General features: G+C 70.0%; 48 protein-coding genes and 2 pseudogenes (2 of these 50 running past the window's edge). 11 read left to right on the plus strand and 39 right to left on the minus strand.

The window, feature by feature from the left end:
* The 4 genes from dnaE to lspA all read right to left on the minus strand — a co-directional run.
* Positions 1–2384, minus strand: partial view of a DNA polymerase III subunit alpha gene (gene dnaE / locus MVF96_RS14820; RefSeq protein WP_055476139.1) — the 5' portion only. It extends 1159 nt beyond the left edge of the window; 2384 of the gene's 3543 nt are visible here — the first part of the coding sequence; it begins with the start codon at positions 2382–2384; its stop codon lies beyond the left edge, outside the window.
* 219 nt (positions 2385–2603) lie between these two features.
* Positions 2604–4175, minus strand: coding sequence for a serine/threonine-protein kinase (locus MVF96_RS14825; protein ID WP_055476138.1), 1572 nt, complete (start codon positions 4173–4175; stop codon positions 2604–2606).
* A 98-nt stretch (positions 4176–4273) separates the two neighbouring features.
* On the minus strand, positions 4274–5200 hold the full coding sequence (locus MVF96_RS14830) for an RluA family pseudouridine synthase (RefSeq protein WP_055476137.1): 927 nt from the start codon (positions 5198–5200) through the stop codon (positions 4274–4276).
* The gene (gene lspA, locus MVF96_RS14835) at positions 5193–5846 is read right to left on the minus strand and encodes a signal peptidase II (RefSeq protein WP_231632730.1); all 654 of its coding nucleotides are present in this window, start codon (positions 5844–5846) and stop codon (positions 5193–5195) included. Before lspA ends, MVF96_RS14830 begins: the two co-directional genes overlap by 8 nt.
* A gap of 40 nt (positions 5847–5886) precedes the next feature.
* Between lspA and MVF96_RS14840 the strand changes: the two genes are divergently transcribed.
* Positions 5887–6834 carry a hypothetical protein gene (locus tag MVF96_RS14840; protein ID WP_247449510.1) on the plus strand — a complete coding sequence of 316 codons (948 nt, stop codon included), beginning with the start codon at positions 5887–5889 and terminating at the stop codon, positions 6832–6834.
* A gap of 71 nt (positions 6835–6905) precedes the next feature.
* On the opposite strand, the gene MVF96_RS14845 is transcribed toward MVF96_RS14840, so the two are convergent.
* Entirely contained in the window at positions 6906–7433 is a 528-nt protein-coding gene (locus tag MVF96_RS14845; protein WP_472891646.1) for a WKL family lipoprotein, read from the minus strand.
* Between the two features lie 288 nt (positions 7434–7721).
* Between MVF96_RS14845 and MVF96_RS14850 the strand changes: the two genes are divergently transcribed.
* On the plus strand, positions 7722–8765 hold the full coding sequence (locus MVF96_RS14850; RefSeq protein ID WP_247449511.1) for an asparaginase: 1044 nt from the start codon (positions 7722–7724) through the stop codon (positions 8763–8765).
* Positions 8766–8825: 60 nt separating this feature from the next.
* Here MVF96_RS14850 and MVF96_RS14855 read toward each other — a convergent pair whose 3' ends face one another.
* Positions 8826–10271: a DNA polymerase IV gene (locus tag MVF96_RS14855; RefSeq protein ID WP_247452115.1), complete on the minus strand. Its 1446-nt coding sequence runs from the start codon at positions 10269–10271 to the stop codon at positions 8826–8828.
* A gap of 91 nt (positions 10272–10362) precedes the next feature.
* Positions 10363–10818 carry a nitroreductase/quinone reductase family protein gene (locus tag MVF96_RS14860; RefSeq protein ID WP_068970578.1) on the minus strand — a complete coding sequence of 152 codons (456 nt, stop codon included), beginning with the start codon at positions 10816–10818 and terminating at the stop codon, positions 10363–10365.
* A 115-nt stretch (positions 10819–10933) separates the two neighbouring features.
* Between MVF96_RS14860 and MVF96_RS14865 the strand changes: the two genes are divergently transcribed.
* Positions 10934–11626 carry a TetR/AcrR family transcriptional regulator gene (locus MVF96_RS14865; RefSeq protein ID WP_247449513.1) on the plus strand — a complete coding sequence of 231 codons (693 nt, stop codon included), beginning with the start codon at positions 10934–10936 and terminating at the stop codon, positions 11624–11626.
* A 67-nt stretch (positions 11627–11693) separates the two neighbouring features.
* Here the strand turns inward: MVF96_RS14865 and MVF96_RS14870 are convergent, their stop codons facing one another.
* Together MVF96_RS14870 and ileS are read right to left on the minus strand one after the other, a co-directional pair.
* Positions 11694–12665: a sigma-70 family RNA polymerase sigma factor family protein gene (locus MVF96_RS14870; protein ID WP_336276193.1), complete on the minus strand. Its 972-nt coding sequence runs from the start codon at positions 12663–12665 to the stop codon at positions 11694–11696.
* A 177-nt stretch (positions 12666–12842) separates the two neighbouring features.
* Positions 12843–16055 (minus strand): isoleucine--tRNA ligase, encoded by a 3213-nt coding sequence (ileS, locus tag MVF96_RS14875; protein WP_247449515.1) that lies wholly within the window; start codon positions 16053–16055, stop codon positions 12843–12845.
* 76 nt (positions 16056–16131) lie between these two features.
* Here ileS and MVF96_RS14880 point away from each other — a divergent pair, with 76 nt between their 5' ends.
* Positions 16132–16317 carry a hypothetical protein gene (locus MVF96_RS14880; RefSeq protein ID WP_247449517.1) on the plus strand — a complete coding sequence of 62 codons (186 nt, stop codon included), beginning with the start codon at positions 16132–16134 and terminating at the stop codon, positions 16315–16317.
* Positions 16318–16387: 70 nt separating this feature from the next.
* Here the strand turns inward: MVF96_RS14880 and MVF96_RS14885 are convergent, their stop codons facing one another.
* The 21 genes and pseudogenes from MVF96_RS14885 to MVF96_RS14985 form a co-directional block, all read right to left on the minus strand.
* On the minus strand, positions 16388–17263 hold the full coding sequence (locus MVF96_RS14885; RefSeq protein WP_247449519.1) for a hypothetical protein: 876 nt from the start codon (positions 17261–17263) through the stop codon (positions 16388–16390).
* Between the two features lie 33 nt (positions 17264–17296).
* The gene (wag31, locus tag MVF96_RS14890; protein ID WP_058251721.1) at positions 17297–18112 is read right to left on the minus strand and encodes a DivIVA-like cell division protein Wag31; all 816 of its coding nucleotides are present in this window, start codon (positions 18110–18112) and stop codon (positions 17297–17299) included.
* Between the two features lie 461 nt (positions 18113–18573).
* Positions 18574–18914 (minus strand): annotated as a pseudogene (locus MVF96_RS14895) (YggT family protein).
* A gap of 56 nt (positions 18915–18970) precedes the next feature.
* Positions 18971–19687 carry a cell division protein SepF gene (locus MVF96_RS14900; protein ID WP_065632303.1) on the minus strand — a complete coding sequence of 239 codons (717 nt, stop codon included), beginning with the start codon at positions 19685–19687 and terminating at the stop codon, positions 18971–18973.
* 113 nt (positions 19688–19800) lie between these two features.
* Positions 19801–20550, minus strand: coding sequence for a YggS family pyridoxal phosphate-dependent enzyme (locus MVF96_RS14905; protein ID WP_247449521.1), 750 nt, complete (start codon positions 20548–20550; stop codon positions 19801–19803).
* Positions 20551–20574: 24 nt separating this feature from the next.
* Complete coding sequence (gene pgeF, locus MVF96_RS14910; RefSeq protein ID WP_247449523.1) at positions 20575–21348, minus strand: peptidoglycan editing factor PgeF; 774 nt, start codon at positions 21346–21348, stop codon at positions 20575–20577.
* Between the two features lie 8 nt (positions 21349–21356).
* The gene (gene ftsZ, locus MVF96_RS14915; protein WP_058251716.1) at positions 21357–22523 is read right to left on the minus strand and encodes a cell division protein FtsZ; all 1167 of its coding nucleotides are present in this window, start codon (positions 22521–22523) and stop codon (positions 21357–21359) included.
* Positions 22524–22849: 326 nt separating this feature from the next.
* Positions 22850–23551 carry a cell division protein FtsQ/DivIB gene (locus tag MVF96_RS14920; protein ID WP_068970568.1) on the minus strand — a complete coding sequence of 234 codons (702 nt, stop codon included), beginning with the start codon at positions 23549–23551 and terminating at the stop codon, positions 22850–22852.
* A complete protein-coding gene (murC, locus tag MVF96_RS14925; protein ID WP_247452117.1) occupies positions 23548–25119 on the minus strand; it encodes a UDP-N-acetylmuramate--L-alanine ligase in 1572 nt (523 codons plus the stop codon). The genes MVF96_RS14920 and murC overlap by 4 nt, the downstream gene beginning before the upstream one ends.
* Before the next feature lie 79 nt (positions 25120–25198).
* Positions 25199–26329, minus strand: coding sequence for an undecaprenyldiphospho-muramoylpentapeptide beta-N-acetylglucosaminyltransferase (murG, locus tag MVF96_RS14930; protein ID WP_272499263.1), 1131 nt, complete (start codon positions 26327–26329; stop codon positions 25199–25201).
* A 159-nt stretch (positions 26330–26488) separates the two neighbouring features.
* The gene (gene ftsW, locus MVF96_RS14935; protein WP_247449527.1) at positions 26489–28474 is read right to left on the minus strand and encodes a putative lipid II flippase FtsW; all 1986 of its coding nucleotides are present in this window, start codon (positions 28472–28474) and stop codon (positions 26489–26491) included.
* Between the two features lie 5 nt (positions 28475–28479).
* Positions 28480–30063, minus strand: coding sequence for a UDP-N-acetylmuramoyl-L-alanine--D-glutamate ligase (murD, locus tag MVF96_RS14940; RefSeq protein ID WP_247449529.1), 1584 nt, complete (start codon positions 30061–30063; stop codon positions 28480–28482).
* Positions 30056–31153 carry a phospho-N-acetylmuramoyl-pentapeptide-transferase gene (mraY, locus tag MVF96_RS14945; protein ID WP_058251712.1) on the minus strand — a complete coding sequence of 366 codons (1098 nt, stop codon included), beginning with the start codon at positions 31151–31153 and terminating at the stop codon, positions 30056–30058. Before mraY ends, murD begins: the two co-directional genes overlap by 8 nt.
* A 121-nt stretch (positions 31154–31274) precedes the next feature.
* The gene (locus MVF96_RS14950) at positions 31275–31760 is read right to left on the minus strand and encodes a UDP-N-acetylmuramoyl-tripeptide--D-alanyl-D-alanine ligase (RefSeq protein ID WP_247449531.1); all 486 of its coding nucleotides are present in this window, start codon (positions 31758–31760) and stop codon (positions 31275–31277) included.
* A complete protein-coding gene (locus MVF96_RS14955; RefSeq protein WP_247449533.1) occupies positions 31757–33403 on the minus strand; it encodes a UDP-N-acetylmuramoyl-L-alanyl-D-glutamate--2,6-diaminopimelate ligase in 1647 nt (548 codons plus the stop codon). The genes MVF96_RS14950 and MVF96_RS14955 overlap by 4 nt, the downstream gene beginning before the upstream one ends.
* Positions 33404–33679: 276 nt before the next feature.
* A complete protein-coding gene (locus tag MVF96_RS14960) occupies positions 33680–35605 on the minus strand; it encodes a peptidoglycan D,D-transpeptidase FtsI family protein (protein WP_159371050.1) in 1926 nt (641 codons plus the stop codon).
* 109 nt (positions 35606–35714) lie between these two features.
* Positions 35715–36581: a cell division protein FtsL gene (ftsL, locus tag MVF96_RS14965; protein WP_159371051.1), complete on the minus strand. Its 867-nt coding sequence runs from the start codon at positions 36579–36581 to the stop codon at positions 35715–35717.
* Positions 36582–36583: 2 nt separating this feature from the next.
* The gene (rsmH, locus tag MVF96_RS14970; RefSeq protein ID WP_247452118.1) at positions 36584–37570 is read right to left on the minus strand and encodes a 16S rRNA (cytosine(1402)-N(4))-methyltransferase RsmH; all 987 of its coding nucleotides are present in this window, start codon (positions 37568–37570) and stop codon (positions 36584–36586) included.
* Between the two features lie 273 nt (positions 37571–37843).
* Complete coding sequence (gene mraZ, locus MVF96_RS14975; protein WP_058251706.1) at positions 37844–38284, minus strand: division/cell wall cluster transcriptional repressor MraZ; 441 nt, start codon at positions 38282–38284, stop codon at positions 37844–37846.
* Between the two features lie 538 nt (positions 38285–38822).
* On the minus strand, positions 38823–39224 hold the full coding sequence (locus MVF96_RS14980) for a DUF3040 domain-containing protein (RefSeq protein WP_159371053.1): 402 nt from the start codon (positions 39222–39224) through the stop codon (positions 38823–38825).
* Between the two features lie 166 nt (positions 39225–39390).
* Positions 39391–39864 (minus strand): SAV_6107 family HEPN domain-containing protein, encoded by a 474-nt coding sequence (locus MVF96_RS14985; RefSeq protein WP_058251704.1) that lies wholly within the window; start codon positions 39862–39864, stop codon positions 39391–39393.
* A gap of 365 nt (positions 39865–40229) precedes the next feature.
* On the opposite strand from MVF96_RS14985, the gene MVF96_RS14990 reads away from it, so the two are divergent.
* The 3 genes and pseudogenes from MVF96_RS14990 (at position 40230) to MVF96_RS15000 (ending at position 43556) form a co-directional block, all read left to right on the plus strand.
* Positions 40230–40904: a GNAT family N-acetyltransferase gene (locus tag MVF96_RS14990; protein ID WP_058251703.1), complete on the plus strand. Its 675-nt coding sequence runs from the start codon at positions 40230–40232 to the stop codon at positions 40902–40904.
* Between the two features lie 2 nt (positions 40905–40906).
* The gene (locus tag MVF96_RS14995; protein WP_247449535.1) at positions 40907–42526 is read left to right on the plus strand and encodes a phytoene desaturase family protein; all 1620 of its coding nucleotides are present in this window, start codon (positions 40907–40909) and stop codon (positions 42524–42526) included.
* A 65-nt stretch (positions 42527–42591) separates the two neighbouring features.
* A pseudogene (locus tag MVF96_RS15000) lies at positions 42592–43556 on the plus strand (LppM family (lipo)protein).
* 51 nt (positions 43557–43607) lie between these two features.
* Here the strand turns inward: MVF96_RS15000 and MVF96_RS15005 are convergent.
* Entirely contained in the window at positions 43608–44585 is a 978-nt protein-coding gene (locus MVF96_RS15005; protein WP_058251700.1) for a methylenetetrahydrofolate reductase, read from the minus strand.
* An 11-nt stretch (positions 44586–44596) separates the two neighbouring features.
* On the opposite strand from MVF96_RS15005, the gene MVF96_RS15010 reads away from it, so the two are divergent.
* Entirely contained in the window at positions 44597–45796 is a 1200-nt protein-coding gene (locus MVF96_RS15010) for a polyprenyl synthetase family protein (protein ID WP_247449537.1), read from the plus strand.
* Entirely contained in the window at positions 45793–47436 is a 1644-nt protein-coding gene (locus MVF96_RS15015) for an alpha-(1->6)-mannopyranosyltransferase A (protein ID WP_418930389.1), read from the plus strand. The genes MVF96_RS15010 and MVF96_RS15015 overlap by 4 nt, the downstream gene beginning before the upstream one ends.
* Here MVF96_RS15015 and MVF96_RS15020 read toward each other — a convergent pair.
* Positions 47405–47770, minus strand: a complete 366-nt coding sequence (locus tag MVF96_RS15020) for an Rv2175c family DNA-binding protein (RefSeq protein ID WP_058251861.1) — start codon at positions 47768–47770, stop codon at positions 47405–47407. The genes MVF96_RS15015 and MVF96_RS15020 overlap by 32 nt on opposite strands.
* 152 nt (positions 47771–47922) lie before the next feature.
* On the opposite strand from MVF96_RS15020, the gene MVF96_RS15025 reads away from it, so the two are divergent.
* On the plus strand, positions 47923–49119 hold the full coding sequence (locus tag MVF96_RS15025) for a protein kinase domain-containing protein (protein WP_065632284.1): 1197 nt from the start codon (positions 47923–47925) through the stop codon (positions 49117–49119).
* Between the two features lie 12 nt (positions 49120–49131).
* On the opposite strand, the gene MVF96_RS15030 is transcribed toward MVF96_RS15025, so the two are convergent.
* Positions 49132–50523, minus strand: coding sequence for a class II 3-deoxy-7-phosphoheptulonate synthase (locus MVF96_RS15030; protein ID WP_068970557.1), 1392 nt, complete (start codon positions 50521–50523; stop codon positions 49132–49134).
* A gap of 43 nt (positions 50524–50566) precedes the next feature.
* Positions 50567–51049 (minus strand): polyadenylate-specific 3'-exoribonuclease AS, encoded by a 483-nt coding sequence (locus MVF96_RS15035; RefSeq protein ID WP_058251695.1) that lies wholly within the window; start codon positions 51047–51049, stop codon positions 50567–50569.
* 103 nt (positions 51050–51152) lie between these two features.
* Here MVF96_RS15035 and MVF96_RS15040 point away from each other — a divergent pair, with 103 nt between their 5' ends.
* Positions 51153–52739 (plus strand): mannosyltransferase, encoded by a 1587-nt coding sequence (locus MVF96_RS15040; RefSeq protein ID WP_068970556.1) that lies wholly within the window; start codon positions 51153–51155, stop codon positions 52737–52739.
* A gap of 289 nt (positions 52740–53028) precedes the next feature.
* Here the strand turns inward: MVF96_RS15040 and MVF96_RS15045 are convergent, their stop codons facing one another.
* The 5 genes from MVF96_RS15045 to MVF96_RS15065 all read right to left on the minus strand — a co-directional run.
* Positions 53029–53739 carry a lysophospholipid acyltransferase family protein gene (locus MVF96_RS15045; protein WP_068972097.1) on the minus strand — a complete coding sequence of 237 codons (711 nt, stop codon included), beginning with the start codon at positions 53737–53739 and terminating at the stop codon, positions 53029–53031.
* A gap of 154 nt (positions 53740–53893) precedes the next feature.
* Complete coding sequence (locus MVF96_RS15050; RefSeq protein ID WP_058253064.1) at positions 53894–54901, minus strand: ROK family protein; 1008 nt, start codon at positions 54899–54901, stop codon at positions 53894–53896.
* Between the two features lie 706 nt (positions 54902–55607).
* Positions 55608–56837, minus strand: coding sequence for an ArsA-related P-loop ATPase (locus MVF96_RS15055; protein ID WP_068972098.1), 1230 nt, complete (start codon positions 56835–56837; stop codon positions 55608–55610).
* A 20-nt stretch (positions 56838–56857) separates the two neighbouring features.
* Positions 56858–57295, minus strand: coding sequence for an SRPBCC family protein (locus MVF96_RS15060; protein WP_058253066.1), 438 nt, complete (start codon positions 57293–57295; stop codon positions 56858–56860).
* Positions 57295–57671 carry the 3' portion of a hypothetical protein gene (locus MVF96_RS15065; protein ID WP_247449539.1) on the minus strand. The gene runs 52 nt beyond the window's last position, so the window shows 377 of its 429 coding nt (coding positions 53–429); its start codon lies off the right edge, out of view; it ends in the stop codon at positions 57295–57297. The genes MVF96_RS15060 and MVF96_RS15065 overlap by 1 nt, the downstream gene beginning before the upstream one ends.

Genomic DNA, 57671 nt, shown 5'->3' on the forward strand with positions numbered 1-57671 from the left:
GTCCAGAAGGACACCAGCCCGTAGCCGGCGGCGTGCGACTTGTTGAACGCGTAGCCGGCGAACGGCAGGACGGTGTCCCACAGCGCGGTGATCGCGGCCTGGGAGAAACCGTTGTTGCGCATGCCCTCCGCGAAGCCGTCGTAGGCCTCGTCGAGGATCTCCTTCTTCTTTTTGCCCATCGCGCGACGCAGCAGGTCGGCCTGTCCGAGCGAGTACCCGGCGACCTTCTGCGCGATCTGCATGATCTGCTCTTGGTAGACGATGAGGCCGTAGGTCTCCGACAGGATCTCCTTGAGCGGCTCCTCCAGCTCGGGATGGATCGGCCTGATCTCCTGCAGACCGTTCTTGCGCTTGGCGTAGTCGGTGTGGGCGTTCACACCCATCGGCCCGGGACGGTACAGCGCGAGCACGGCGACGATGTCCTCGAACCCGGTGGGCTGCATCATCTTCAGGAGTTCGCGCATGGCGGCGCCGTCGAGCTGGAACACCCCGAGGGTGTCGCCACGGGCGAGTAGTTCGTAGGTCTTCTCGTCTTCGAGCGGCAGCGAGTCGAGGTCGAGATCGATTCCCCGGTTGAGTTTGATGTTCTCCAGGGCGTCACCGATGACGGTGAGGTTGCGCAGACCCAGGAAGTCCATCTTCAGCAGGCCGATCGCCTCACACGACGGGTAGTCCCAGCCAGTGATGATGGCGCCGTCCTGCGCGCGCTTCCACACCGGGATCGCGTCGGTCAGCGGCTCCGAGGACATGATCACCGCACACGCGTGCACACCGGCGTTGCGGATCAGACCCTCCAGTCCGATCGCGGTGTCGTAGATCTTCTTGACGTCCGGATCGGTCTCGATGAGCGTGCGGACCTCGGCGGCCTCGTTGTAGCGCTCGTGTTCGGGGTTGGTGATACCCCAGACCGGGATGTCCTTGGCCATGATCGGCGGCGGCAGCGCCTTGGTGATGCGGTCGGCGATCGCGAATCCCGGCTGACCGAACTGGACGCGCGCCGAATCCTTGATCGCGGCCTTCGTCTTGATGGTGCCGAACGTGATGACCTGGGCCACCTTGTCGCTGCCCCACCGGTCGGTCGCGTACCGCACCATCTCGCCTCGACGACGGTCGTCGAAGTCGATGTCGATGTCGGGCATCGACACCCGCTCGGGGTTGAGGAACCGCTCGAAGAGCAGGCCGTGCGGGATCGGGTCGATGTTCGTGATGCCCAGCGCCCAGGCCACGAGCGAACCGGCCGCCGAGCCACGGCCCGGGCCGACCCGGATGCCGACCTCGAGAGCGTGGCGGATGAGGTCGCCGACGACGAGGAAGTAGGCCGGGAACCCCATCTGGATGATGACGTCGAGTTCGTAGTTGGCGCGCTGCAGGTATTCCTCGGGCACCTCGGTGCCGGCGAAACGGCGCTCCGCGAGTCCCTTCGCGACCTCCTTGCGCAGGAACGTCTGCTGCGTCTCGCCGTCGGGGACCGGGAAGACCGGCATCCGGTCGCGGTGGGTGAAGACCTCTTTGTAGGACTCGACGCGCTCGCCGATCTCCAGGGTGTTGTCACACGCCCCGGGGACGATCGAGTCCCACTGCTCGCGCATCTCGGCCGCGGACTTCAGGTAGTAACCGTCGCCGTCGAACTTGAACCGGGTCGGATCGGAGAGGGTCTTGCCGGTCTGCACGCACAGCAGCGCCTCGTGCGCCGCGGCGTGCTCCTTGGTCACGTAGTGGCAGTCGTTCGTGACGATCGGCTTGATGCCCAGCTTGCGACCGATCTCGAGCAGACCGTCGCGCACACGCCGCTCGATCTCGAGCCCGTGCTCCATGAGTTCGAGGTAGAAGTTGTCCTTGCCGAAGATCTCCTGCCACTTCGCCGCGGCCTCGAGCGCCTCGCGGTCGTGGCCGAGCCGGAGCCGGGTCTGCACCTCACCGGACGGGCATCCCGTCGTCGCGATGATCCCCTCGGCGTGCTCGGCGATCAGGTCCACGTCCATCCGCGACCACTTGCCGAGCTGCCCCTCGATCGACGCGAGGGACGACAGCTTGAACAGGTTGCGCAGCCCGGTCGCGTTCTCGGCGACCATCGTCATATGGGTGTAGGCACCCGAGCCGGAGACGTCGTCGCTCTTCTGATCGCGGGTGCCCCACTGGATTCGTTTGGTGTCGAATCGTGAGCCGGGGGCGATGTAGGCCTCGATGCCGATGATCGGCTTGATGTCGTTCTTGACCGCAGTGTTGTAGAACTCGCTGGCGCCGAACATGTTTCCGTGGTCGGTCATGCCGATCGCGGTCATTCCCAGACGTTTGGCCTCGGCGAACAACGGGGACACCTTCGCCGCACCGTCGAGCATGGAGTACTCGGTGTGGTTGTGCAGGTGTACAAACGAGTCCGTCACGGCGCCTCTTCTGTCGAGATCAGTCGGTAGATGTCGGGTCAGTCGTCAGATGTCGGTTCGGTCGGCGGTCATCGGCACCCGGGAGAGTGCGCCCGAAGGCGGTCGGGCGGGTCCGAGTCCGGGTCCACTCTAGGCGCGTGCACCGACACCGCCGGGCTCCCACTCCGCGTCGTGACGGATGGGACAGCTGTGGTAGCGGAGCCGGTTCGCTCACCGCGCTCACAGGGCCATGAACACGAGGACGATCGCGACCAGCAACACCGCGGCGACGATCGCCAGCACGATGGGCAACCGGTTCGACGACGACGGCGTCGATGAAGTCGGACCCGCCGGCCCGGCCCAGCCCCGGGGACCTTGACCGGGCAGCCCGCCGGGTCCCGCGGCATCCAGGCCGCGCGGCGGGGTGCCGGCCGGTGTCGGGCCGACGCCGCCCAGGCGGCTCCGGTCGGGCCGCAGGTGGTCGTTGCTCTGCCGGAACGGATTCGACGGCGGATGCTGCCACACCGCCGGATCGGCACCGGTCGTCGGCCTCGATCTCGGGCCGCGCCCGGGCACCCGCGAGCCCGGCGCGGGGCCGGAGGGCGGCGTGGCGGCACCCGGTGGGGCGTTCGGCGGACCGCCGCGCGCCGGGGCCGCGCGCTGCGTCGCTTCATGTGCCGGGTCAACGTTCGCCGCGGGACGGCCGGGCCCGGGTCGGCGGGGCTCGGCCGGCCCCGGCCGTGATCGACGTTCCGCGGGTGGTCGGTCGGGGGTCGCGGCGCGACCGGCGGGCGGCGGTGTCGGCCGGTCGGACCGTCCGGGCATGTCCGGCGCGCGCGGACCCGGGACGGCGCCGCCGGCCATCCGACCGGGGAGGCCGCGAACCGTCTCCGCGTCGAGGTCGGCGGCCGACCTCGGCCGCACGTTCCGCAGACCCGTCGCCAGCGCGTCGGCGAACTCCCGGCAGCTGGCGAAGCGCTCGTCCGGGGACTTCGCCATCGCACGCGCGATGACCGCGTCGGCGTCGGGCGAGAGTCCGGGCACGAGCTCGGAAACCCGCGGTACGGGTTCTTTCAGATGTGCTCCGATGACGGCGCCGTTGTCGCGGTCGTCGAAGGGCACGCGCCCGGTGAGCAGGTGGAAAGTGGTGGCCGCCAGCGAATACTGGTCGGTCCGGCCATCGAGTCGACGACCCGTCAGCTGCTCCGGGGACGCGTACGACAGCGTGGCGAGGACCGTGCCGACCGAGGTGAGCGCCTCGGTCTCGTCGGACAGTTTGGCGACCCCGAAGTCGGTCAGCAGGACCCGCTGCTCGTCGAACGACGAATCATCGTCGACCTCGGCGAGCAGGATGTTGGCGGGTTTCACATCGCGGTGCAGCAGTCCGCGCCGGTTGGCGTGGTCGATCCCCCGCGCCACCTCCGACACGATGTGCACCACGCGACGCGGGGCGAGGCGGCCGCGTCCGGCGAGTTCGCGCGCACAGTCGGTTCCCGGGACGTACTGCATGGCGATCCAGAGCAGATCGGCCTCCGCCGACTTGTCCGGCCTCGACGCCACCGGCACACTCGCACGTCCGCGGTTGAACACGGTGACGATGTTCGGGTGGTCGAGCGTGGCCGCGACCTCCGCCTCACGCAGGAACCGCCGGCGAAAGTTGCTGTCCGTGAGCCCGGCCGAGGCCTTCAGCACCTTCAGGGCGTCGTACCGGGGCAGCTCCGGATGCCGGGCGAGGAAGACCGCACCCATGCCGCCGCTGCCGAGTACCCGTTCGACGCGGTACCCGGCGACGAGGGTTCCCGGCTCGAGCACTCCCCCAATCTAGCGGTGTGTCTCGGAAATAGTCGATCGAACGGCCTGGTCGCGCGAGGCATCAGGCCCGCTCGCTCCGCTCCCGGCGCCTCGTGAGGTCAGGTCGCGCGCAGGACCTCGAGCGCGTGCTGCAGGTCCTCGGGGTATGACGAGGTGAACTCCACCTGTCGGCCGTCGGCCGGATGGGCGAACCCGAGCGATCGCGCGTGCAGCCATTGGCGTTCCAGACCCAGCTTCTTGGCCAGCACCGGATCGGCGCCGTACGTGGGATCACCGCAGCACGGATGGTGGAGGGCCGAGAAGTGAACCCGGATCTGGTGTGTGCGACCGGTTTCGAGGTGAACGTCCAGCAGCGACGCCGACGCGAACATCTCCAGGGTGTCGTAGTGGGTGACACTCGGTTTGCCGTTCGCGGTCACCGCGAACTTCCAGTCGTTGCCGCGGTGGCGGCCGATCGGCGCATCGATGGTCCCCGACGGCGGATCGAGGTGCCCCTGGACGAGCGCGTGGTAACCCTTGTGCACGGTCCGCTGTTTGAACGCCCGCTTGAGCAACGTGTACGCCCGTTCGGACACCGCGACCACCATGACCCCCGACGTGCCGACATCGAGACGGTGGACGATCCCTTGACGTTCGTGCGCTCCCGAGGTCGAGATCCGGAAACCCGCGGCCGCGAGGGCCCCGATGACCGTCGGGCCGCTCCAACCCAGCGAGGGATGCGCGGCGACACCCACCGGCTTGTCGACGACGACGATGTCGGAGTCGTGGTAGATGACCTCGAGGTCCTCGACCGGGGTCGGCTCGACGCGCAACGGCTCCTCCGGTTCGGGCAGCGTGACGTGCAGCATCGTGCCCGCGGCGAGTTTGTGCGACTTCCCCACCGCCACGCCGTCGACGACGACGTCGCCCTCCTCGGCCAGGGTGGCGACGACGGTGCGCGACAGCCCGAGCATCCGGGAGACACCGGCGTCCACGCGCATCCCGTCGAGGCCGTCGGGCACCGGCAGGAACCGCGATTCACGCATGCGCGCCGCCCTCGGTGCCGGCGGGATCGCGCTGCTCGCGGCGGGCCGCCCAGCCCGTGCGGGTGCCGTCGTAGTCGAAACCGAGCGCGGAGAGGACGACCAGGAGGATCGCGCCGCACACCACGGCGGAGTCGGCGACGTTGAACACCGGCCACCACCCCACCGACACGAAGTCGACGACATGGCCCTGAAGTGGTTGCGGGGCACGGAAGATGCGGTCCGTCAGGTTGCCGATGGCGCCGCCGAGCACAAGGGCCAGACCCGCCACCCACCACCAGGAGCGCAGCCGGCTGCTGTAGCGGATGATCACGAGCACGACCACCAGGGCGATGATCGACAGCACCCAGGTGTATCCGGTGGCCATGGAGAAGGCCGCGCCGCTGTTGCGGACCAGACGCAGGGTGACGAAGTCGCCGATGATCTCCACCGGGCGCATCGGGTCGATCGTGGCGACCGCGATCGACTTCGTGAGCTGGTCGAGGCCCAAGATCACCAGCGCGACGCCGAGCACCACGATCGTCGCCTTCGGCACCCGGCGGCCGGGACGTGCGGCGGCGTCGGTGTCGCCGGGTCGGCGGTCGGCCCCGGGTTCGACACGGTCGTGCGGGTCCACGTGCTCTCGATCCGTCAGGGGTTGGTCATCCACAGCATCATTGTCCACGACACGTCGAATACGCTGGCTACCCGTGTCCCCGCATCCCCGTCGCCTCCGGTCCGTCGTCTCGTCCATCGGGGCGGTGACCGCGCTGTCCGTACTGGTCGCGGGATGCGCATCGGGTCCCGACGAGACGCCCGGCGCTCCGGCGGCGAGCACATCGGCGGGCTGCAGCACCGACTCGCCGTCCCGCGCCGCCGGTGCGGCGCCGGTCCCGATCGCACCGGCGACGGTGACGATCGTCGACGCGGGAACCGGGGAGCGCCGCGTGCCGACGACTGCGCCGGACGTCGCCACCGCCCAGTCGGTGACCCTGGTGACGACCTCGGAGGTGGCGTCACCGGGCACCTCGGACGCCCAGACCGTCGAGATGCCACTGACCGCGCGGTTCGGGTGCGCCGATCCCACCGACCTCGAACTCGACGTGGGCACGGTCACATCCCCCGACACGACCCTGAACGACGAACTGTCGGCGATGGCCGGCGCAAAAGCCGGTCTCACGCTCGGTCCGGGCCTGGCGCCGGTGTCCCTGCGGATCGCCCCGCCGGAGCCGGCCGGCGGCGAGGCGCGACTGGCGGTCGAGCAGACGCTGGTGTCGGCGTTCAACGCGGCGGTCGTGCTCCCGACCGAACCGATCGCGGTGGGTGCGACGTGGCGGAGCGAGCGGGTGATCGCGGCCGCGGCGACCGTCACCCAGACCATCGAGGCACGGCTCACCGGCTGGGACGACACCCGGCTGACCATCGAGTACACCGCCGACGAGACCCCGGTGAACTCGGTGTTCGCGATCCCCGGCGGCAGTGACAGCCTCACCATCAGCCGCTACAGCTACACCGGTCAGGGGTCGGTGACCGTCGACCTGACCCGCGGGCTGCCCATCGCCGGCGAGGCCACCTATCGGGGCGCCCGCGAGTTGGTCGGTGCGGACCCGAACCGGCCGCTGGTACAGCGGACCGGACTGTCCGTCACCTGGCGCTGAACGCCGACGGCCCCGGGTCACCGACTACGGTCGGCGACGCGGGGCCGCGGATCATGCTGTGCGGCGAGTGGTCAGCTCGCCGGAGCGCACATGGCGCTCTCGACCTGGTAGAGGCCGAGGAGGTTGCACACGGTCTCGTTCGAGAGCTTCCAGCGCCCGTCGTCGAAGACGATGGTCGACTCGGCGTTGGTCGGCGGGTTGCCCGCGGTCTCGATCCGGACCTTGACGCGGGCCTTGTTGGGTCCGGCGCTGATCACGGGGTTGACGAGGACCCAGTCGACGTCGGAGTTCTCGGCACGTGCCTTGACCAGCTCGTCGAAGATCGCCGGGTCCTTCTCCGAACCCTCGACCAGTTCGACCTTCTCGGCCCGCGGGATGTCGGGGTCGACGGCCTGATCGACCATCTCGTTGAGCGCGGCGATCGACGGCGGGTTGCTGCCGTCGGTGATCTCGGAGCCGTCGCCGCTCGCGGCTGCGGTGTCGGTGCTGGTGAGCGTCGGTGCGGGCGGCGCGTCTGCGTCGTCACTCCCGCAAGCCGCGACGGTGGTCATCAACGCGGCCGCGATCATGGTCGCGCCCAGGAATTTCCGATACTTCAACGATCTCCCTCACTGTGTTCTCGGGCATGGGGTGCGCCGGCGGGCGCTCTCGTACCGCGATGCCGGACGTGTCTGCCGGGTTCGGCCCGACCGGACGTGTCTGCCGAGAGTGTGCCCCGACCGGACTTGTGTGCCGGGTCCCCCGGCGACGGCCCACACCACTATGCCAAACGGCGGGCACCAGGGGTCCCCGGTGCCCGGCGACACGCGACGACGATCCGCCCGACCGATGGCGCCGAGCAGGCAACGCTTGACGGGCCGACAGGGTTCCGGTGACCCTTGGGCACCATGACAGGCACCCCGCCCGCGGCCACCGGAGTCACCGTGCTGATCAGCACCGGAGGCACGATCGCCGCCCAGACCACCGACGACGGCGCGATCCCGGCGCTCGGCTCGGCCGCTCTCCTCTCCGCCGCCGGGACGATCACCACCGGGACCGGGGACATCGGGACCGGGGACGAGAGGGCCGGGGACGACGGGACGTCGCGCACTCCGTCGGCCATCCGCACCGTCGACCTCATGTCGGTGGACAGTTCCGCCATGACCGTCGCCGAACAGTTCGCGGTGGTCCGCGCGATCGCCGACGCGCTTGCCGACCCCGCCGTCCGCGGTGTGGTGATCACACACGGAACCGACACGATGGAGGAGACGGCCTACCTCGCCGACCTGTACGCCGCCGACGAGCGGCCGGTCGTGTTCACCGGGGCGATGCTGCCGTCTGATTCTCCGCGCGCCGACGGGCCGTCGAATCTCGCCGCCGCATTGGCCGCGATCGACGACCCGACCGCCCGCGGTCGAGGAGTCCTCGTGGCCATGGGCGGCCGACTCCTGCCGGCACGCGGGTTGTTCAAGGTCTCCACCACCGACCCCGCGGCCTTCGACACCGTGCAGGGCACCGGTCGGGCCGACGACCCGCCGGTGCCGCGACGGGTGCTCGCCGGACCGGTACCGGTGGGCCGGCCGGCACGCGTCGACGCCTTCACCCTCTACCCGGGCGTGTCACCGGGACTGATCGCCGCGTCGGTCGCACAGAACGCCGCCGGCGTGGTCCTCGCGGCGACCGGCTCCGGGAACACCCACCCGGACATCACCGCCGAGGTGGCACTCGCCGTCCAGCGCGGGGTGACCGTCGTCGTCACCAGCCGCGTCCCGTACGGCGAGGTGACCGCGACCTACGGCGGGGGCGGCGGCGCGGTCGATCTGCGGCGGGCCGGGGCGATCGTGTCACCCTGGCTGCGCGCACCGCAGGCGCGCATGGCGCTCATCGCACTGCTGACCTCGGGTCACGATCTCGAATTGATCACCGATTTCTTTGTCGCACAACAGGACTGAGTGCTGCCACCGGCACCCGCCGGGTGGCGGTCACGGCCGGTCGATACCGTGCCCGATCGGTCAACCGTCGCCGGGAAGATCCCACTCGAGGCTGTCGAGCGGATCCGCCGGACGGAGGTTCGGATCGTCGACCGGAAACGTGCGCGTGCGCCCCGGCCCGCTCGTGCGGGTCTCGAATCGCACGGTCACGACCCCGTGTCCACTCCCCTGAACCCAGCCGTGCCCGTGGTCGGGGTGGGTCACGTCGGCGCCGGGGCCGAAGCGGCCGACCGGCATCGAACTCCCTCCCGGCGCGAACCGCGGGGGTTCGGGCGCCGAGTCAGCTATCTGGACGGCCGACGCCTCGGCCCCGGCCGGGTCCGGTGACGTCGCCACCTCGGCGCGACCCCCTTCTTCCGCACCGTGGCCTGCGGCGGTGTCGTGGTGGGTGGTCTCGACATCGGCCGGTCCCTCGCTGCCCAGCTCGTCGAAGAGGGCGTACTGCTGCACCGCGGTCAACCCCGAGAAGCTGACGCCGACCAGGCGAATCGCCCCGATGGAACGCGGATCGAGCGCGAGCCGCTGCGCCGTCCGCTCGAGGTCGTCGAAGTCGGTGGTGGCCGCCGCGGTCGTCGCCGAGCGCGTCAGGATCGACATGTCGGATCTCTTCAGTTTCAGTACGACGGTGCGCGCTCCCCGGCCGTCGGTGAGCAGTCGGCGGTGAGCGCCGGCGGCGGCCTTGCGGATGGCGGGACGCAGCGCGTCGAGTTCGACGATGTCCTCGGCGAAGGTGGACTCGGCGCTGATCTGCTTCGAGGAGGCACGTTCGGCGACCGGCCGGTCGTCGATGCCGTGGGCAAGGCGATGCAGCGCGGGACCGACGGTGGCGCCCAGCACGGAGGCCACCTCGACCGGCGACATCGCCGCGAGGTCACCGATGGTCGCGATCCCCAGCCGCGCCAGCCGATCGCCGGACACGGGCCCGATGCCCCACAGCTTGCGGACCGGGAGCGAATGCAGGAACTCCAGCTGGCCGGACGGTGGGATCACCATCACCCCATCGGGTTTGGCCATCCCCGAGGCGATCTTCGCGAGTTGTTTGCCGCTTCCGAGTCCGACCGACGCGGCGAGTCCGACCTCGCTCCGGATCCAGGATCGGAGCTCCTCGGCGAACTCGCCGGCCGCGTCGACGGTCGCCCCCGCGAGTTCTTCCGGCTCGCCGAACGCCTCGTCGAACGACAGCGTCTCGATGACCGGAACCGCTTCGCGCACAATGGCGAAGACACGTTTGCTGACCGTGCTGTACACCGATCCGCGCGGCGGGATGACCACGCCGGTCGGCCCGATGAGCCGACGCGCCTGGTGCATCGGCATCGCCGAGCCGGCCCCGAACACGCGTGCCTCGTAGCTGGCGCCGGCGACCACCCCGCGCCCACCGGACCCGCCCACCAGTACCGGGCGGCCGCGCAGCGTCGGGCGGGTGAGCTGTTCGACGGAGGCGAAGAACGCGTCCATGTCGAGGTGCATCACCCAGCGCGGGCTGCGTTCGGACCCCCGCCCCGACACCGCACCGACCGGGCGCGGCGGTTCGGGTTCGAGGCGTGACACCTCACCGAGTCTAGTGAGCAGCGGTGACGGCGAAGACGGGGATCAACCCGGCGTGGGCGGCGAGATCCTCGTCCGACGAGGCGAGCGCGAGGCCCGCGGGCAGGAACCGCCCGACCTCCCACCCCCAGCGGCGCAGGTACTCCCGGATGACCGGCGGCCGAAGGGCGGGGTCGATTTCGGTGAGGGTGACGACGGCCCGACGTCGGCCACGGCGGAGTTCCACCGTGCCGGCCACGCGCGCGTTGCGCACCCACTGCGTGTCGCCCCGGACGGCCACCAGGTACTCCGCCCCGTCGAGCCGCAGGACGTTGACCGGGACTCGCTGCGGCGTGCCGGTCTTGCGGCCGACGACGGTGAGTGTCTGCGCCCCGGCCAGGTTGACCCCGCGGTCGGCGAGCCAGCGCACCGCGCGGTTGAAGGCGGCGTCGAATCCGCTGGGGGCTTTGTAGTGGGTGGTCGCGGTCATGATGGGCCTTTCGTCGCGGTGGCACTTTCGAGAGCAGTGCTCTCGAAATCGAGTATGCAGCCACGCCGCCAGGAAATCAAGAGCACCGCTCTCGGTTTGTGGCAGGATCGTCGCCATGGCCACCGGACGAACCCGCGCGGAGAACCGCGCGATGATGACCGACGAGATCCGTCGACTGGGACGCGAACACCTGACCACCTACGGCGCCGCCGGGCTCTCGTTGCGCGCCATCGCCCGCGACATGGGCGTCGTCTCCTCGGCGGTGTACCGGTACGTCCCGAGCCGCGACGAATTGCTGACCATGTTGCTTGTGGAGGCCTACACCGATGTCGCGGACGCCGTCGACGCCGCGGCCGATTCCATCGCCACCTCCCGACGGCGCGATCGACTCGCGGCCGCGGCCGCGGCCGCGCGGACCTGGGCTCTCGCCGAGCCGTCCCGATGGGCGCTGATCTACGGAAGCCCGGTGCCCGGTTACTCCGCCCCCGGCGAGCGGACCATCGGGCCCGGCACACGCATTCCCGTGCGGCTGCTCCGCGAGTGCTCGGCCGCCCACGCCGAAGGCCTGCTACGCGCCGACCTCCCCTCTCCCACACCGGATGTCGCCGCGGACATGGACGCGATCCGCGATGAGTTCGACCTCGACACCCCCGCCGCGGTCCTGGCCGCGGCCACCACGTTGTGGGCCGTACTCGTCGGCGCGATCAGCCTGGAGACCTTCGGCCAGTACGGGACCGATACCTTCGCGCATCCCGAGCAGCTCTTCCGGCTCCAGATCGAGCAGACACTGTCGGCACTGTTCGCCTGAGACCGGACAGAGTGCGGTATTCGTACCGGTTTCCGGTACAGGTCCCGCACTCTGCGCGGTGGGTGGATCAGCGGGTGACCGGCCGACGGAGCTCGACCCCGACGAGCTTGTCGGGGTTGCGCATCACGTAGATGTCGACGATCAGGTCGTCGAGGACGCGGAGGGTGATCGCGGTCTGCAGCCGGCCGTCGAAGTAGAGGATCATCCCGGGCTGACCGTTGAAGACCACGAACTCGGCGCGGTAGTCCTCGAGCACAGCGCCGATCCGGGCGAACCCCGACAGCACCTGCATCACCGCGGGCGCCCCGCGCATGGGCTGCCGTACCGCGGTGGCCTTGTCGTTGCTGTCCGAGGTCAGCACCACCTCCGGTGCCATGAGGGCGATGAGGGCGTCGGCGTCGCCCGACTCGGCCGCGTCGAGGAACGTTTCGACGATGTCCGCGGCGCGGGCGCGGTCCATCGGATCGAACCGGGGGCGCCGACGCTCGACGAACGACCGGCCTCGTTCCGCGAGCGTCCCCACCTCGTCGGGCGTCCAGGACAGCATCATGGCGATCGTGTCGTCGGCGAATCCGAAGATCTCACGCAGGACGTACACCGTCCGTTCAGCGGGCTCGAGTTCTTCCAGAACGAGCAGCATCGCGGTCGACGCGAATTCCGCGAGACCCGCGTCGGCGAGGACGTCGCCGTCGAACCGGATCGGATCGGGCAGCCACGGTCCGACGTAGTCCCCGGTAACACGTCGACGCGCGGCGAGCGTCTCGAGCGCGCGCCGGGCGACCTGCGCGATGAGGTGCGCTCGGGCCGACCCGGGGCCGAACGCGTCCACCGGCGCGCTCGCCGAATGATCCCAGAGGCAGTGTCGGACAACATGTTCGGCGTCCACAGCCGAGCCCAGGATCTCGTAGGCCACCGTGAACAGCAGCGGTTCGAACGCGGCGGATCGCGCCGGGATCGGGTCCACGTCCATGCGGGTCATCGGGGTCTGCCCCTCGTAGATGGTTCGGGCGGCGAACGGCGCGCTCGGGTGTGTGCTCACCCCGCGGGGCCATGTCGCGGCAGTCTCCACACCGTACGTGGCGCAGCACCACCAGGGTGCGACTGTTGCGATCGGTGTCCCAGATCGTCTCGTCCGACCACGCCTCCCCGCGCCACCGACGACGACACCGCGCGGACATCCCGGCCGGGATGTCCGCGCGGTGCACGTGTCAACGGATCAGTTCGTCTTCGCCACGTCGGCGGTCACACCGTCGCCCAGTTCGATGCTGCCCGCGTCACCGTCGCCGGTCACGTCGAACCGCACCGCGAGCACCTCGCCGGCGATCAGGTCGGCGTGCGTCCTCGCCCAGTCCAGACGTTCGGCCGGTACGACGAGTCGCACCGTGATCCGGTCGGAGACGTCCAGTCCCAGGGTGCGGCGCGCATCCTGCAGCTCGCGAACCCGGTCCTTCGCCCACCCCTCGGCCTCGAGTTCGGGCGTGACCGCCGTGTCGAGGACGACCAGGCCGTTCCCGCCCGGCAGCTCCGCGGTCGAGTCCGGTTCGACGGCCACCAGCCGTCGGGTGAACTCCCCGTCGTGGAGTTCGATGCCGTCGGCGACGACGATCTCGGACCCGTCGGCGCCCTCGCCCGCAGTCCAGTTGCCCGACTTCACCGCCTTGATCGCACGCTGCACGTCCTGACCCAGGCGGGGGCCGGCGGCACGCGCGTTGACCGCGATCTCGTAACGCCCGTACTCGCTGGCATCGGCCGCCAGAGTCACGTCCTTGACGTTCATCTCGTCCTTGATCAGGTCGACGAACGGCTCGAGCGCGGGCGCGGTCGGCGAGGCCACCGTCAGACCCGACAGGGGCAGCCGGACCCGCAGCTTGTTGGCCTTGCGGACGCTCGACGCCGTCGAGCACACCGCCTGGACCTGGTCCATCGCCATGACCAGGTCGGCATCGGCCGGCAGCTCATCGTTCGTCGGCCAGTCCGTCAGGTGCACCGACCGCTCCCCGGTGAGACCCCGCCAGATGGCCTCGGTCGCCAGGGGGAGCAGCGGCGAGGCCAGCCGGCAGGCGACCTCGAGCACGGTGTAGAGGGTGTCGAAGGCGTCGGTGTCCTCGTCCTGGCCGGCCCAGAAGCGTGCCCGGGAACGACGCACGTACCAGTTGGTGAGCGACTCGACGAACTCACGGAAGGCGTCACACGCCCCCGCGATGTCGTAGGTGTCGAGCGCCGCGGTCATCGTGTCGCGAGTCGTCGCCAGCTTGGCCAGGATGTAGCGGTCGAGCACGTGCTGCGAGTCGGTCCGCCAGGTCGCCGGGCGCTCGGCGTAGAGCTGCAGGAAGCTGTAGGCGTTCCACAGCGGCAGGAGCGCCTGACGCACCCCTTCCCGGATGCCTCGCTCCGTCACGACGAGGTTGCCGCCGCGCAGGATCGGCGAGGCCATCAGGAACCATCGCATCGCGTCCGATCCGTCGCGATCGAAGACCTCGTTGACGTCGGGGTAGTTGCGTTTGGACTTCGACATCTTCTGGCCGTCGTCGCCCAGCACGATCCCGTGCGCAGCAACGGTTTTGAAGGCCGGCCGGTCGAACAGCGCGGTGGCCAGCACGTGCAGCGTGTAGAACCAGCCACGGGTCTGCCCGTTGTACTCGACGATGAAGTCGCCCGGATTGTGGGCCGGGGCGTGCGCGGAGTCACCACCGTCGAACCAGTCGCGATTCTCGAACGGATAGTGCACCTGGGCGAACGGCATCGAACCCGACTCGAACCAGCAGTCGAGGACCTCGGGCACCCGACGCATGGTCGACTTCCCGCTCGGGTCATCGGGATTGGGCCGGGTGAGTTCGTCGATGAACGGCCGGTGCAGGTTGTCCGGTCGCACGCCGAAGTCGCGCTCGAGGTCGTCGAGCGAACCGTAGACGTCGACGCGCGGGAACTCCGGGTCGTCGGACACCCAGACCGGCAGGGGCGCACCCCAGTACCGATTGCGGCTGATGTTCCAATCCCGGGCGCCTTCGAGCCACTTGCCGAACTGTCCGTCCCGGATGTGTTCGGGCACCCACGTGATCTGCTTGTTCAGTTCGACCATGCGGTCGCGGAACTGCGTCACCGCGACGAACCACGACGGCACCGCCATGTAGATCAGTGGCTGGCCCGACCGCCACGAGTGCGGGTAGGAGTGCTCGATGGTCTCATGGCGGAGGATCCGGCCGGATTCCTTCAGGTCCTTGATGATCACCGGGTTGGCGTCGAACACCATCAGACCCTCGTACGGCGGGACCTGCGCGGTGAAGCGTCCGCCCGGGTCGAGCGGTTGCACCACCTCGATGCCATTGGCGGTCGCGAGGTCCATGTCCTCCTCGCCGAAAGCCGGTGCGAGGTGCACGATCCCGGTGCCGCTGTCGGTGGTCACGTAGTCACCCAGCAATACGCGATGGGAGTTCGGATGGCCGGCGAAGAAGTCGAAGGGAGGCGCGTACGACAGATCCGCCAGATCCGCGCCGCGGAGCGTGCCGAGCACCTCCGGATCGGCGATTTCCTTCGCGTACGCACCGATCAGCGCCTCGGCCAGCAGATATTCCCGGCCGTCGGCGGCCTTCACGTGGACGTAGGTGACCTCGGGATTGACCGCGATCGCGAGGTTGGACGGCAGGGTCCACGGCGTCGTCGTCCAGATCAGCGCGTTGACACCGTCGAGCGAGGCCAGCGGACCGTCGGGCACCGAGAGCGGCATCGTGACGGTGACCGCCGGGTCCTGGCGCATCCGATAGGCATCGTCGAGCTTGGACTCCTGGTTGGACAACGGCGTCTGCTCGTACCAGCTGTACGGCAGCACGCGATAGCCCTGGTAGATGAGCCCCTTGTCGTAGAGCGCCTTGAACGCCCACATCACCGACTCCATGAAGTCGAGATCGAGTGTCTTGTAGTCGTTGTCGAAGTCGACCCAGCGGGCCTGACGGGTCACGTAGTCACGCCACTCCCCCGTGTACCGCAGCACCGAGTCGCGGCAGTACTCGTTGAACTTCGCCATGCCCATCTTCTCGATCTCCGACTTGTCGGTGATCCCGAGCTGGCGTTCGGCCTCCAGCTCGGCAGGCAGACCGTGTGTGTCCCAGCCGAATCGGCGGTCCACCTTCTTGCCACGCATCGTCTGGTACCGGGGTACCAGATCCTTGACGTAACCGGTCAGCAGGTGACCGTAGTGCGGCAGACCGTTCGCGAACGGCGGACCGTCGTAGAAGACGAACTCCTCGGCGTCGGCCCGGTTCGCGATCGACGCGGCGAAGGTCGAATCAGAGTCCCAGTACTGCAGGACCCGCTGTTCCACGGACGGGAAGTCGGGGGCGCTGCGCCCGGTGCCCCCGGTCATGTCGACCTTGGGATACACCCGCCCGGACTGAGTGGGGGCGGACTGGGTGGGGTCGGTCGCGTCGCTCACGGCTCGTCTCCTCGTGCCTGGTGATGTCTCATCGGCACGGGGACGCACACCGGAGGTCTGCGCGGTACCACCCCGCTTGCGTCGGAGATCCGACGCCACTCGACGAATCGCGACGGTCGGTGACCGGACGATCCTGTGGCTGTCACGGGCCACGCCCGCCCGGTTCTACTGGGAGTCACGCATTCGCACCGTCCACTGGACGCCGCACTCGATGACACCGTTCTTCCGGGTGCTCCCCGGTGATGGCCGGATCAACGCGTGAACCAGTGTAGCGACGACCGACCCGGTCGGGCCAATGGGTTCTCGACCGGTGCGCGGCCGTGCGGGTGCGCTCAGTCCGGCGGCGGATGCCAGTTCGGATCAAGCGGATCGAAACCCGCACGCCGACGACGCGGCGCGGACTCATCGGGACTTGTTGCCCAGTCGTCCGGGCCGGCGACGTCGCCGCCCGGCACGTCGTCGGGGGCCCACCCTGAGGACTGCGGGTCGAACGGACGCGGAGCCGACGGCGGGCCGACCGGAGGCCGTTGGCCCCTGGTCGGAGGCGGGCCGGATTGCGGAGGACCGAATTGCCCCTGCTGCGGCCGGGCCTGCTGTTGAGTCCACGACTGTTGACCGACACCGGGTTGGCGACTCTGCGGTCCCACGCCGGGCGGTCGGGAACCCGGCGGCGGACCGGGGCGACCACCGGCGACATCGACACCGGTGGGCGGGGCCCCGCGGGGCGGCCCGTCACCACTCGGACTGTCGCCGCCGACCGAACGCAGATAGTCCTCGAGGTTGCCCTCACGACGCTCGGGAGCAGGTCGATTCGGCGGGACCGAACCAGCGGGCGCGGCCATTCCGGGGTCGAAGGCCCCGGGCCGATAGCCGGCGGACTCGGAATCGCCGACACCGGGGGTGTCGGCGGCGGGGTACCGACGCGTCGGTGCATCGGCGCCGCGATCGCCGTCCGAGTCGTGCCCGGTGACAGCGTCGTCATCGGCGTCGTGCGACGGATCGGTGTCGCGACCGGCGCCCGGGACCATGTCTTCCAGTGACCGGGCCGCTTCGCCCTTGCGACCGGCGAACACGTCCGCCAGGAGGAAGCCGAGGCCAACCAGACAGACCACGATGCAGGCCACGGCCAGCCACACGGTCCCGGTGATGAGACCGAGGATGAGCAGCACGAACCCCAAGAGGGTCGCGGCCAGCGCCAAGGTCAGCACATCACCAGCCTAGTGCGCACCGATCCGCCCAGGTCAGCTGGGTGAGTAGCTGCTGAATCCACCGTTACCCGGATCGTTCGAGAACGACTGATCGGGTCGGCCGCCCTCGACAGGCGCCGCACTGCCACGCTGCTGGAGTTCCTCGAGCTGGGATTCGAGGTAGGTCTTCAGACGCGTACGGTACTCGCGCTCGAAGGTCTTGAGCTGCTCGATCCGGCCTTCCAGCACACCGCGCTGCTGGTTGATCGTGCCCATGATCTCGCTGTGCTTGCGCTCGGCGTCGCTCTGCAGGGCATCGGCACGTTCCTGTGCCTGCCGCAACTGCGCCTCCGATCGCGTCTGGGCGTCGGCGAGGATCGCCTCCGAGCGCTGCCGGGCATCGGCGAGCATGGCGTCGGACTTGGTCTGCGCCTCGGAGACCAGCGTGTCGGCGCGCGTCTGGGCGTCGGACAGCATCGCGTCGGCGTCGGCGCGTGCGCTGCCCGTGAGCCGGTCGGCGGTGTCCTGGGCGAGCGCGAGAACGCGTGCGGCACGCACGTTGGCGTCGTCGTTGGTCGCCTGCGGTGCCGGCGTCGGCGCCGGGGCGGGCGGCTCGGGTGCCGCGGCGGGCTTGGCGAACATCTGGGTCCGGTCGTCCGCCTGGGCGCCACCACCGGAACGGGCATCGGCGAGCTCGCTCTCGAGCTCCTCGACGCGCTGCTTGAGGTCGGTGTTCTCTTCGATCAGCCGTGCGAGTTCGGCTTCGACGAAGTCGAGGAACTGATCGACCTCGTCCTCGTTGTAACCGCGCTTACCGATGGGCGGTTTGCTGAACGCGACGTTGTGCACATCAGCTGGAGTCAGCCGCATGTCGGTTCCCCTCATGTCTGGTGGTGAACTTGTGTTCAGTTGGCGGGCCGTCCAACCCGGATCGCGCGACGGTGAGTCGTTCGACCGATACAGGTTGTCACTAACTATTCATACCAGTCAAAAATTGTAACTGGCGTCCAATCCTGTCACACGCGAACCGTTGGTCGCATCTCTGCGATGCGCTGTTGAAATGAAACAGTCATCCGAAGATGACTTATAACGGTAGACCATCTGCCTAACGCGGGGTACCCGCCGCCCGATCGGGTGCGCCCGCAGGGGACGGGCCCTTCGTGACGCGCCCTCCGCAAGCTCCGGGCGCTCCTCAGGGAGCAGGGGGACGCGCGCGCAAGCTCCGGGCGCTCCTCAGGGAGCAGGGGGACGCGCCCGCAAGCTCCGGGCGCTCCTCAGGGAGCAGGGGGACGCGCCCGCAAGCTCCGGGCGCTCCTCAGGGAGCAGGGGGATCAGGGGCGGACGAGGTGGCCGGCGATCGCGAGCGACTCGGCCAGGGCGTCGGCGCGCAGGCCGTTGACGATGTTCATGCCGATGATCACGACGAGCATCACGATCATGAGCGACAGGTCGAGCCGGATGGGACCGAGTGGGATCGGGGGAGAACGCGACGCAGCGCCTTGATCGGGGGGTCGGTCACGGTGAAGACCATCTCGATGACGACCACCGCGATCCCGGTGGGACGCCACTCACGCGCGAAGGTCCGGACCAGTTCGACCACCAGCCGGCCCAGGAGGAGCAACCAGAAGATCAGCAGGATGTAGTACAAGACGCTCAACAAAATCGCAGCCACGGGTCAAGAGTGCCTGAACATCTCGGACGACGGCGAACCGAGGTACCCGACGCCGGTCAGGAGTGGTTGTAGAAGCCCGTCTCGGCGATCTTGCGGCGGTCTTCGGGCGACACGTCGACGTCGGCGGGCGACAGCAGGAACACCTTGGTGGCCACCTTGTCGAACGATCCGCGCAGCGCGAACGCAAGACCCGCGGCGAAGTCGACGAGGCGCTTGGCGTCGTCGTTGCTCATGTCGACGAGGTCCATGATGACCGGGTTGCCGTCGCGGAAACGCTCCCCGATGGTACGGGCCTCGCTGTAGTCCGACGGGCGCAGCGTGGTGATCTTCTGCAGCGGGCTGTCGGCGAAGACGCGCTCGAGTTCGCGGGGGTCGGCACCCATCGACCGCGGCGCGGTGGCAGCGCGCAGGGCCGCGCTCGACGAACGCTGCAGCGGTTCGAGGCGGGCGGGCGCCCGCATCGGCCCCTCGCCCACCGCGCGACTGCCGGCGTAGGCGAACTCCGCCGCGTACTCCGGGGCCAGGTCGAAGCCGGCGTCGTAGTGGCGGTCGGACAGCTCGTCGCGGTACGCGATCTCGTCTCGGTAGCCGGCGTCCCGGAACGACGGCTCGTATCCGGGATCGTAGGAGGAGTCGCCGTAGTAGTCGTCACGGTAGGCGCGCTCACGAGACCGCTCCCGCAGCGGCGGGGCCGACTCCTCGAGGTAGTCGTCCTCGTACTCGCTGGGCGGCACCATGCCGAAGTAAGCCTTGAACTTCTGCATCGTGGTCATTGACGGCCTCTCTGGTAGTGCGACGCCGGTTGCTGCCGTGCCGGATGGTGCATCTGTGGTCAGTGAGCTAATTGCGCTTCGTGTGTCACTTGGTTCTGGTGTTACCAATGTGATTACTGAGAGATTAGCGGCCGATCGCCCATGATCGCGGTTCCGACACGCACGCATGTCGAGCCTGCGGCGACCGCCTCCTCCATGTCCCCGGACATGCCCGCGGACAGTTCGGCGGCGTCGAATCGCCCGCGGAACGCCTCATGGATGCGTGCGGCCTCGGCCATCCAGTGTCCGGGTTCGCCGTCCAGCGGGGCGATGACCATGAGCCCGCGCAACCGCAGTGAATCGGCCTCGACGACCCGCTCGGCCAGAGCCGGGAGATCCTCTTCGACGACGCCGCCGCGTTGCGGATCGCCGTCGAGGCTGACCTGGAGCAGGATGCCGAGCGGATCGGCGCGCTCCCCCTCGTCGAGTGCCGCGACCGCGGCACGGTCCAGGGCGTCGACGACCTTCGGGCGGTCGACGGAGTGCACCGCGCGCGCCCACCGCGCCACCGACCGGGCCTTCTTGGACTGCACCGAACCGATCATGTCGAAGACGGGGACGTCGCCGGGCTCCGGGGACTCCCAGTCCCCCAGCACCTCCGCCACCTTCCGGCCGGCCTCGGGTTCGCGTGACTCGCCGAACGCGCGCTCCCCCAGCTGCAGCAGCCGACGGACGTCATCCGCGGGAAAGAACTTCGTGACCACGAGGAGCTGACAGGAGCCCGCCGGCCGATGGGCGGCCTCGACCGCGGCGTCGAGGCGCCGACGCACCGCGGCCAACCGTTCCCCCAACTCGGCGGTGCGCGCATCAGATGACCCGGTCATGTCCCCATCCTTCTCGCCACCGGGTCACTCCCCGAGCGGGCGCCGCTCACCGGGTGCATCGTCGCCGTGTGCATCGTCGCCGTGTGCACCGTCATCGGGATCCATCCAGATGACCGAGGCCAGGCGACCCGTGGGTGCGCCCCGGCGATGGCTGAACAGGCTCGGGTCGGCGATGGTGTCCCGCGGGTCGACCGCGACTCTGGCGACGCCGGCCTCGAGCAACTGCCGCCGCAAGCCGGCACGCAGGTCGAGACCTGCCGTGCCCTTCTTGGTACGCACGGCGCTGCCCGGCAGATGCTTCTCTACGTCGGCCTGCATGTCGGCGGGCACCTCATAGTGGTCTCCGCTCGCGGCAGGACCGAGGAAGGCGCCGATGGACCCGATCCGGGCGCCGAGTTCGACCATTGCGCGCAGGGTGGCGGGCACGATGCCGATCCGGGCGCCGACGCGGCCCGCATGGACCCCCGCGATCACACCGGCGTCGTCGTCGCTGAGGAGTACCGGGACGCAGTCGGCGGACAGCACGGCGAGGGCGAGACCGGGCGTGGTCGTGACCAGCGCGTCGGTGGCGGGCACCGGCTCGGGAACCGGTCCGTCGACCACGGTGACGTTGCGACTGTGGATCTGTTCCATCCAGACCACCGACCCGGCCGCCACCCCGATCTGCTCGGCCAGCCGAATCCTGTTCGCCGCCACGGCTTCCGGATCGTCTCCGACGTGATCACCGAGATTGAACGAATCGTACGGTGACACCGAGACCCCGCCGGCACGGGTGGTGATGACACGACGCACCCGCATGCGCGGGCTCAGCGCTTCATGAACGACGGCACGTCGACATCGTCGTCGTCGAGCCGAACGGTGTTGCGGCGGGGCGGCTCCGGCTCTTGCTCGAACGGATCGCCCGCACCCTTCGGCATGTCCCCGAAGAGCGGATCGTTCTTCGGCGGCGAGGCCACGGCGCCGGCCTGGCCCTGACCGACCGCGGAACGCCCCGCGGCGGCCGGGACGTCGGTCCGCTTCTTGGGTGAGCCACCGTCGAAGCCGGCGGCGATGACCGTGACCCGGACCTCGTCACCGAGGTTGTCGTCGATCACCGTGCCGAAGATGATGTTGGCGTCCTCGTGCGCGGCCTCCTGCACCTGGGTCGCGGCGTTGTGGATCTCGAACAGACCCAGGTCGCTGCCACCGGCGATCGAGATCAGCACACCGCGGGCGCCTTCCATCGAGGCCTCGAGCAGTGGCGAGTTGATCGCGGACTCGGCGGCCTTGCGCGCACGCTCCTCGCCGCGGGCCGAACCGATGCCCATCAGCGCGCTGCCGGCATCGCTCATGACGCCCTTGACGTCGGCGAAGTCGACGTTGATCAGGCCCGGCGTGGTGATGAGGTCGGTGATGCCCTGCACGCCGTTGAGGAGCACCTCGTCGGCACTGCGGAACGCGTCCATCAGGCTGACCTGCGCGTCGCCGAGCTGAAGCAGACGGTCGTTGGGGATCACGATCAGGGTGTCGCAGGACTCGCGCAGCGCGGTGATGCCCGCCTCGGCCTGTCCGCCGCGCCGCTTGCCCTCGAAGGCGAACGGCCGGGTGACCACGCCGACGGTGAGCGCACCGAGCTTACGCGCGATCGACGCGACCACGGGTGCACCACCCGTTCCGGTCCCGCCGCCCTCGCCCGCGGTCACGAAGACCATGTCGGCGCCCTTGAGCAGTTCCTCGATCTCGTCGCGCGCGTCCTCGGCGGCGCGGCGACCGACCTCGGGATCGGCACCGGCGCCGAGACCCCGTGTCGAGTCGCGCCCGACATCGAGCTTGACGTCGGCGTCGCTCATCAACAACGCCTGGGCGTCGGTGTTGATCGCGATGAACTCGACTCCCTTGAGTCCCTGTTCGATCATGCGGTTGACGGCATTCACGCCGCCACCGCCGATGCCGACGACCTTGATGACGGCCAGGTAGTTGTGCGGTGGCGTCATGCGCTCGCCTTCCTTGTGTGGTCGATCTCGATGTTCGAGTTCTGGTCTCGATATGTCCTGTGTGAACCGGCCGGTCCACGTCCCGCTCGCGACAAACCCTAAACCTGAACCATAGATTTAGAGTTATGTCAAGTAACTCGTTGTGGTGATGACGCTAGGCATCGCGGGCCCCGGTATCCAGATCCGCGCTCGGCGTGTCGGGAAGTCGTGGCGAAATCCGCCGGAACCCTCAGCTTTTCGCCGCCCCACGGGGGTCGTCCGGTTCCGTCGCGCGGGTCCGCCTCACCCCGACCGGTGATTTCGGGGTCGGCCGGATCCGGCGTGCGTCACCGATAGGCCGGGAACTCGGGACTCGACACGTTGTACATCCGCGCCTCGCGGGTGAGCAGGTGCGTCAGTGTGCGGGCCTTCTCGGCGCCGCGGTCGCTGTCCCCCCACACCACGGTGCGCTTCTCCGACAGCGTGAACTCGATGTCGACCGGCGAGGTCGCGGTCACCCGGATGACCTGCCGCGCCAGCGCTTCGGGCAAGCCCGCCACCGCCGCGATGGTCTCCCTGGTGGTCGGGTCCGCCGGCCCCGGGTTCGGGGTGTCGAGAACCGGGAGCTTGAGCACCTCGGGCGGGACGCCCTGCGTGCGGTCGTAGTCGAGGAACGCCACCCCGGACTTGTCGAGCACGTGGACGTCGTCGCCGTTGTTCACGATCACGACCGGGACCCGCTCGACGACGGTGATGGTCAGCGACGAGGGGTAACTCCGCTGCACGCGCGCCGATTCGACGGACGGGATGGTGGCGACGCGCTGCGCGACCGCCCGGGTGTCGACCTGCAGCAGCGGGGTGCCCGACGGCACCGCCGCGACCCGCAGGATCTCGTCGGCCGGAATCGACCCGTTGTCGCGGACGTCGGTGCCGCGCACCGACATCAGCGGCGTGAGGTAGGCGATGAGCACCAACCCGACCCCGGCCGCGACCACCATGAGCGTGCCGAGGACCACGCGCGACCGGCGGCGCTGCGGCCAGCGGATCACGACACCCGCCCCGTCCGGCCGTCGGAGTCCGCCGGGCCGTCGGTCGGAGTCGCGCCCGAACCCGTCACGGTGGCGGTGTCGGCGGTCGTCGAGGCCGAGGCCAGGGCGTCGAGGATCTCCGGACCCTGCATGGTGATGTCGCCCGCCCCCAGGGTCAGCACGACATCCCCGGACCGTGCCAGTCGCGCGACCTGCGCGGCCAGCCGCGACAGGTCCGGGGCGAAGATCCCCGGCACGGTCAGCTTGTCCGAGATCGTGCGCCCGCTGACTCCCGGGATCGGGGCCTCACGGGCCCCGTACACATCGGCGACGACGACTGCGTCGGCGAGGTCGAGAGCAGCCGCGAACTCATCCGCGAACTCGACGGTGCGTGAGTAGAGGTGCGGCTGGAACACGGCGATCACGCGCCCGCGCGAACCGCTCGGCCCGCCGCGGGCGGACACCATGTCCTGCGCCGCCGACAGCACGGCCCGCACCTCGGTCGGATGATGGGCGTAGTCGTCGATGACCTCGACGCCGCCGCGCCGGCCGCGGAACTCGAAGCGGCGGTGGACACCGCCGAACGCGCCGATCCCGGCCACGATGCCGTCGAGCCGCCCGGCCCCGGTCGATGCGTCGGATGTTGCGACGCCGGGTTGCGCACCCACCCGGGCGGCACCGAGCACCGCAGCGATCGCGTTGAGCGCCATGTGCTCGCCCGGGAGCGGGAGGACGATCTGTCGATCCTCGACATCCGGGCAGAGCGGGGAGGTGAACCGGACCGTGGCGGCTCCGCCACCTCCGCGCGGCTGCCAGGACGTCATGGTCGCGACGTTGCGGACGGTCGGCGCCAGCGCGGCGTGGGTCCCCCGTCCGTAACCGAGGACCTCCACCCCGCGCGCGGTGAGCGACTCGGCGACGCGGCCGGCCAAGGCGGCCGAGCCCGGGTCGTCGAGGCACACGACGAGCGACCCGCCGCCCGCGATGCGCGCGACGAACCGGTCGAACACCTCGACATAGGCCTCGATGGAACCGAAGAAGTCGAGGTGGTCGGCGTCGATGTTGGTGACGACGACGACGTCGGGTGTGTACTCCAGCAGCGAGCCGTCGCTCTCGTCGGCCTCGGCGACGAAGATCGGGTCGCCACCGTGGTGGGCGTTGGTCCCCGACTCGTTCAGCTCGCCGCCGATCGCGAACGACGGGTCGGTCCCGGCATGCTGCAGCGCGACGACCGCCATCGAGGTCGTGGAGGTCTTGCCGTGGGTGCCCGCGATCAGCAGGCTGCGCTGACCCGCCATCAGCTGGGCCAGGACGCGCGGTCGCAGGAGAATCGGGATGCCGCGCGACCGTGCCGCCACGAGTTCGGGATTGGTCTTCGGGATCGCGGCGTGAGTGGTCACCACGACAGACGGGCCACCGGGGATCTGGTCGAGCGCCGACGGATCGTGCCCGACCTGCACCCGGGCGCCGCGGGTCCGGAGTTCGAGGATGCCGCGACTGTTCTTGGCATCCGACCCCGACACCTGTCCCCCGCGGGCCAGCAGAATCCGGGCCAGCCCCGACATCCCGGCGCCGCCGATGCCGACCATGTGGACGCGGCTCAGTTCATCGGGCAGCGACCCCGGAGCCGACGCCGCCTCCTCCGTCTCCGTCGCTTCGCTCACGGCGTCATCGTTCACGGGCCGACCTCCCACCGCGACGACGTCCGGCCCGGAAATCCTGCGCGAGTTCGATGGCGGCAGTGGCCACCGCCGCCGCGGCGTCCCGATGCCCGGTGCCCGCGGCAGCGACCGACATCTCCTGCAGCCGAGCCCAATCCGTCAGCAGCGCAGGCACTTCGCGAGCAACCCAGTCGGCGTCCACCGTCGCATCGTCGACGAGCAGTCCCCCGCCCGCCTCCACGACCGGAAGCGCATTCAGTCGTTGTTCGCCGTTCCCGTGCGGCAGCGGGACATAGATCGCGGGCAACCCGGTCGCCGACACCTCGGCGACGGTCATCGCACCGGACCGGCACATCACCAGATCGGCGGCGGCGTACGCGAGATCCATCCGCTTCAGATATCCGACGGCGCGATAGGGCGGCGCGTCGTCGACGACAGCGGGGTCGATCGAGTTCTTGGGACCGTAGGCGTGCAGCACGCCGATGCCGGCCTCACCCAGTGTCTTCGCCGCGCCCGACACGGCGTCGTTGAGTCGTTGCGCGCCCTGCGAGCCGCCGAAGACGAGCAGCGTCGGAGCGTCGTCGTCGAGTCCGAAGTAGTGGCGCGCCTTCGCCCGCAGGGCGGGCCGGTCCAGTTCGGCGAGGACACCGCGCACCGGGATTCCGACGACCGTCGCATCGAGCCCGGAACCGTCGACCGCCGCCAGGACCCGATCGGCGAAGCGGGCACCGACCTTGTTGGCGATGCCGGCCGAGGCATTGGCCTCATGGATGACGATCGGGATCCGATTGCGTCGGCGCAGGTGCATCTGCGCCGCGAGGTACGCCGGCACCGAGACGTAACCACCGAAACCGATGACCACGTCGGCGTCCACCTCGTCGAGAACCTTGCGGGTGGCGGCCACCGAACCCAGCAGACGACCGGGGGTGCGCGCCAGGTCGAGGCCGGGTTTGCGCGGCAACGGCACCGGCGGGATCAGCTGCAGGTCGTATCCGCGTTCCGGGACGAGATCGACTTCGAGGCCCCGACTGGTACCCAGAGCCGTGATACGGGCCGTCGGATCGATGCGGCTGACCGCGTCGGCGACGGCGAGGGCGGGTTCGATGTGACCGGCCGTGCCGCCGCCTGCGACGACCACCGACAACGGCCGGCCGTTCGGCCGTCCGGTCGTATCAGCTTGTACCGCACCCGAACTCACCGGCGTCGTCACTCCATTTCAGCTTTCGATCACATTCGCGGGCTCCCGGCCGGGAGATCTCCCGTCGTGGGCCCGCACCTCAGCCGCTCCCACCGCCGGTCACCGACGGCCGGCGCCGCGTACATTCGGCCCGCTCGCTCCGCTCCCGGCGCCGCGTACATACGGCCCGCTCGCTCCGCTCCCGGCGCCGCGTACATACGACCCGCTCCCCCGATACCCGACACCGTAGTCGACGCCGCTCCGCGAAGAAGTCCCCGGCCGGACCCGCCCGCGCGGGACACCCGCCCGGCCGGAGGCCGCCGACCGGGCTCCTCGGGTGTCGCCGGCACCGGATCGCGTCGACGACCGACCCTGCCGCCGATCGTCCCGCGCGGACTGCGACGGGGCGGCACGCCGCTGCGACGTCTCGGCGGCACGCCGCTGCGACGTCTCGGCGGCACGCCGCCAGGGCAACGGGAAGCGTCGACGGCCACGTCCGGCATCGGCCGACGGGGCGGGCCCGCTCGGCGGACGGCGACGCGACTGCGGTCCCCTGCCGCCGCGACCGGCACCGGCCGTCGGACGCGGACCGGCCGTGCGACGCTGGTCCAGTCGATCGCGCAGCGACTCCGCCCGTGTCTGTCGGTAGGCCACCGGCGTCGGCAGGCGCAGCCACCGTGCCACGCGGCTCGGCGACCCGCCGGTGAGCGTCGCGACCGCCTCGGGTTCGTGCCTCGCGGCGTTGGCGAGCAGACCGAGCATCGCGAGGACGGTCAGCGTCGACGTGCCACCGGCCGAGATCAGCGGCAGCTGGATTCCGGTCACCGGCAGCAATCCGATGACGTAGCCGATGTTGATGAACGCCTGCGCGGTGATCAGCACCGTGATGGTCGCCGACATCAGGCGCAGGAAGGGATCGGTCGACCGGGATGCGATCCGGAAGCCGATGTAGGCGAGGACGACGAACAGGAACACCACCATGAGCCCGCCGAGGAGCCCGAGCTCCTCGCCGATGATCGCGAAGATGAAGTCGTTGTGCGCGTTCGGAAGATAGTTCCACTTGGCACTCGACTGGCCGAGGCCCACGCCGAAGACCCCGCCGTTCGCGAGCGCGTAGGTCGCCTGGCGCGCCTGATAGCCGGCGCCCTGCGGGTCGTCGACGTTGCCGAGGAAGCTCATCACGCGCTGCGAGCGGTAGCCCTCGGCCAGGGCGAGGATCACGGCGAGCGCGATGCCGGACACCGCGAACGAGACGAAGACCTTGACCGGCAGTCCCGCGAACCACAACAGCGCACCGACGATGATCGCGATGGTGATCGTCGTCGACAGGTTCGGCTCGAGGATGATGAGCAGGCACACGAGCATCGCCACCGGGACGAGCGGGACCAGCAGCTCGCGCAGCGAGGCGTTGTCCCGTCGGCGCGAGGCCAGCAGGTGCGCACCCCAGATACACAACGCGACCTTCACCAGCTCCGACGGCTGCACCGACAAACCGTAGATGACGAACCAGCGGCGTGCGCCCTGACTCAGCGTGCCCACGCCGGGGATGAGGACCAGCGCCAGCAGCACCACCGCGACGAACATCGCGGGAGCGGCGAACCGTCGGAGCAACCGCACCGGGATCCGCAGCATGAAGTAGAAGACCACCAGGCCGAGCAGGGCGAAGATCACCTGCGTGGCGAACAGCCCGTACGCCGATCCCTCTTTGGAATACCCCTCGACCGACGACGCCGAGAGCACCATCACCAGGCCGAATGTGGTGAGCAGGAACGACATCGTGAGAATCAGCTGATACGACGCCAGCGGACGTGCCAACAGGTTGCGGATGGCGTCGAGCACGATCGCCGGGATTGACGCGGCGGTCGCTGCTGCCGCACCCGCGGAGCGGCCCGCGGCGTCGTCCGGTGCCGACCTGCCACCGGTCCCGCGCTTCACGCTCTGCCGTTCGTTTTTCGTGCGCGTCCGGCCACCGGCGTCCCCGCCGGTCTCGACATCAGCGCTCCCGTTGTCGGCAGGGACACCATCGTCTCCCACGCCGTCGAGACCGCTGCGGTCATCGGCATCGTCGACGGGGTCGTTGTCTGCGGCCGGGTTCCGGCTGCTCATCCGACTCAGCGTCCGGTGTCGGGCGAGCCGGCGATCCGACGCGCGGCGGCGGCGAACGCGTCACCGCGCACGCCGTATCCGGCGAACATGTCCAGCGAGGCCGCCGCGGGTGCGAGCAGCACGGCGTCGGGCGCGGACGGGCTCGCCTCCGCGAGCACCCACGCCTCCTCGACGGCCCGGTCCATGACCGCCACCGATGTCGAGGAGCCCGTCCCCGGGAGATCAACTGCTGAGGCTTGGGGACCGGCCTGTCCCGGACGATGCACGTTCACCGTGCCATCGTCCCCTGTGAATACTGTGACTGTTGGGACTTCTGGGGCGTGTCGCGCGATCGCCTCGATCACCAGGTCTCGGTCACGGCCGATCGCGACCACCCCGGCCAGCCGATCGCCCACCGCGGTGAGCATCTCGTCCATCGACGCCCCCTTGAGCAGACCGCCCGCGATCAGCACGACTCGGTCGAAGGCGGCGACCGCCGCCTGGGCTGCGTGGGGGTTGGTGGCCTTGGAGTCGTCGACGAAGTCGATCCCGTTCCGCGAGGCGACGACCTCGCCGCGATGACCGGCCGGCCGGAAGGACGCCAGCCCCGCCCGTATCGCCTCCGGCCCGATGCCGGCCGCGAGCGCGAGAGCCGACGCGGCCAGCGCATCGGCGACACCCGACGGTCCGGCCGGGCGCACCTCGTCGGCGTCGTACAACCGGCCCGCGTCGAAGGCGCGGTCGATCAGCACACCGTTCGCGACGCCGAGCTGTCCGGGCTGCGGCTCGCGCAGCGTGAAACCGATGCGGCGGCCCGCGGCGGGCAGGCCGGACGCGACCGGGTCGTCCAGTCCGACGACACTCACCGCACCGCGCAGCGCTCCCGCCTTGGCAAGTGCGTACGCCTCGAACGTCCCATGCCAGTCGAGGTGATCCTCGGCCACGTTCAGCACGACTCCCGCTTGCGGACGGACCGACGGCGCCCAATACAGCTGGAATGACGACAGTTCCGCACACAGCACGTCCACCCTGGGCTCGGCCTGCATCGCGTCGAGCACCGGGAGCCCGATGTTGCCGCAGGCCGCACCCGTGCGGCCCGATGCCTCGACGATCCCGGCGAGCATCGACGTGGTCGTCGTCTTGCCGTTGGTGCCGGTCACGACAAGCCAGGTGCGTGGTTCGCCCAGCAGTCCCGCGACGTCCACGCGCCAGGCCAGTTCGACCTCGCCCCAGACCGGTACGCCGGCGGTGGCCGCGGCCGCCACCAGGTGGTGGGTGGGCGCGAAGCCGGGTGACACGATCACGACCGTGGCCGTCGCCAGTCGCCCGGGACCGGTGAGCAGATCCGCGACGGCGACCGGTTCGACGCCGTGCGACATCAGCTCGGCGACCCCGGCGACCGCCGCGGCCGCGGCGTTCCGGTCGACGGGCGGCGCGTCAGCACCGGCGAACCGGTCGTCGGCGAGCAGGACATTCGCACCGAGCGTCGCCAGGAACCGGGTGGCGGACAACCCCGCGGTCCCGGCCCCGCCGACCACCACGGTCTGGCCGGCCAGGGCGCGCGGGTCGGGCCCCCCGGGGGTCGGGTCGGCCGCCGGGCGATCAGCCATTGGTGGTCAGGAACTCGCCGTAGAACAGCGACAGGCCGAGCGCACAGGCGATGGCGGTGAGCAACCAGAATCTGATGATCACCGTGGTCTCCGCCCAGCCACCGAGTTCGAAGTGGTGATGGAACGGGGCCATCCGGAACACGCGACGACCGGTGGTCCGGAAGAAGGCGATCTGGATCACCACCGACATGATCTCGGCGACGAACAGCGCGCCGATGACGACCGCGAGCAACTCCGTCCGCGTGGTGATCGACAGACCGGCGAGCATGCCGCCGAGGGCGAGCGAGCCGGTGTCGCCCATGAAGATCTTGGCGGGTGCCGCATTCCACCAGAGGAAGCCGAGGCACGCTCCACCGCCGGCCACGGCGATGAGCGCGAGATCGAGGGGGTCACGGACCTGGTAGCAGCCGGTGGGGATCTCGCTCGGCGGTTTCGCGCCGCCCGCACAGGCGTTGACGAACTGGAAGAAGGTGACCAGGACGTAAGAGCCCAGGACCATCGCCATCGAGCCGGCGGCCAGGCCGTCGAGCCCGTCGGTGAAGTTCACCGCGTTCGACCAGGCCGCGACCACCAGCCAGCAGAACACCACGAACACGACCGACCCGAGCGTGATCGCATCGATGTCGCGGACGTAGGACAGGTTCGTGCTCGCCGGCGTGTAGCCGTAGTCGTTGCGGAACTGCAGCACCAGGATGCCGAAGAGAATGGCGGCGATGAACTGCCCGATCGACTTCGCGGTCTTGTTCAGACCGAGATTGCGATGCTTGCGGATCTTGATGATGTCGTCGAGGAACCCGACGACGCCCAACGCGGTCGCCAGCCCCAGGACGAGCAGTCCGGAGGCGGTCGGCCCGTTCCCGGCGTCGGTGAAGACCCCGACGAGGTGGGCGCCGAAATAGCCGGCCCAGAGGGCGGCCAGGATCGCGACGCCGCCCATCGACGGGGTCCCGCGCTTGGTCTGGTGGCTCTGCGGGCCCTCGACCCGGATCTCCTGCCCGAAGCCCTGCCGGGAGAACACCTTGATGAGGACCGGCGTCAGCAGGATCGACACCGCGATCGCGATCGCCCCCGCGAGGAGTATCTGTGTCACCGCGTTGCCCCCGCATCCTCTCCGTACGCGACCGGTCTGTTCCCGACCGCGATCTTCCCGAACCTGCCTGACACCCCGCGGCGGAGCGGCATCGTCGGCCCACTCACGCCCGCGCGAGCGCTCACGGTGCCGCCTCGTCGCCGGCAGGGGCGTCGACGACCTGCCATCCGCCCCGCTCGGACCACGCGGTGATCACGGAGTCGAGATCGGCGCCGGCCGCGGCCAGCAGGATGACGTCGCCGGCGGTGGGCTGCCAGTCCGGTTCGGTGTCGGCGAGTCGGGCGGCGGCGTCGACGGACTTGACGATGCGCGCCTCGTCACCCCACGAACCCTCCATGACCGCGCCCTGGTGCAGCGCGTGCACCGATCGTGAATCCCCCACGCAGAGAGTCTTGTCGACGGCCAGTCGGACCGCCAGGCGACCCAGCAGATCATGTTCGACGACGCGCTGGTTCTCGGTCAGGCCGGCCGGCGAGGCCAGCTCGGCGATGACCGCCCAGGTGCGGCCGGCGCCGGCGGACTCGGCGAGGCGCCGGATCAGCCGGCGCGCGTCGTCGACCGACACCGGTGCATCGCCGCGGATGACCGTGACCGCTCCGGTGGTCATCGTTCGCCCTCCGCGACCGCACCCGGAGCGTCGGCGGCGCGGGACTCGAGCGCACGGGCGACGACCTCCCGATCGTCGAACGGATGCTTCACGCCGTCGATCTCCTGTCCTGCCTCGTGTCCCTTGCCGGCGACCAGCACGATGTCGCCGGGCCGTGCCCAGGCGACGGCCGCCTCGATCGCGGCGGCGCGATCGCCGATCTCCCGGATCGGTTCCGCGCCGCGGGGGCGCTCGGTTCCGGGCACGGCCTGTGCACCGGCGAGCACCTCGGCCCGGATCGCACCCGGGTCCTCGGTACGCGGGTTGTCGTCGGTCACGACCACGAGTTCGGCACCGCGCGCGGCCGCTTCCCCCATCAGCGGCCGTTTCCCGGTGTCGCGATCGCCGCCGGCACCGACGACGATGGCCACCCGTCCGGTCGTCTGCCCGCGCAGTGTCGCCAGCACCGCCTCGATAGCGCCCGGCTTGTGCGCGTAGTCGACGAGGGCCAGGAACGGCTGTCCACGATCGATGCGCTGTAGGCGTCCCGGGACGCTCACCGACGCGACCGCCTCGAGTGCGGTGGGCACCGGCACCCCGGCGGCGTGTGCCACGGCGACGGCCAGGAGCCCGTTGGCCACGTTGTACCGGCCGGGCAATGGGATGAGGAGCTCGTGCTCACCTTCCGGCTCGGTAAACGGGGTGCGTGACGAGCCGTCGTCGGCGAGCGACGACTCACCCGCATGCCAGTGGGCCGACGTCGGCCCGGTGGACACCAGGACCGGTTGCAGATGGGCAGCTTCGCCCGGCCGCCGGGCGAGCTCGGCCATTCGCCGACCCCACTCGTCGTCGACGCACACGACCGCCCGGACCGCGTGCGTCGGGGCGGACGGGACGAACAACTGGGCCTTTGCGTCGAAGTAGGCGCGCATCGTGAGGTGGAAGTCGAGGTGGTCCTGCGAGAGGTTGGTGAACGCGCCGATCGCGAACTGCGCACCGTCGACGCGACCGAGCGCCAGCGCATGACTCGACACCTCCATGACGACGATGTCGACGCCGTCCTCGAGCATCGCTGCGAGCAGGGCCTGCAGGGTCGGCGCCTCCGGCGTGGTCAGCGAACTCGGTTGGGCGACGCCGTTCACGCGGGTCTCGACGGTGCCGATGAGCCCTACCGAGTGCCCGGCGGCCAGCAGGGCGGCCTCGACCAGATAGGACGTGGTGGTCTTGCCCGACGTGCCGGTGATGCCGATCAGCTTGAGTCGTTGGGACGGATTGCCGTACACGCGGGCGCTGACATTGCCGAGAACCGTGCGGGGAGCGGGATGGATGAGGACCGCGACGGCCGTCTCCGGCGGCAGGACGCGAGCCAGTTCGGCCCGGCCCGCGGGGTCGGTGAGGATGGCCGTCGCACCGGCCGCCACGGCCTGATCGGCGAACTTCGCGCCGTGCGTGCTGGCCCCGGGCAGTGCTGCGAACAGGTCACCGGGCCGGCCGTCCTGCGCCCGCAGGACGACCCCGGTCACCTGGGTCTCGGCGTCGGCGCCGCCGACCAGGTCGAGTCGGGCCCCGGTGGCGGTGGACAACACGGACACCGGTGTCGGCGTGACATGACGCGGACGGATGGGTCCGCCACTCCGGTCGGGTGATGGTCGACGAGACGCCATCGGTGCTCCTCGCCTCCTCGGTTCTTCTCTCGGCGTTTCCCACGGGCGAGCGGACATGCTCGCTCCTCGGGACTGTGCTGGTCGTGCGGGACTGCTCGGTACGGGTGTCGGTGTCAGGACGTCGGACCGGGCTGTGCCGCGAGGTGCGTCGGTGCCTCGTCGGGAGGCGCAGAATCGCACTCACGATACCGACCCGCCCCGACGCCACGGCACACGGTGCGCCCATGGCCGCACCTGTCCGGGTGCCCGGCTGATCGGCGACGGACGCCGCGGGCGCTACCGCGCGGTCAGGGTCAGCCGCGGCGTCGGCGCGGACAGCGGCACCTGGGCGCGCTGGAGCATCCACGACGTGATGGTGGAGAACAGCGGAGCCGCCGACTGACCGCCCGACCCGTCGGAACTGCGCCGTGGGTTGTCGAGCATGATCCCGACGACGTAGCGCGGGTTGTCGGCCGGGGCGATGCCCGCGAACGTGATGTTGTACCGCGAGTTCGAGTAGCACCCACAGGATGGATCGACCTGCTGCGCGGTGCCGGTCTTGCCGCTCACCTGGTAGCCGTCGACGGCCGCCTTGGTCCCGGTGCCCTGTTGCTCGCCGGTCGGGTCGTCCTGCACCACCGACCGGAACATGTCCCGGACGGTGCGAGCGGTGGACTCGCTCACCACTCGGACGGGTTGGGGCCGCGCCCGGTCGTCGGGCGCCGACCCGTCCCGCTGTTCCGACGCCAGGATGCGCGGCGGAATGCGCAAGCCGTCGTTGGCGATCGCCTGATACATCGCGGTCATCTGCAGCAGCGACATCGAAAGGCCCTGTCCGATGGGCAGGTTGGCGAACGAGCCACCGGACCACTGACTCAGGGCGGGAACCTCTCCCGCGCTCTCCGCGGGCAGGCCGACCCCGGTTCGCTGACCGAGACCGAATTTCTTGACCATGTCGGCGAAGCGCTCCTCGCCGATCCGCTGCGCGAGCATCAGGGTGCCGACGTTCGACGACTTACCGAAGATGCCGGTGGTCGTGTACGGCTCGACCCCGTGCTCCCAGGCGTCGCGCACCGTCACCCCTGCCATCCGGATGCTGCCCGGAACACGGTGCACCGTCTCGGGCCGGGTGATGCCGTATTCGACGGCGGCCGCGGCGGCGATGAGCTTGTTGACCGACCCCGGCTCGAACGGCGAGGTGACGGCGGGGTTGCCCAGCTCGGCATCGGGCTGATCGGACAACGGGATGGATGCGTTGAACGTCCCGTCGTTCGCCATCGCCAGCACCTCACCGGTCTTGGCATCGAGCACCACGGCCGACGCGCCCTGCGCACCCGATGCCTGCTTGGCCTTCATGACCTGGCTCTGGACGAACCACTGGATGTCGGAGTCGAGGGTGAGGCGCACCGTCGCCCCGTTGAGAGCCGGGTGCACGTTGCGCATGCTGCCGGGGATGACGGCCCCGTCCGATCCCCGGTCGTAGGTCCGCGAGCCGTCCGTCCCGGACAGGATCGAGTCCAGCGACGCCTCGAGCCCGATGAGTCCATTGCCGTCGTAGTTCACGTCGCCGACCACGTTCGCCGCCAGCGACCCACCCGGGTACAGGCGGATGCTCTGCGGGTCGGCACCGACCTCCGGGAAGTCCTCGGTGATCCGGGACGCGACGTCGGGGCTCACGGACCGCGCGAGGTACACGAAAGTGTCCTCGCCGGTGACCTTCTCGAGGAGATCCTCCTCGCTGATCGAACCACCGAGGGCCACCGACACCCCCTTCGCGATCTCCTCGAGCCTGGTCTCGACGTCGGGAAGCGCGGGGTTCTTGCGGTGCTCTTCCTCGATCGTCTTGCGAACGGCCTTGGGCAGGAACGTCAACGACCGCGCTTCGTCGGTGTAGGCCAGCGGGCGCCCGTTGCGGTCGAGGATCGCACCGCGCTTGGCGGTGAGGACCTGCGTGTACTCGCGCTGCTGTGCGGCCTCGGCAGAGATCGAACTCGCCTGCACCGTGTGGACGACGATCATCTTGACCGCGACGGCGAGAACGACCAGCAGGACAACCACGCCGGCCGCGCGCGCACGGAAGACGAAACCCTGCGGCCCACGGCCGTTCCGCCCGCCGGGCCCCTTCCGATCCGATCCTCCCGACCCCGCTCCGGGTCCACGCCCGGGCCGGCGTCCCGGACGCGACGGGCCGGCGCCGAGCCGCTCGAAGGTCGCACCTGTCATGGTCGTCAATTGTTCACCGCTTCAACGTGGTTACCCCGGATTTGACCCCGGCGGGTTGGAGATGGCGCCGGAGATCCAGCGCACTTCGGAAGCGCGGATCGGGGCGAACTCACGGGGTGGGCACCACATTCGGCGCCGGAGTCGGGGCCGACGGCGCGGCCGGGGGCACGGCACCGGCCCCGGAGGGAGCCGGACTCGCCCCGGACGGGAGCGGATTCGCGCCGGGCGGTGCGGTCTGCGACGGAGACGGTCCGCCGGCCGCCGGGTCGCCGGATGCCGGTTGCGACGATGTGGGTTGCGACGGTGCGGGTTGCGGTGTGGACGTCCCGCCCGCCTCGGGTCCCGCGGAACCCGATCCGCCGCCCAGCCCGATCGAGTCGTCGACCTCGCTCGGGTCGATCGATTCCGCGGGATCCGGTGCGGTATCGGGATTCAGGCTCCCCATCGGACGCCCGGACGCGGGCTCCGGCTTGCCCACCACGCGCGGGCGTCGCGGGTCGTCGACGATCATCCGAGCGGGGTTGTCGGCGGGGATCATGCCGAGACGTGCTGCCTTGTCCGACAATTCAGGCGCCGAGTTGCCCGATTCGTACGTGCGCTTGAGCGCGTCGCGCTGATCGATGAGGGACTGGTTCTGCGTCCGCTCGATTCCCAGCTTGTAGGAATCCTGCGCCGCCTTGGTCGACAACCACAGACTGAGACCGAGTCCGAGGACGAGCAACGCGATCACCGGCACGACAAACGGGGTGTGCTGCAGTCGCTCTCGCAGGGACACCCCGGTCATGGACAGTCTGCCGCCGGTACGACGCGGCGGCGTGGCACGACCCGCCGCGGAGCGTCGGTGTCGACGGTCGAGTGCCCGCTGGGCGGCCCTCGATCGCGTCGCACGTTCGGACTCGATGCGGGTTCGGCGTGACCGTCGCGAATCGCGCTCGTCCCCGGCGGACCGCGACGGGGCCTCGTGCAGGATGGTCATGCTCAGCCCTTCTTCTCGACTCGTTCGATCGCGCGGACACGCACCGGCGCCGAGCGCGGGTTGGCGGCCAGTTCGTTCTCGTCCGGACGTTCGGCGCCCCGTGTGACGAGACGGAACTCCGGTGCCGTGCCGGGCAACTCGACCGGGAGGCCGGGAGGCGAGGTGGACGATGTGCGCGTCGCGAACTCGCGCTTGACGATCCGATCCTCGAGAGACTGGTAACTCATCACGGCGATCCGTCCGTCCACGGCGAGCGCTTCCAGCGCGGCCGGCAGAGCCTCACGCAGGACATCCAATTCGTGGTTGACCTCGATGCGCAGCGCCTGGAACGTCCGCTTCGCCGGGTGCCCGCCGGTCCGCCTGGTGGCGGCCGGGATGGCGTCGTAGAGGAGTTCGACGAGACGCGCGCTGGTCGTGAAGGGCTCCTTTTCCCGCTCCCGCAGGACCGCCGAGGCGATCCGGCCGGCGAAGCGCTCCTCCCCGTAATCGGAGAGCACACGGGCCAATTCGCCGTGCGAGTACGTGTTGAGCACGTCGGCGGCGGTGAGCGGGTCGTCGGCGTTCATGCGCATGTCGAGCGGCGCATCCACCGCATAGGCGAAACCGCGTCCGGCCTGGTCCAGCTGCATCGACGACACCCCGAGATCGAACAGTGCGGCATCGATGACCGACTCCCCCGCTGCGTCCATCACGTCGCGGATCTCGTGAAAGGTGGCCTGGTGCAGCGAGATCCGGTCGGAGTACGACGTCAGGCGCTCGCGGGCGATCTCCAGTGCCGAGGCGTCCCGATCGATGCCGACCACGCGGACGTTCGGGAACGACTCGAGAACCAGTTGACTGTGCCCGCCCGCGCCGAGCGTGGCGTCGAGGAAGACGCGCGGATCGTCGGAATCCAGTGCGGGGGTCAGCAGTTCGACGATGCGCGCACCCATGACGGGGATGTGACCGAACTCGCCGGACCGACGCGGTTTGTCCTCGGCATCGACCATGATGAAGACCCCCATCGGCATGTATGCGGTATCGGCGGTGGGCGGATGCCTCGGGTCGGCGAGAGCAGGCGGTCGGATGGAGCGGGGTCCCGACCCGATCACGCACCTGGCGTTGGGGAAGTACGCCAGGGTCGCCACCGGGCCGGGGCCTCGTGCCACCCGAAGCCGCTGGGCACCGAACTCGCCCATCGGTTGCTGTCTCTTCGGTCGGTTTCTGGTCGGTTGCTGTCGTTGGTGTTGCTGTCTCGGCGGTGTGGCGGGCCGGTCCTCCGGCTACAGCACCGCGTTCAGCGCGGCGGAGTTGGCGGCCGAGAAGTTCTCCTCGTGCCGCGTCTGGTACTCGTTCCATGCGGCCGAGTCCCAGATCTCGAGGTGATCGAAGCTGCCGAACACCACGCACTCCTTGGACAACCCCGCGTACACGCGATGGTCGCCGGACAGGCTGATCCTGCCCTGACCGTCCGGTCGCTGCTCTTCCGAACCGGCGAAGAACGTCCGCTGGAACGCGCGCAGATCAGGGTCGTTCCGAGACGCCTCGACGATCCGAGCGGCTATCGCGTCGAACTCTTCGGTCCGGTACACGGACAAGCTGTGATCTTGGCCTTTGGTGACCACTACCCCTCCTGCCAGTGCATCGCGGAACTTGGCGGGCAACGTGAGCCGCCCTTTGTCGTCCAATTTGGGCGTGTAGGTACCGACGAATCGCACGGACACGTCGACACCTCCTGCCCACCGGGTTCCGCGTCGTATCTCGCCTCACCCAGTGCTGCCACAGTACCCCACTTTCCACCACTTTCCACCCCCACCGCCCCCGCATTCACCCACTGACAGCAAATTCCCAGTTCAGGGAGCTCAAGTTGACAATGAACGCGCGTGTCCCCGGCGCGTCACGGGCCGAAAGAAGCGCATCAAGCGTGTGACCAGAGACACCGATGAGGTTCGAGAGGCGGGAAATCCAGGCATAGATCCTCGAGTGGGGCAAAGTGGGGCGTCCCGGTGGGGAGAAGTGGGGATCGCCGGTGGGGAGAAGTGGGGATGCCGGCAAAGAAGAGCGAGGACCGTCGACTGGGCGTCCGATCCCGTCGATCGTGCGCCCGAATCCGTCGGCCGTGCGCCCGAACCCGTTCAGCGTGCTCTGGAGAGCGATCGAGGACATGAAAGAGCCGCGTGCCCGAAGGCACGCGGCTCAGTCGTATGCGAAGTTGCGGGAGTCGGTCAGCCGATCGACGAACGCGGAGTCGGGATCAGCGGATCACTCCTGCTCGAACCGGCGATTGAATCGCTCCTCCATGCGCTCCGACAGCTTGCGCTTGGCGCCGGACGACCCCGGTTGCTTCTTGCCGGACCTGGTCGACGACGAGCCCGCCTCGGCGGTGTTGTTGTCTCCCCAGAGAGCGAAGAGGCCGGCCCCGAACATCACCAGGAAGCCCAGGAGGCTCACGATCGGGAATCCGCCGATGTTGATGTTGACGATGAGTCCGCCGACCAGCATCACCAGGCCGACGACGAAGACCGCTGCCGCCTGCAGGCGACGACGACCGCTCGACTTCCCAAGGCGCCGACGCTTGACACTGGACGCAAACTTGGGGTCTTCCGCGTACAGCGCGCTCTCGATCTGTTCGAGCATGCGTTGCTCGTGCTCCGAAAGTGGCACCGACCCTCCTTCTCACTGATCCGTGACGCCGACGAAGGTCACCCGCGACCGGAAAGGCGTCTGCGCCTATATCGTCCCATGATACGAGGTGAAATCGACCGCGACCACCATTACTCGCTGTTGCCGACGACCGGGCGGTGCCAGAAACCGCAAAGTGTGGCCGGATTCACGCCGTCGCGCCGATCTGCGGCGCTTCGGCACCGAGTTTTCCTTGCTCGTAGGCGATGACCATCGTCTCGACCCGACGCAGGAAGTCGAGGACGAGCAGCCGCATGCCGGCGACGCTGTCGGGGTCGATCGTGCGGATGATCCCGGACTCGATCTTCATCCGAACCGGCGACAGCGCGGCGAACCGGGCGGCGATCGGCGCCAGCTCGGGGGCGACCACACCGATGCGGGTCCAGGCGTTCGACGTCCTGCGCCGCACGGTCCCGACCGGTTCGTGCACGGCAAGGGCCGCGCCCGAGGCGCGGAGTGCGACGAGGTACAGCTGGCGGAACCGCTCGACGTCGTCGTCGACGCCGTCGGCATTGTCGAAGAGCACGTGTGCGCGCTCGAGGAGATCGCGCGCTCGACCGACCATCACCGGGTCGACGGGCGCCGCGTGGGTGAGAGCCGTGGCGCTGCGGTGTCTGGCCATGTCGTCCTCCTCGTGCGTATGGGCTGTGTCCGGCGGCAGACGCTTCCCTCGTCCGCCGCCGGACCGTGTCGTCGGATGAACGCGAACAGCTTGCGGAGGCACATTCATCGAACATCCGTTCGACACGTTCAATATAGCTATCCCGGCGTCGGCGTTCAAGACATCTGTGACCCGAAACCCCCGCCGGGGAGTACAACGCCACCACCTGCGGGCCGATTCCTGCCGAGTGTGCATCATCGATAGGACAATTCCCGGAAGTGGCCTGCGACGCGATGCCCCCGGCAGAGGGCGGCCCGCCCCAGCGGCAGCCGACCTCGTCCGCAGGTCGACGACGCAGGACGAACGATGCAGAGAACGGAAATCCGTTGACCATCCGCCTGGTGAGCCTGAGTGGCCAGGACGCCCGGGCCTGGCTCGAGCCGGCCCTGGAGATCTACGTGACCGCGATGAATTATCCGCGCGGTACGGAGATCCATCGGGCCGGGCTCTGGCGCGAACACATCGCGCGGCCCGGATGGCGTGCGGTGGGCGCGGTCGAGACGGTGACCCCATACGAGGCGCGGACCATGCCGGCCGCGCGGCGCCGGGTCGGTCCACCGGTCGGCTTCGGACCCGACGACCTGCTCGTCGGCATCGCCTACGGCTACACCGGCGCGACCGGTCAATGGTGGAACCAGCAGCTGCGGCTCGGACTCCGCCAGACGGGCCGACCGCCCGAGACGGTCGAGGCGATCGCGCGCGATTACTTCGAGCTCACCGAGCTGCACGTCCACCCGACCGCCCAGGGCCGTGGGATCGGACAGGCGCTCCTCGCCCGGCTGCTGGCCGATCGGCCCGAACGCCATGTGCTGCTGTCGACCCCGGAGATCCCCGCCGAGGACAACCGCGCGTGGTCGTTGTACCGGCGGATGGGTTTCACCGACGTCCTGCGCCACTTCACCTTCACCGGCGATCCGCGTCCGTTCGCGTTCCTCGGCCGTCCGCTCCCCCTGGAACTGCAACCCCCGGCCGCCGCCCGCCGCGCCGGTACCGGGAGCTGACGATGCACGGCACCCGGCGTGACGCCGTCGTCATCGGCGCGGGCCACAACGGCCTGATCGCCGCGGCCTACCTGGCACAGGCCGGACGGGATGTCGAGGTACTCGAGCGGGACGACATCCCCGGCGGCGCGGTCTCCACCGTCGAACGGTTCCCCGGACATCGGGTCGACCGGGGGTCGTCGTCGCATCTGATGATCCGTCACTCCCCCGTTCTCGACGACCTCGACCTCGCCGCGCACGGCCTGCGCTACGTCGACTGCGATCCGTGGGCGTTCGTCCCGGCCACCGCGACCGCCCCGCCGATCGTCTTCCGCACCGACCTCGACGCGACGTGCGCTTCCATCGAGAACGCCTGTGGTGCAGCCGATGCCGCCGCATATCGACGCTTCGTGGAGACGTGGACGCCGCGGGCGCGGGCGGTCATGGATGCGTTCTACCAACCCGCGACGATGGGGAAGTTCGGCCGGGCCTTCGGCGGGCTCGGCGGCACCGCCACCACGGCACGCACGGGGTTGTTCGGCCGGCGCGGCGGCCGGGTGCTGAACCTGACCGCCGAATTGATGGCCTCCGGCGATTCCCTCCTCGACGAGTATTTCGAGTCCGAACAGCTCAAGGCGGGACTCGCGTGGTTCGGCGCCCAGTCCGGACCGCCCATGAGCGCACCGGGCACGGCGCCGATGATCGGATTCGCCGCACTCATGCACCGAATCCCGCCCGGACGCGCGATCGGGGGCAGCGGCGCACTCACCGAGGCCCTCGTGCACCGAATCCACCAGGACGGCGGCCGTGTCTCCTGCGGCGACCCCGCGGTCTCCGTCGCCCGCTGCGGCGACCACTGGCGGGTGCTCACCAGCACGGGTCAATCCCGTTGTGCCGCAACAGTCATCCACGCCTGCCACGTGCTCACCACGCTCGACCTCCTCGCCGCCGGCGGTTTCGACGCGGGCGTCATCGACCGGTGGCGACGCACCATCGTCGTGGGCAGCGGGATCGGGATGGCGGTTCGCCTGGGGACGACCGGCCTGCCCGACTACCAGGGGCTGCCCGACGACCTGCCCGAGCACGGCGTCCATTCGGCTCTCGGACTGCTGGTCACCGACCGCGCCCACCTCACCCGAGCCCATGCCGCGGCGTCGGTGGGCGAGCTCCCGCCGCGCCCGGCTGTGGTCGCGATGAGCTATTCGGCGATCGATCCGACGCTCGCGCCCCCGGGCCGCTCCGTCATCAATCTCTGGGCACAGTGGCATCCGTACCGGCTGGCCGACGGCGACTGGCCGGCCGCGGCGGACCGCGCCGCGAAGGCCGTCGTCGACGAGGTGGACCGCCACGCGCCCGGTTTCGCCGAGTCGGTCGCGCATCGGTACGTCCAGACGCCGCGAGATCTGGCCGATGAGCTGGGCCTGATCGGCGGCAACATCATGCATGTCGAGATGTCCATCGACCAGATGTTCATGTGGCGTCCCACCCCCGACCTCGCCGGACACCGCGTCCCCGGTGCCGACGGCCTGCTCCTCGCCGGAGCGTCGACTCACCCCGGCGGAGGTGTCACCGGCGCGAGCGGTTACATCGCCGCCCACCTGGCGCTGCGACGCGGGCGTCGGGGTCTCGGCCGTCGGCCCTGACACCGCCGACACCCGACGCGGCGCGGTGTGACGGGTGCCCCGCGGTCCGGCCGGGGTCTGGCACGATGAGCACCGTGCGTTCGTCGAATCCCGTACCGGGTGCGCCCGGGTCCCGCCGAGCCCGGCGCCTGTTGCCGTCCGCGGTGGCCGTCGCTCTCGTCGCCCTCTCCCCGCTGATGGCCGGTTGTCTCGAACGGTCGACGACGGTGGGAGATCGCTACTCGGGGAGCGTCGTCGTGGCGACCACCCCGGACAATCCGCGCGGGACACCGCAGTTCGACCTCCCCGAGTCGATGGTGGGGCAGGTCTCGGTGACCGACTACAAACAGGTGCCCGATCGTCCCGAGGCGCCGTCGTCTCCGGGCGCCGGACCCGAGAACACGGCGGATTCCCCCTCCCCTCCGAGTCCGCCGGAAACGACGAGGCCGGCGCGGACGAGAACCCCTCCGAGGACGATCCCGCCACGCGCGTCGGAACGCGGGCGTCGTTCAGCGATCTCACCGCGGGACAGTTCGCCCAGCTGGGCGACATCGTGGCCGACGCCTACGGCGACACCTCGCTGACGATGGACCTCACCGCCAAGCGCAGCGGGGAGGTGGTGCGGTTCCGCGGCGACGCCGATCTGACCGAGCTGGTCCCGGACCGCGACTACGTGCAGCTGACCGTCACCTTCGGCGGTCCGGTGACCGCGACGAACGGCGAGCAGGTCGGCGAGTCCACCGTGACCTGGACCCCTGCTCCGGGTGAACCGTCGGACTTCAGCGCCGATGCCACCTATCCGGACCCGGCGACCGCCGCGGTCAGCAGTTGGTCGTGGTTCGTCGCGTTGCTGTGCGTCGTGGTCGTCCTGGTGATCGTCCGGATCGCCTACTCCAAGCGGTATCGCGGACCGCGGCCCGGACGTCCGGTGGCGGCTAAGACAAACCCTTCGTCGATCTCGGGTGAAGGACTCGCGGCTGCCGCCGATCCCGTGTCGGGTCCGTCATCGGCAACGCCGCCCGCGGATCGAAAGCCACCCGCAGGCACATGATGCCGCGCCGGACCGGCGTCGACACCGGTCCGGCGGAACAGCTTCGGCCGTTCAGGCCGGGACGTGCAGCGCGGCGTCGACGTCCACGCCGAGTCGGCCCAGGACCTCCGTCGTGGCCTTGGCGAAATTCAGACTGCAGAAATGCAGGCACGGCGCACCCTCGGCGACGAGTCGCTGTGCCATCTCGGTGGCGAAGTCGATGCCGACGGCACGGACCGACGCGCGGTCCTCCTCGGCGCCGTTGCCCGCCGCTTTGGCGAACCGCTCCTCGACGTCGGGCGGGATCACCGATCCCGACAGCTCGACCATGCGACGGACGGTGGCCAGCGACGTCACCGGCATGATGCCCGGGATGATCGGCTTGAGTCCCTGCTCGGGGTCGGCGGCCGCGACCCGGTCGCGCAGCCGCAGGTAGTGCTCGACGTCGAAGAACATCTGGGTGATGGAGTACTCGGCCCCGGCCCGCAACTTGCTGACGAGTGTGCGGGTGTCGTGTTCGATGTCGGGCGACCGATGATGCGTCTCCGGGAACGACGCCACCCCCACGTGGAAGTCGCCGAGGGTATCGATGAGCCGGACCAGTTGCTCGGCGTACTCGACGCCGTCGGGATGGGCGACCCACTCGCCGAGCGGATCGCCGGGCGGATCGCCGCGGAGCGCGAGGATGTTGGTGATGCCCTGGTCGGCGTAGGCACCGACGAGCGCGCGCAGTTCCGCGACGCTGTGATTGACGGCGGTCAGGTGGGCCACCGGCAGCAGCGTGGTCTGTGCGGCGAGCTCACCGGTGATGCGCACCGTGCGATCCCGCGTCGAACCGCCGGCACCGTAGGTCATCGAGACGAACGCCGGGGACAACCGCTCGAAGATACGCACCGCCCGCCACAGCCGGGACTCGGCCTCGGCGTCACGCGGCGGGAAGAACTCGACCGAGAACGGGACCGGGCCGCGGTGCGGAGCGGACAGGCGTTCGACGATCGAGGGTGCGGGAGCGGTTGGGGTCACCCGCACAGTGTACGGAGCAGGTCGCATAGCCTGGCAGGGTGACCTCCACGATCCCCACGCCCAACTCGCTCGATGCGGTTCCGGGCGCCGTCGAGGCCGAATTACGCGCCTTCTTCGACGACGCGGTCCCGGCCGCCGCCGCGATCGCACCGGTGGTCGGTGAGGCGGCCGAACTGATCCGGGAGTTCGTGCTGCGAGGAGGCAAACGCATCCGACCGGTCTTCGCCTTCGCCGGGTGGCGCTGCGGGACGTCGTCGTCGGACCGTGCCGTCGCCGGGGCCGCAGCCGAGGACGACGCCCCCGGCCCGCGGGACGCGCTGCGCGTCTGCGCCGCACTCGAACTCGTGCAGGCCTGCGCCCTGATCCACGACGACATCATCGACCGGTCGGACACCCGGCGCGGGTACCCGACCGTGCACCGGGAGTTCGAGTCACGGCACGCGAGCGCGGAGTGGGCCGGGGACTCCGGCGCCCACGGGGTCGCGGCCGCGATCCTCGCCGGCGACTTCGCGCTCGCCTGGGCGGACGACCTGGTCCACGGTCACCGGCCGGGGGTTTCGACAGGCTCGACCGGCGGGGACCGCTCCACCGGCAGGGACCGCTCAACCGGCAGGGACGGCGACCACCCGCTGCCCGCGGAGGTGGGCGCGACGTGGGCGGCGATGCGGACCGAGGTGCTCGGCGGCCAGTTCCTGGACATCGTGAACGAGGCCGGCGGCGACGACTCGACCGAGGCCGCCTACCGGGTGATGGAGTTCAAAACCGCCGCCTACACCGTCGCGCGACCACTCGAGCTGGGTGCGCGACTCGCCGGTGCGTCCGAGCAGCTGGTGTCGACGCTGCGTGCGATCGGGCACGACCTCGGCATCGCCTTCCAGCTCCGCGACGATCTGCTCGGCGTCTTCGGCGATCCCGAACGCACGGGTAAACCGTCCGGGGACGATCTGGTCTCGGACAAGCACACGGCCCTGCGCGCGATCGCGCTGCAACGCGCCGATGCGGCCGACCCGGCCCTCGGCGCGCGGTTGCGCTCCTACTTCGGCCGCCGGCTCGACAGCGACGAATTGGGTTCCGCGCGAGACCTGTTCGTCGAGCTCGGCGCGGTGGCCGAGGTGGAGAACTCGATCGACGAGCTGTTGGGGTCGGCGTTGACCGCACTCGACGCCGCCGACATCGGCGACGACATCCGTGCCGAGCTGATCGCGGTCGCCCATCGCGTCGCGCACCGTCAGGCGTGAGCACTTCCGTGACAGGTGCCGCCACGGCCGGTCGGGGCGATCTGATCCTCGGCGCGATCGGGTCCGTGCTGGTCTGTCTCGGCAGCTTCGGGGTCGGCGACCCGCCGCGCAACTCCGCTCTTCTCTCCGATCTGGGTCTGAGCTGGATCACGTACGGGCACGGCAAGAACGTCTTCGGGACGCTGTTCTGGCTGGGCGTGTTCCTCATGGTGTTCGGGTGGGTCCGGCTGGGGCGTCGGATCATCTCCTCCACCACCCACACCGCGCCGACGACGCGGACGCTGAGCCGATGGGTGCTCGTGTGGACCGCTCCCCTGCTCGTCGCGGTGCCGGTGTACTCGCGCGACGTCTACGCCTATCTCGCCCAGGGCGCGGTGTTCGGCGCCGGTTTCGACCCGTATGCCGACGGTCCCGCCCACCTGCCCGGTCCGCTCGTCGACAGCATGGCGCAGGTCTGGGCGACCACGACGGCACCGTACGGCCCCTTCTTCATGGGCATGCTGCGCGTCGTCACCGAGATCACCGGCGACCAGGTCGTCCTCGGCGTGCTGGCCATCCGGCTGGTGCTGCTGCCCGGACTCTTCCTGTCCCTCTGGGCGATCCCCCGATTGGCGGAGCGGTTCGGGGCCTCCCCGCAAGCCGGACTCTGGCTGGTGCTCTTCAACCCGCTGGTCCTGATCCATCTCGTGGCGGGACCGCACGTGGAGCTGCTGATGATGGGCGTCCTCGTCACCGGGATCGTCCTGGTGGTCGACGGCCGGCACGTGGTGGGCACAGCCGTCCTGGCGCTCGCGGTGTCGATCAAGATCACCGCCGGCATCGCACTGCCGTTCGTCTTGTGGATCTGGCTGTCGCACATCCGTTCCCGGCGACCGGTGACCGCCCGCGACGTGGTGACGGTGTTCGCATCCATCGTCGGGATCGCGGTCGCGGTGTTCGGCCTGTGGACCCTGGTGATCGGCTTGGGACTCGGCTGGCTCACCGGCCTGGGGTGGGCCGACGTCATCATCAACTGGTTCACCATTCCCACCCTCGCCGCCCATGTCGTGACCCTCGTCGCGGCGCCGTTCGTCGCCCTCAATCTGCAACCGGTGCTGGAGGTCACGCGGGCAATCGGTTCGGTGGTCCTCGCGGTCACGCTGGTCGCGCTCTGGTGGCGCCACCGCCACGACGTGCGGGACGCGGTCGCCGGGATGGCGTGGGCGATGCTGGCCGTACTCCTGCTCGAGCCGTCGACGCTGCCCTGGTACTACACGTGGGTGCTGGTGATCGCGGTGGCCTTCGACCTGCCGATGTGGGTGCGGGCCACGGTCGTCGGTGCCTCGACGTTCCTGCTGATCGTGTTCCAGCCCGACGACGCGATCGTCTTCTACAAACCTGTCGAGGTGACGCTGGCGGCCGCACTGGCCGGCGTCGCGGCCTGGTCGCTGACCCGTCGGGACCCGTTGCGGCTGGGCCGGTTCGGGAGGTGGGCGTGGGGCGCGACCCCGGCCGGCGAGGACACTCTCGCGTCGGATGTCCTCGCGGAGACGGGCGTCGAGGAGTCGGGGCGCGCCGAGGCCGAGCACCGGGAGTCCGGACCCCGGGGGTTCGGGGCCGGGGCGTCGCTCAGAAAGCCTGGGCCTGCGCCCGGCGGATGACCTCGCGGGCCAGATCCGTGTGCAGCGCTGCCGCCGGGTGGAGTCCGAGATCTTCCTGCTCGGTGAACAGCCACTCCATCACCTCGTCGCGCGTGTAACCGCCGTCGATCAGGACCGCCACGAGCCCGTAGAAGTGTTTCGCGACGCCGCCCTCGTCCACGAAGAGCGCCGGAATCGCCGGGTATCCGTTGTGGGAGACCGCGAGCAGGTGATGGTCACGGATGAGTGTCCGCACCCGGTTGGTCGACACCCCGAGGCGGTCGGCGACATCGTCGATCGACAGGAACTCGGTGTCGGAAGGCAGAGTGTCAGGCGACAACGGTAGGGAACCCACGTCGAAAGGGTAGCCGGTAGTCGGGAGCGGGAGAAACCGTCGGGTCGCGACGACATGACGAACGAGACCCGCGAACGCCCCGGCGGCGACACCCTCGGTCGGCATCGTGCCGATGCTCTCGACCGGCCCGGGCTGCAGGTAGATTCGGCAGCGTGAACTCCCCCGTCGACACGATGCTCGGGACCGTCCTCGAGGACCGGTACCGGATCGACGCGCCCATCGCGCGCGGCGGCATGTCGGCGGTCTACCTCGCCGTCGACCTGCGGCTGGGACGCGACGTGGCGGTGAAGGTGATGGACTCCCGGTACTCGGGAGACCCACAGTTCTTGCGCCGCTTCGAGTTCGAGGCACGCGCGGTCGCCGGCCTCAAACATCCCGGGCTCGTCGCGGTGTACGACCAGGGCATCGACGACGGCATCGCGTTCCTGGTGATGGAACTGGTCGACGGGGGCAGCCTGCGCGAACTGTTGCGCGAGCGCGGCCCGATGCCGCCCCATGCCGTCGTCGCGGTGGCCGCGCCGGTACTCGGCGGGCTCGGCACCGCACATGCCGCGGGTCTGGTGCACCGGGACGTGAAACCCGAGAACGTGCTCATCTCCGACGAGGGCGAGGTGAAGGTCGCGGACTTCGGACTGGTGCGAGCCGTGGCCGAGGCCGGGGTGACCTCGGCCAGCGTGATCCTCGGGACCGCTGCCTACCTCTCCCCCGAACAGGTCGAGTCCACCCACGCCGACGCTCGCAGCGATGTCTACTCCATGGGTGTGATGATGTTCGAACTCCTCACGGGCAGAACACCTTTCTCGGGCGACTCACCCCTGGCTCTCGCCTACCAGCGACTCAGCTTCGACGTGCCGGCGCCGGGCGACGTGATCCCGGGGGTGCCGGAGGAGTTCGACGAGATCGTGCTGCGCGCGACCGAACGCAACCCCGCCGATCGATATGCCGACGGCTTCGACATGCAACGGGCCCTGCTCGCCGTCGCCGACGAACTCGGCCTCCCGCCGTTCACGGTGCCCGCGCCGCGCCGGTCGGCCGAGCGTCAGACGGTGTCGCGCTACCGGGGCCCCGATCCCGGCGGCCATGGCACCCGGGTCCAGTCGGTGCCCGGCCCGGCGCGGCCCGCGGACACAGCCACACCCGTGGAGCAACCTGCGGCCGAGCGCGACGACGTCGGCTCCGCGCCGCGTCCGGTGACCCGTCGTACCTCACGGCCGATGGCCGTCGAGCCCGAACTCATCGGCGGCAGCCGGCTCGGCGCGCTGGTCTGGATAGTCGTCGTGCTGGTGCTGGTCGGCGGCCTCGGCGCCCTCGGTTTCTGGGTCGGCAGCACGTTCCTGGCGATCGGCTGACGCCCCGCTCCCTCAGCCGCGCAGCATCTCCGCGACGAGGAACGCCAGCTCGAGCGACTGCTGCGTGTTCAACCGCGGATCGCAGGCGGTCTCGTAGCGTCCCCCGAGGTCGAGATCCGAGATCTCCTGTGCACCACCGAGACATTCGGTGACGTCCTCGCCGGTCAACTCGACGTGGACGCCACCGGGATGGCTGCCCAACGCGCGATGCACCTCGAAGAACCCCTGCACCTCGTCGACGATGCGGTCGAAGTGCCGGGTCTTGAAGCCGGTCGACGCCTCATGGGTGTTGCCGTGCATCGGATCGCACTGCCAGATGACCTTGTGGCCGGTCGCCTCGACGGCGCCGACGATGGCCGGCAGCACGTCGCGGACCTTGCCGTTGCCCATCCGCGCGACGAGCGTGAGTCGCCCGGGCACGTTGTGCGGATCGAGACGCTCGACGTATTCGACGGCCTGCTCGGGCGTCGTCGTGGGCCCGATCTTGACGCCGATCGGATTGCTGATGAGCTCCGCGAACGCGATGTGGGCGCCGTCGAGCTGGCGGGTCCTCTCCCCGATCCACAGGAAGTGCGCGGAGAGGTCGTAGAGGACCTTGCCGGCACCCTCGGGGTCGTCGGCCAGCCGCAGCATGGCGCGTTCGTAGTCGAGGACGAGCGCTTCGTGCGAGGCGAAGATGGAGGCGGAGTTCAGATTCGAATCGGTGACGCCGCAGGCGTCCATGAACCGCAGGCCGCGATCGATCTCGGACGCCAGGGCCTCGTAGCGTGCGCCGGCCGGTGACGTGCGCACGAACTCGCGGTTCCAGTCGTGCACCCGGCTCAGATCCGCCTCGGCCTGGGTGAGGGCGCGGACCAGGTTCATCGCGGCCGCGGCATTCGCGTAGGCGCGCACCAGCCGGGACGGGTCGTGTGCCCGCACCGCCGCGTCGGCCACGAATCCGTTGACCATGTCGCCGCGGTAGGAGGGCAGCCCCAGGGCGTCGGTGTCGGATGATCGCGGCTTGGCGTACTGGCCTGCGATCCGGGCGACCTTGACCACCGGCATGCTGGCGCCGTAGGTGAGCACGACCGCCATCTGCAACAACGTGCGGATATTGCCCTTGATGTGCGGTTCGGTGTTGTCGGCGAACGTCTCCGCACAGTCACCGCCCTGCAGGAGGAATGCACGCCCCTCGGCGACGTCGGCCAGCTGCGCGGCGAGCGTCTGGACCTCGGCGGGCATACAGATCGGCGGGACCGACTCGAGGACGGTCCGCATCTTGCGCGCCTCGTCGGCCGGCCAGCTCGGCTGCTGTACCGCCGGGCGGCTGATCGCGTCGTCGAAACGCGTCTGGAGATCCCCCGGAAGCGGCGGGAGCTCGGGCAGGTCGTCGATCGGAACGTCTACGGTCCAGTTCACCACCCGTCCAGGGTAGAGGAGACGTGGCCGTGGATTCGTCGGCGGGTCAGACGCGGGCCTTCTCGATCGCCTCCCACCGGCGCAGGTTGTGCCGGGCGTCGCTCAGCGCGTCGTGCGCGTCCGACGGCGTGGGCGGCAGCGCCGGTCGGCCCGCGGCCTCCCAGTGCTGCCGCAGCTCACGGGTGAACCGCGGGATCTCGCGCGGCAGCGCGGTCATGGGACCCCACAACTGGCACAGCACGACATGGTCGTAGGCGCCCACCCAGGCCCACAGCTCGATGTCGGAGCCGTCGGCGGTGAGGAACTCGAGGAGATCTTCCCGGATGCGTCGACGGTCCCGCCACGCGGACGACGACGGCGAGGGCAGTTTCGGCAGCACGTTGGCCCGCACCCAGTCCCCCGCCCGGCCGGGGTCGAAATCGGTCGACACCGCGTAGAACTCGCGGCCGTCCTCACCGACGACCCCGATCGAGACCAACTCGATGGTGGTGCCGTCCTCGATGAACTCCGAGTCGTAGAAGAAACGCATGGGTCAAGTATTCACACACCCTCGTGCCGACCCGCTCACCGCGCACCGTTTCGCCATACCGCCCTCCGGCTGTCTACCCTGGTATTTCGTGCGCTCCAGGTCCGTGCTGGCGACCGCTCTCCTGGCGGCGTCGATCATCGCGCGGCTCGTCTGGGACACGCTGACCGTGAACGGCAGGAACTTCGTGGACCTGCACGTTTACCGCGACGGTTCGGCGGGTCTCGCCGACGGGTCGCTCTATCTCTTCACCTACGCCGGTGAGACCGACTTCGCCCTGCCCTTCACGTATCCGCCGTTCGCGGCCGTCGTGCTGTACCCGTTGTCTCTCGTGCCATGGGACCTGGTGGCCATCGGCTGGCAGCTCGCGACGTTCGGAGCCCTGTACACCTGCGTCGTCCTCGCCTTACGCCTGTGCGGGTCGACGACCGACGTCTACGCCGTGGCCGCACTCTGGACCGCCCCCGCGATCTGGTGCGAACCGGTCCGGGTCACCCTGGACTACGGCCAGATCAACGTCTTCCTGATGCTGGGCACCCTGCTGGCGGTCACCTGGGCGCGCAGCGACCGCGGGGTGCTCGCCGGCGGCGCACTCATCGGTCTGATGGCCGGGGTCAAGCTCACCCCGGCGATCTCCGGGCTCTGGTATCTCGCCGCCCGCAAACCCCTGGGCGCCCTGGCCGCCGCGGTCGCCTTCGTCTTCACCGTCCTCGGTTGCCTGCTGCTCTTCCCCGACGTCACCCGCACCTACTACGGGACCCTACTCGGCGACGCCGAGCGCATCGGCCCCGTCGAGGCGGTGATCAATCAGAGCCTGCGCGGCACCCTGTCCCGCTTCGTGGGCTTCGACGTGGGGTCGGGCTGGATCTGGATGGTCGGCGTCCTGGTCGCGGTCGTGGTGGCGGTGTTCGCCGGCCGCGCGGTGTCCGACGCGCTCGGCATCCTGCTGGTGGTCCAGCTCTTCGGACTCCTGGTGTCGCCGATCTCGTGGGTCCATCACTGGGTGTGGATCATCCCGCTGGGAATCTGGCTCGTGCACGGCACCGGTTCGCGGCGCCGGGGCGCGCGGGCGGTCCTCGCGATGTGGATCGTGGTCGCGGGCCTCGGGATTCCGTGGTTGCTCCGGGTCACGATCGAGTACGGTCCCCATCCCCCGGCGGCACTCGAGGCGATCTTCGGGGCCGCGTGGCCGGCGGCAACCTTCGTCACCTTCGCCTGGATGATCGCGACGCGCGCCGCGCGCGACGAACCCCGCGACACCCGACCGCGCGACGTCGTCGCCGCGGCGATCGTCGCCGCGGCGATCGTCGCCGACGGCCGGCTGCTGCTGGCGCAGCGGTCCCGTCCCGCCGAACTCGCCGGTCTGTGGGAACTGCCCGGCGGTCGTGTCGAGTCGGGGGAAACCCATGCGGCGGCGCTGGTTCGGGAGATCCGCGAGGAGCTCGGAGCCGAGGTCGAAGCCGGCGAGGGCGTCGGCTCCCCGGTCGCGCTGCCCGGTGGCCTGACCCTGCACGCCTACGTTGCGCGGTTGCGTTCGGGGACTCCGACCGCGCTCGAGCACCTCGCCGTGCGCTGGTTCTCCGCCGACGAGCTACGACACCTCGACGCAGCCGAGATCGTCCCGGCAGATCGCGACTGGATACCAGAGCTGTGCGCCGTCCTGGACGGCACCCGGGTCGGCGACGCCGGCTGACCGACTGCGGCGGGTGCTCGCCGAGAAGCGAGCTTGCGCGCATCACCACGCTCCTGAAGAGCGCTTGCGAACATCACCCCGCTCCCTTAGGAGGCCGGAGCTTGCGGAGGGCGCAACCAACCACCGCTCCCTGAGGAGCGCCCGGAGCTTGCGGAGGGCGCGTCACGAAGGGTTTGCCCCGCATCTCACCAGGACCCTTCGTGACGCTCGCAAGCTCGCTCCTCAGGGAGCAGAGGGAGGGCATCGCTCGCACCTCAGCTCAGGGAGCAGAGGGCGGTCAGAGACTTCCTCAAGCGGCGGCGTCGGCCGCCGGGGGCTCGACCGGCGGGGCCTGGTTCTTGAGACTCGCAGCGTAGACGTCGACGTACTGCTGACCCGAGAGCTGCATCAGCTCGTACATGATCTCGTCGGTGACCGCGCGTTCGATGTAGCGGTTGCCCTCCATGCCCTCGTAACGCGAGAAGTTCAGGGGCTTGCCGATACGCACCGACACCCGGGTGGGTCGCGGCAGGATGCTGCCCGGCGGGTTGAACTTGTGGGTGTCGATCATCGCGACGGGGATGACCGGCACCCCGGTGTCCATGGCCAGCCGGGCGAGACCGGTCTTTCCCTTGTAGAGGCGTCCGTCGGGCGATCGGGTGCCCTCGGGGTACATCCCCATCAGCTTGCCCTTGTCGAGCTGGCGGCGTGCCGCGGTGAGCGCACCCTCGGCGGCCTCGGCTCCCGACCGGTCGATGGGGATCTGACCGACCGCGGTGAAGAACCAGCGCTGGAAGCCACCTTTGAGCCCCGTACCGGTGAAGTACTCGTTCTTGGCGAGGAAGTAGATGCGGCGATCCACCATCAGCGGCAGGAAGAAGCTGTCCATCACCGCGAGGTGATTGCTCGCCAGGATCGCCGGGCCGTCGGTCGGGATGTTCTCGTGTCCTTCGATCGTCGGCCGGCCGAGGACCCGCAGGATCGGACCGAGAAAGATGTACTTGAACGCCCAGTACCACATGAGAATCTCCTCGCCGCGCACACCGACCCGATGACCACCGCCGGACAACCGCGCCGCGGAGACCGCGGAACCGAGGAGTGTCCCGACGCCAAGACCTTACCCGCGTCGCACTCTACCGTCCGGCCGGGACCGCTCGGGGTCTCGCCGGGAGCACTCAGAGCCCGGAGACCGGCCGTGTCTCGGGGTGCGGGTCGGCCAGAGGGCGTGCGGCCGTCCGGATCGCCTGTCGCGCAACCTCGGCCGCGCCCACGACGCCGGCGGTCTCGCCGAGCTGGGTACCGCGGATACGCGCGAGCTGACGGTGTCCGGCACCGGTGACCTGGCGGGCGTAGTGCTCCCGGGCCTCGTCGAGGAACAGCCCCGACGCCGCGCCGACGCCGCCGGCCAGGACGATGAGGTCGGGGTCGAAGATGTCGGCGATCATCGCGAGCCCCTGGCCGAGCGACGTCGCGAACCGCGCGAACGCGGCCAGCGCGACGGCGTCCCCGTCGGCGGCCGCGCGGGCGACCCGACGGCCGGTCAGCGACCCGGGGTCCGCGGCGACATCGGCGGCGAGTTGGCTGCGCCCCCAGTCGCCGTCGGCGAGCAACTCGACCACGGTGTCCACGAGTGCGGTGCCGCTGCAGTACCGCTCCCAGCAGCCGCGTTTGCCACAGGCACAGGCGCGCCCGTCGGGGACGATCGTCAGATGTCCGAGTTCCGGTGCGACGCCGTAACTTCCGCGGTAGATCTCCCCGTCGATCACGAACCCGGCGCCGATCCCGGTCCCGATCGCCAGGACGACGGTGTTGTGCCCACGGGCCGCCGCGCCGAACCGCCATTCGGCCACCGCGGCGGCGTTGGCGTCGTGTTCGGCGAAGACCGGGATCCCGACGCGGCGGGTCATCTCCTCGGCGACCGGCGCCTCGCGCCAGGGCAGATGCGGCGCGAACCGGACGATGCTGCGGTCGGTGGTCAGGAAGCCGGCGATCGCGAGCCCGACCGCCTTCGCGTCCCAGCGCGAGGTCAGTTCGCCGACCAACCGGTCCAGGCAGTGCTCGAGCGCGGCCGCGGTCGGCGGGGTCTGCGCGCGGAGGGTGTCGAGCATCGTCCCCCGGTCGTCGACCACCGAGGCGCGCACGCTGGTGCCGCCGATGTCGATGCCGATCGTCAGGTCGCCCATCAGTTCTCCTGCCCGGGGCCGGGTTCGGGGGCGGCGTGGCCCGCCGTGAGGCATCACCGCGTCGCGGTGTGCCGGCCTCGCGCCCGGCGGCCGGTCCGTTGAATCGCACCGCGATCGGTTCGTACTGGCGTGGTGACGCCGATGAGGTCGGCGACGAACGCAGCGCCTCGGCGATGGCCTCGAGTACGGCGATGACCGCCGCGATCAGCCGGGCGACCAGATCGCCGATCTCGGCGAGCAACGAGGTGATCTCCCCCGACGCCCCGGAGAGCGCATGCCCGAGCGGACCACCGTCGGCGAAAGCGGCGAAACCGGGGCGCGTCCCCGTTGCGTCCGCACCACCGGCGGTGGCCGACTGCGGAGCCGGCGCGAAGAGCGCGGCCAGGTGGTCGATCTGGGCGGCCAGTCCGAGCAGCAGGTCGCGCACCGGATCGGCGGGTCCGTCGCGACGTCCGTCCGCGGACCCGTCACCGGCCTGCCGGAACGTCTCGTCGTCCGTGCCCATCGCCAACTCTCCCCTTCTCCCGGCCCCGCGCGAACACCCACCCGCGTGTCTGTCGTCGGGGTCATCGGCACCGTACCCTGCCGTCTCGAACGGTGCGGTCTGGCGAACGTACCCCGCCCGGGCGGAATCATTCCACCGTCGCCGTCCCACCTGGCCGTCGGGAACTGGGCGGCGTCGACGTACCGGGGCCGAGGAACCGGCTCAGTTCTGCGGCCGGGGCCACACCGCCGGATCGGGGACGAAGCCGATGCCCAGGGTCGTGCCGTCCCAGTCGGCGTCGACGACCGTGCAACGTCGTAGCATCGACGGCAGCCGCACCGGATGGCGGAACCCCGCAATCGTCACCAGGAGGTCGTCTCCGCTGCGCCCGAGAGCCAGCGAATCCGGATCCGGTAGGCGCTGCGGCCACGACAACCGGTACACCGGACCGGCCGGCTTGCCGCTCACGCGCCCCTGGACCGCCTCGACCTCGGCCGCGGCCGAACCCCGGGGGACGCCGTGCGGTGCCGGCAACGAGACCGAGAGCTTGCGGAGCCGCGCCATGCGATCGATCGCACCGGACGATTTCTCGACCACCTCGACGACGACGGAACGCGAACCGTCGGAACCGGCGAGTTCGGCCCGCACCATGTCCGCGACCTCGGCCGCCGGTTCGGCGCCGACGCCCGCGTTGACCTGGACCGAGGCCAGCGGCAGGCCCATGAGGTCGGCGGCGGCGAGATGGTGGCCGGTGAGTCGTCGGCTCCGGTCGTCGGCGGCGAGAACGAGGTGCACCGCCACCGCATGCGGATCGGCGAACAGTTCGGCGATGTCGAGGCAGTCCCGGTCGATGGCGTCGACCGCGGCCGTCAATTGCGCGACCATCGGACGCTCGGAAGCGATCGCGAGGCGTCGGTGACGCGGCCAGAACCGGTTGAGGGCCTGGCTGAGAACTGCTCCGCCACGGAGGAACTGGAGTGGGTCACCACACCCGGAACAGTCGACGACGATCCGCTGCCACCGGCCGCTGATCGCCTCGTCCCGGATACGGCGCAGGAGCAGGAAGTCGTCGATCCCGGGCAACGAGGTGAGCTCGGCGGCGTCGATCCCGGCCAGGGTGCCGACGCCGGGCAGGACCGTCTTGCTGCGGCTCACGGTGTGCTCGAGCACCTCGACGAACGCCGACCATGTGCGTTCGGTGAGGTCCAGTCGGTCCAGGGTCAACAGGTGCAGGTATTTGGACACCGCGACGGGCTCGCCGGGCCGGCGGTACACCCGTGCCCAGTCGGGAACCGGCGACCAGCGGTCGACGGTGATGAGGAGCGTGTCGGATTCGGCTGCCGACAGGCCCGACCGGGGCACGGCCCGGGCCGACCGGGAGGTGCCGGGACGCTGGGTCGCACCGGCGGCCGCGACCGCGGAGACACCGGAACCCCCCGGCCCGAGCACGATGTGGATGGGTGTGAGATCGATCAGCCTTCGACCCTCTTCTTGAGGTCGTTCAGCGCGGCATCGGTGATCGCCTTCTCGGCTCGCCGCTTCAGCTGGCCGATCATGGGCACCTGCAGGTCGACCATGAGTTCGTAGGTCACCTTCGTCGATCCCGGGACCTGTTGGGTCAGCACGTATCGTCCGCGCTGATCCTTCTGCAGATCGCTCGACACCAGGCGCCACGACACCGCGGGGGCGTTCCGATCCCATTCGTAGGCAAGCACATACGTGTCCTGGAGGACACCGGCGTCGAGCACGAACCGGACCTCGAGGGCGCGGCCGGCTTCATCCGTGCGCAGCACCTCGACCTCGCGGGCGGCGGTCACCCACTCCGGGTAGTGCTCGAAGTCGGCGATGACGGCGAGGATGGCGTCGGCGTCGGCGCCGATGACGATGTCGCGTTCGGTGTGGTCGGCCATCACCGCATCCCGGCCGACTCAAGACCGGCGGGACCACCGACGACGCGGCCCTTCTCCAGCAGTCGTTTGACCTCGAAGGAGACCTCTTTGCCCGTCACGCGGCGCAGCTTGTTCTCCTCGGCCAGCACGTCGGCGCGGGTGCGGGGGTCGTCGGGCAGCGGACCGGTGGGTTCGGCGTGGAGGAAGTAGTGGAGCACGAAGCCGTCGAGGACCGCCTCGTTCCAGATCTCCATCGTCCCCGACACCGGACCCGCGACCTGCCAGCGCACGCCCTGCTCGCCCCGGTCCTCGGTGACCGCCAGACGCAGGTCCGGCCACCACCGGCGCCAGTTGGCGGGGTCGCCGATCACGGCGGTCGCCAACGGCGGCGCCGCGG

The organism is Gordonia hongkongensis, assembly GCF_023078355.1.
Taxonomy (GTDB): domain Bacteria; phylum Actinomycetota; class Actinomycetes; order Mycobacteriales; family Mycobacteriaceae; genus Gordonia; species Gordonia hongkongensis.

Bases quoted from the DNA above. Each gene is read 5' to 3' on its own strand.
- MVF96_RS14960 (WP_159371050.1), bottom strand. From the start codon at position 35,605: ATGACAGGTGCGACCTTCGAGCGGCTCGGCGCCGGCCCGTCGCGTCCG.
- MVF96_RS15050 (WP_058253064.1), bottom strand. From the start codon at position 54,901: ATGGGCGACCTGACGATCGGCATCGACATCGGCGGCACCAGCGTGCGC.
- MVF96_RS14995 (WP_247449535.1), top strand. From the start codon at position 40,907: ATGCACGGCACCCGGCGTGACGCCGTCGTCATCGGCGCGGGCCACAAC.
- MVF96_RS15045 (WP_068972097.1), bottom strand. From the start codon at position 53,739: ATGTGGTACTGGGCGTTCAAGTACATCTTTCTCGGTCCGATCCTGCGG.
- MVF96_RS14950 (WP_247449531.1), bottom strand. From the start codon at position 31,760: ATGACCACCGGAGCGGTCACGGTCATCCGCGGCGATGCACCGGTGTCG.
- wag31 (WP_058251721.1), bottom strand. From the start codon at position 18,112: ATGCGGCTGACTCCAGCTGATGTGCACAACGTCGCGTTCAGCAAACCG.
- murC (WP_247452117.1), bottom strand. From the start codon at position 25,119: ATGGTCGGCATCGGCGGCGCCGGGATGTCGGGGCTGGCCCGGATTCTG.
- MVF96_RS15035 (WP_058251695.1), bottom strand. From the start codon at position 51,049: ATGCGTTTCTTCTACGACTCGGAGTTCATCGAGGACGGCACCACCATC.
- MVF96_RS14985 (WP_058251704.1), bottom strand. From the start codon at position 39,864: ATGGCCAGACACCGCAGCGCCACGGCTCTCACCCACGCGGCGCCCGTC.
- murD (WP_247449529.1), bottom strand. From the start codon at position 30,063: ATGGCTGATCGCCCGGCGGCCGACCCGACCCCCGGGGGGCCCGACCCG.
- MVF96_RS15005 (WP_058251700.1), bottom strand. From the start codon at position 44,585: ATGCGACCTGCTCCGTACACTGTGCGGGTGACCCCAACCGCTCCCGCA.
- MVF96_RS14955 (WP_247449533.1), bottom strand. From the start codon at position 33,403: ATGGCGTCTCGTCGACCATCACCCGACCGGAGTGGCGGACCCATCCGT.
- ftsW (WP_247449527.1), bottom strand. From the start codon at position 28,474: ATGAGCAGCCGGAACCCGGCCGCAGACAACGACCCCGTCGACGATGCC.
- pgeF (WP_247449523.1), bottom strand. From the start codon at position 21,348: ATGCGGGTGCGTCGTGTCATCACCACCCGTGCCGGCGGGGTCTCGGTG.
- MVF96_RS14830 (WP_055476137.1), bottom strand. From the start codon at position 5,200: ATGCGTGAATCGCGGTTCCTGCCGGTGCCCGACGGCCTCGACGGGATG.
- MVF96_RS14855 (WP_247452115.1), bottom strand. From the start codon at position 10,271: ATGCACCTCGACATGGACGCGTTCTTCGCCTCCGTCGAACAGCTCACC.
- MVF96_RS14905 (WP_247449521.1), bottom strand. From the start codon at position 20,550: ATGACCGGGTCATCTGATGCGCGCACCGCCGAGTTGGGGGAACGGTTG.
- MVF96_RS14850 (WP_247449511.1), top strand. From the start codon at position 7,722: ATGACAGGCACCCCGCCCGCGGCCACCGGAGTCACCGTGCTGATCAGC.
- MVF96_RS14865 (WP_247449513.1), top strand. From the start codon at position 10,934: ATGGCCACCGGACGAACCCGCGCGGAGAACCGCGCGATGATGACCGAC.
- MVF96_RS14860 (WP_068970578.1), bottom strand. From the start codon at position 10,818: ATGACCGCGACCACCCACTACAAAGCCCCCAGCGGATTCGACGCCGCC.
- rsmH (WP_247452118.1), bottom strand. From the start codon at position 37,570: ATGGTCGATGCCGAGGACAAACCGCGTCGGTCCGGCGAGTTCGGTCAC.
- MVF96_RS14900 (WP_065632303.1), bottom strand. From the start codon at position 19,687: ATGACCACGATGCAGAAGTTCAAGGCTTACTTCGGCATGGTGCCGCCC.
- ftsL (WP_159371051.1), bottom strand. From the start codon at position 36,581: ATGACCATCCTGCACGAGGCCCCGTCGCGGTCCGCCGGGGACGAGCGC.
- ftsZ (WP_058251716.1), bottom strand. From the start codon at position 22,523: ATGACGCCACCGCACAACTACCTGGCCGTCATCAAGGTCGTCGGCATC.
- MVF96_RS15060 (WP_058253066.1), bottom strand. From the start codon at position 57,295: ATGGCCGACCACACCGAACGCGACATCGTCATCGGCGCCGACGCCGAC.